Genomic DNA, 57,671 nt, shown 5'->3' on the forward strand with positions numbered 1-57,671 from the left:
CGAGCCCCTCGGCGACAAGGGCGGCCCGCGCGGGATCCGGATCGATGACGAGGACGCGCATGCCCTCCGCCCTAAGTCCGTCCGGCGGCAGGTGGGAGCGGTGAAGGTCCATTGCGGTCGGAGTAACTCAATCAGCCTGGTATTTACGCACCATAGCTTGAAATAGCGGCGCCAGACGCCCTGGCAAGTCGCCACAGGCGCCCCGACCGCGGCGCCTGTGGATGAGACGGATCAGCGCCTTTCGGCGAACTGGCCGTGCAGCTGGATCCAGGCCGCCGGCCGCTTGCCCGTGCGGACGACCAGGTCGTCGCGCAGGGCGCGATAGCGCGGGTCCATCAGGCTGGCCAGGGCGTAGGTGCCCACGCCGTTGGACACGTCCCACGGATGGGGCGCGTATTCCTTCTGGCCGGCGGCGGCGCGGTCGCGGTCGAACTGGATTTTGGAGTTGGCGAACTCGATGTGGGTCTTCTCGCCCTTGGCGTAGGGCGCCAGCCAGTCCAGCGCGCCGGGCAGATTGGCGCCGACCGGGCTCTTCCAGGTGAACCAGTCCTCGCCGTGGGCCTTGGCCGACAAGGCCGCCATCATCAGCGGATCCAGGTCGTAGGTGACGTAGTGGATGGCGTCGCGTTCGTGGAAGTCGAACACCGTGCCGTCGGCCCGCAGGTTGGCGGTGACCTGGGCCCGGAACGCCGCCCTCGCCCGGTCGATCAGCTTGGCGTCGCCGGTCTGGAAGGCGGCCATGGTCGCCAGCTTGACGCGGTGGCTCTGCCAGTTGGTCTCGAAGTTCTTCGGCTTGGCGTCCATCGCGTCGAGGTAGCCGGCGGCCATGCCGCGCCACAGCTTGTCGACCTTGGCGCGCGTCGCGGCCGGCAGGTCGGCCTCGGTCAGGTCGTAGGCCATCAGCAGGGTGTCGAAGCCGGTCTCGTCGATCGGGTTGAACGACGGCTCGTAGATGTCGGCCCAGGCCTCCAGATAGCGGCCGGCCTGGTCCAGATAGGCGCGGTCGCCGGTCAGCCGCCAGGCCAGGGCCAGGTTCAGCACGATCGGCTGGTCCTGCTTGGCCTTCAGGCTGATCTCGCGGATGCCCTTGCCCGGCAAAGTGCCTTCGGTGTGGAGCTTGGGGATCGCGCCGGGAGGACGAGCCAGGGCGGCCTTGGCCTTGGAGATCACGTCCTGGGCGGCCGGAGCCTGGGTCGCGCCCTCCTTTCCTAGGCCTTGGGCGTAGTCGGGCCCCAGCAGGGCGTAATCGGCCGCCAGGGCCGGCGAGGCCAGAAGGGCCAGGGCGCAGGCCGCGCCCATCAGCAAGGTCTTCATGTCACGCGTCTCTTCGATACTGGAAAGAAAAAGGGCCGGGCGATGAGCCCGGCCCCGCAGGAGGGATGGAGATCTAGAAGGTGGTCCGCAGGGTCACCTGGTAGGTGCGGCCGTCGTAGTCGATCCGGCGCGGCAGCATCGGGTCGTTTTCGTACTCCGACCGTGTGGCGTCGGTCAGGTTGAAGGCGTCGACCGAAACGGTCAGGGCGTCGGTGAACTTGTACGAGGCCGAGGCGTCCAGCTGGCTGCGCGCCTTGACGGTGCGGGCGTCGCCGACGAACGAGTTGCCGGCGGCCAGGTCGTACTTGTCGCGCCAGTTGTAGACCAGGCGAGCCCCGAACTTCGGACCTTCGTAGTAGCCGATCAGGTTCAGGTTGTTCTCCGACACGCTGGGCAGGGTGATGGACTTGCCGGCCTGATCCTTCCCGTCGATCGACGTGTAGGAGTAGTTGAACGCGCCGCCGAAGTCCTTCCAGAAGCCGGGCAGGAAGTCGAAGTTCTGCTGGATGTTGAACTCGACGCCGGTGACCGTCATGGCGTTCTGGTTGGTCTGGCCGCTGATGTTGACCTGGGCCTGTTTGACCGTCCCGCCGGCCCCCGTGAAGGTGTTGGAGCTCCTGCAGACCGGCGTGCCGCCAGAGTTGTCGATCGTCAGCGTGCCCAGATTGACGTCCAGTCCCGGGATCTGGCCGCTGGCCGGGCACAGCCGCGCCGGATCGGTGATCGGGCCGATATAGCCGTCGATCTTCTTGCGATAGGCCGCCAGCGAGATCAGGCCGCCGGGTCGGTTGTACCACTCCAGCGACAGGTCCAGGGAGTCGGAGGTGTAGGGCTTCAGGCCCGTGGCGCCGATGGTCACGGTGTAGACCGGATCGACCGGCGGCGTCAGGTCGACCGGCGTCTGGACGTAGGTGGTCGGCACGATGTCGCGCGGCTGCGGGCGCACATAGGTCGAATAGGCCGCGAAACGCAGGATGAGATCGTCGCGCAGGTCGGCCGCCAGGACCAGCGAGGGCAGCCAGTAGTCGTAGTTGCGCGTCGTGGTCTTGGTCGTCAGCCCATGATTGACCGGGCCGGTCACCACCGACAGGGCGCTGGAGCAGTTGGTGCAGTTCAGCGCGACGATCTTGTTGTCGGTGTACTCATAGCGCACGCCCAGGGCGCCGCGGATCGGAATGCTCAGCGCGTCGGACTCGAACTTCGCCAGCGCGTAGGCGGAGTAGACGTCGTTCTCGTTGCTGAAGTTGTTGTTCCAGTAGTTGCCGTCCCAGTAGTTGTTCACGAAGCCGTAGGGCGTCAGGAACACGCCGGGGGCGCCGAAGGCGAACTGGTCGGGCAGGCCGTTCGGATTGCCGGCCGAGCGCGGGTTGGTGTTGACCGGCGTCAGCACGCTCAGCAGCTGGTTGACGTCCACGCCCATCCAGTTGGAGGTCGCGCCGCCCGCCTTGCCGCCGAAGAAATCCTTGGCGTAGGACAGCTGGGCCGCCATGGCCGGCGTGATGTTCTGGGTCTGGGCGCCCAGCGAGGTGTTGCGCGAGCCCGACGAGCTAAACTTCAGGCTCTCGGCGCGGCCGCCGAACTGGAAGCTGGTCAGGAACTTGCTGTCGTCGAAGGTGCGCTCGAGGTCCAGCTGGAACGAGTCCAGGTCGTTCTTGGCCAGGCCGTTGGTGCCGGTGATGCCGAAGCGGTCGGCCGGCGTGCCCGCCGCCTGGCCCGGCATCTGGGCGCCGGCCTGGGTGGCGGCGCTGGCGGCGGCCGGGATGTTGTAGGGCGTCGTCGCCAGGTGGGTGGCGTGCGGAGTGTTCAGGACGGCCATGTAGTTGGCCAGGTCCGAACCGCCCAGGTTGACCGAGGTGGTGATGCCGTTCAGGCCGCCCGCGCCGAGGTTGCGGTACGGGTTCTGGACGATGTCGAACTCGATCTGGTTGGCCTGGGCCTTGGCGCGCGAGACGGTCAGGTTGGCGGTGGCGCGCCACTCGTCGTTCCGGAACTCCAGGGTCGGGTTGATGGCCCAGGTCTGGTTCAGGGCCGGCTCGGACCGGATCGAGTCGAAGGTGTTGATGTTCTCGGCCGAGAACTTGTTGATGTAGGCGCGCGGACCGTTCGGCGTCTGCACGATGTAGGGCGTGCCGATGTCGGTGATGTGGGCGACGGCCGAGGTCGCCGTCAGGGCGGTGTTGGTGCCCTGTCCGCCGCCGGCGTCGATATAGAGCAGATTGTTGGTCGCCTCATCCAGCTTGCGCCGGGTCAGGAAGGCGTTGGCGCCGAACTTCCAGCTGTCGTTGATCCGCCACTCGAAACCGGTCGCGCCCGAGAGGGTGGTTCCCCGGTTGAACTTGACCAGTTGGCGGGTCTGGCTGGGATAGTAGACCCCGCCCGGATTGGCCGCGATCAGGGCGTCATAGACCGGGTTCTGGCCGGGGACGCGCTGGTTGCCCACCTGGATCGAGCCCAGCTTGTTGGCCCAGGAATTGACCGTGATCGAGTCGCGGCGGAACTTCTCGTCCTTCCAGCCGACGACGCCGAACACGGCGAAATCGTCGCTGAGATGGGCGTTGTAGCCCAGCGAGGCCAGCGGGCTGCCCAGATTGCCCAGGTCGTTGTATTCGTACGACAGCTTGGCGAAGCCGCCTTCCTTGCGGCCCAGGGCGGGCGCAATGCGCAGATCGATGTTGCCCGACAGGCCGCCGGCCAGGTCCGAGGCCATCGGCGACTTGATGACGTTGATCGCCGTGAAGATGTCGGAGTTGAACGCGCCCAGCGGGGTCGAGCCGTTCAGGATCGGGTCGGCGAAGGCGCCGCCGTTCAGCGTGGTGCGCGCGAAGGTGCCGGGCAGGCCGCGCAGGCTGATGGTCGCGTTGCGGCTGTCGGCCTCGCGGTTGATCTGGATGCCGGGAACGCGCTGGATCGCCTCGCCGACGTTGAGGTCCGGGAAGCGCCCAAGGCCGTCCGACGAAATGCCGTCCGAAATCTGCAGGGTGTCGCGTTTCGTGGCGATGGCGTTGGCGTAGGCGGCTCGGAAACCGGTTACCACCACGGTGTCGACGACGCTTTCGTCGGCCTTGGCCTGTTCAGCCAGAGCGGGCGCGGCCTGCTGGGCCTGAGCGGCGGAACCGATCGCGACCGCGGCGCACGAGGCCAGCAGCGCGGAACGCAGGACGAGAGTGTTGCGAACGAGATTCATAAATCCTCCCCCGGACGCGTCTGATTGGGCGCCCTTATGACCGGAGTTATCCGACCAATCGCGAAATGTGTCAATGATTGGTAATGCCACTTTTCAAAGTGGCTGATCTTTCTGGTCAGGCCAAAACCCAAGGAGGCAAGACCAAAGCAGTCACGGGCTTGTTGTAATTGAGCTTCCTGGCCTGCGCCGAGAGCTGGACGCGGCTAGCCGCCGACGCCGACGGACGGCATCCTAGCCTCGATCGCGGGCTCGAATCGTGTGGCAGATCGCCACAATTGAGATGTGGCGAGCCATGGATTCCGGGGAATTGCGGCGCCTTGGTAAGGCCGCCTTGACTAGGTCTGCGGCTTCCAGCCGCCGCCCAGAGCCTGGATCAAGGCCACGGCCGTGGTCTGCCGCGCCACGGCGGCGGTCAGCAGGGCTCGTCGCGCCGACAAGGCCGAGGCCTGGGCCGCGACCACATTCGTGTAGGCCACTTGCCCGGCCTTGTACTGGTTGAGGATCATCTGCTCGGTCTGGTCGGCTGCGTCGGAACTGGTCTTCAGCAGGGCGTGGCGCCGCTCCAGCACCTGGGCGGCGGTCAATTGGTTTTCCACGTCCTCGAAAGCGGACAAGGCGGTTTGGCGATAGTCGGCGACCGAAGCGTCGTAGGACGCCCTCGCCTGCTCCACCCGCGCCTTGCGCGCTCCGGCGTCGAACAGGGTCTGGGCGGCGGTCAGGCCCAGCGACCAGGTGTTGGCCGAGGCCGTGAACAGATTTCCCAGACCCGAACCACTGGTGTTGCCGGCGGCGCTGAGACCGATCGTCGGGAAGAACGCGGCGCGGGCCACGCCGATGTCGGCGTTGGCGGCGGCGACCCGGCGCTCGGCGGCGGCGATGTCCGGACGGCGCTCAAGCAGGGTCGAGGGCACGCCGGCCGGAATCTCGGGCACGTGGGCGCTCCAGGCCGGATCGGCCGCCAGGCGGAAACCGCTGGCCGGCTCGCCGACCAGGGTGGCGATGGCGTTCTCGTAGGTCGCGCGGGTCTGGCGCAGGCTTTCCAGCTCGGCCTGGGCCCCGGCCAGCTGGGTGGTGGCCTGCAGCACGTCCGACTTGGGCGCGATGGCCGCGGCGTAGCGATTCTGGGTGATCTGCAGGCTGCGCTGATAGCCTTCGACGGTCCTGGTCACCAGCGCCAGTTCGACGTCGGTCTGGCGCAAACCCAGATAGTTCACCGCCAGCTCGCCCTGCATCGACAGCCGGGCGCCGGCCAGGTCGGCCGCGCTGGCCTGGGCCGAGGCGTCGGCCCCGTTTATCCCCTGACGGATACGCCCCCAGAGATCGGGCTCCCAGCTGGCGCCGATGCTGGCCTGGTAGCGGTTGGCGTTGCCGGACCCGCCGGTCGAGTTGACCGAGGCCGAGCCGCCCGCCCGGGTCGCCGAGCCCGACAGGTCGATGGTCGGGAACAGGCCCGCCCGCTGCTCGCGCACCAGGGCCCGCGCCTGGCGATAGCTGGCCTCGGCCGCGGCGATGGTCTGGTTGGAGACGTTGACCCGGGCGACCAGGGCGTCCAGCTGCGGATCGCCCAGCAGGGTCCACCAATCGCCGCGATCGAGCAGGTCGCCGGGCGTGGCGACCTTCCAGCCGTCCAGGGCCTTGTAGCTGTTCGGCAGAGCCGTGACGGTGACCTGCGGACGTTCGTAGGCGGGGCCGACAGTGCAGGCCGACAGCAGGGTCAGGGCGGAGCCGGCAACGGCAAGGTGCTTCAGCGATAACATCAGACGGGCTGGCATCAGACAGGTTCCGGGGCGGAGGGCATGTGGGCCAGGAAGCGCTCGTCGCGCGCCTTGCCCCGCAGGCGGTCGAGATAGACGTAGACGACCGGGGTGGTGATCAGGGTGAGCAGCTGGCTGGCGATCAGCCCGCCGATGATGGCGACGCCCAGCGGACGGCGCAGTTCCGCCCCCTCCCCGAACCCGATGGCCAGGGGCAAGGCGCCCAGGGCGGCGGCCATGGTGGTCATCAGGATGGGGCGGAAGCGCAGCAGGCTGGCCTCGCGCACCGCGTCGACCGCCGAGAGCCCGCGCGAGCGCTGGGCGTCCAGGGCGAAGTCGATGATCAGGATGGCGTTCTTCTTGACGATGCCCAGCAGCAGGAACACCCCGATCAGGGCGATCACCGAGAACTCCATCTTGAACAGCAGCAGGGCCAGCATCGCTCCCACCCCGGCGGCCGGCAGGGTCGACAGCACGGTCAGCGGGTGGACGTAGCTCTCGTAGAGAATGCCCAGCACGATGTAGATCGCCACGATGGCGGCGGCGACCAGGAACGGCTGCTGCTTGTTCTGGTCCTGGGCGCTGCGGGCGCTGCCCTGGAAGCTGCCGCGCACATTGGTCGGCAGGGCGATATCGGCCTCGGCCTGCTTGATGGCGGCCTGGGCGTCGCTGAGCGAGACCCCGTCGGCCAGGTTGAACGACACGGTCGTGGCCAGCTCGCCGTTCTGATGGTTGATCGAGGTGGGCGTGGCGGCCTGGGCGACGCTGGAGATCGCGCTCAGCGGCGTCATCGGGGTCAGGGCCGTGTTCAGGGCCGAGCCGGTAGAGGGATCGCGCAGGCCAGGATTGACCGCCGCCCCGCTGGACGTCGTCCCGCCGCTGGTCCCGCCCGTCGTCGGCACGTAGACGTCTTTCAGCGCCTCGGGGCCTGTCGAGAACCGGCGGTCCCACTCCATGATCACCGCGTACTGGTTGATGTCCTCGTAGATCGTGGCCACCTGGCGCTGGCCGAAGGCGTTGTAGAGCGCGTTGTCCACGGCGCGCGGCGTGACGCCCATGCGCGAGGCGCTGTCGCGGTCGATGGTCACGAAGGTCTCGACGCCGTTCTCGGACTGGTCGCTGTCGACGTCGGTCATCACGTCCGACCGGGCCTTCATCGCTTCGGCCAGCTTGGGGGCCCAGGCCTTCAGCGCGTCGCTGGAGTCGCTGGTCAGGGTGTACTGGTAGGTCGAATTGCTCTGCCGCCCGCCCATCCGCACGTCCTGGACGGGGTTGAGGAAGACGCTGATGCCGGTGACCTTCTGCAGCTGCGGCCGCAGGCGGTTGATCACCGCCGAGCCCTTCTCCTTGCGATCCTCAGGCCCGTTGCCCAGGGGCTTGAGATTGACGAACAGGAAACCGCCGCCCGCCCGGTTGCCGCCGGTGAAGCCGACCACCGTGTCGACGCCCGGGTCCTTGCGGATGATGTCGACCACCTGCTTCAGCTTGGCCTGCATGACGTGGAACGACACGCTCTGGTCGGCGCGCAGCCCGGCCTGAATCTGGCCGCTGTCCTGCTGCGGGAAGAAGCCCTTGGGCATGGCGACGTAGAGCCAGGCGGTCAGGCCGATCGCCACCACCAGGATCAGCATCACCAGCGGCTTGGCGGCCAGGGCCCAGTCGAGGCTGTATTCGTAGGTCTTGTGGACACGATTGAAGCCGGCTTCGAACCAGCGGGCGACGCGGCCCTCCTGCTGGCCTTCCTTGGGCGGACGCAGCAGGTAGGCGCACATCATCGGCGTGGTGGTCAGCGAGATGACCAGCGAGATCATCACCGCCGCCGACAGGGTGACGGCGAACTCGCGGAAGAGGCGCCCCACCTGGCCGCCCATGAACAGCAGCGGGATGAACACCGCGACCAGCGAGATGCTGATCGACAGCACCGTGAACCCCACCTCGCGCGCGCCCAGCAGGGCGGCCTTGAAGCGGTCCATGCCCTTCTCGATGTGGCGCTGGGTGTTCTCCAGCACGACGATGGCGTCGTCGACCACGAAGCCGGTCGCCACGGTGATGGCCATCAGCGACAGGTTGTTGAGCGAGAAGCCCAGCAGGTACATCACCCCGAACGTGCCCAGCAGCGAGACGATGGTCGCCGCCGCCGGGATGAAGGTGGCCCGGGCGCTGCGCAGGAAGGCGCTGACCACCAGCACCACCAGCGCGATCGAGATCAGCAGGGTCACCTCGATCTCGTGCAAGGAGGCGCGGATCGAGTTGGTGCTGTCGCTGGCCACCTGCACCTGGATGTCCCCCGGCAGCTGGGCGCGCAGCTCGGGCAAGGTGGCGCGGACGCTGTCGACGGTCTGGATGATGTTGGCCCCCGGCTGGCGGGTGACCAGGATGATGATCGCCGGCTTGCCGTTGAACAGGCCCAGGGTCCGGGTGTCGGCGACGCTGTCGGTGACCTCGGCCACGTCCATCAGCCGCACCGGGGCGTCGCCGCGCCAGGCCACGACCAGGCCCGCATAGTCGGCCGCCTTGCGCCCGCCGGGGCTGGTGTAGACCTGGAACCGCCGCCCTGCCCCCTCCACCTGGCCCTTGGGCCGATTGGCGTTGGCCGACTGCACCGCCGCGCGCACGTCCTCCAGGGCGATGCCGTACTTGTTGAGCAGGAACGGATTGACCGACACCCGCACGGCCGGCAGCGAGCCGCCGCCGATCTCGACGTCGCCCACCCCGGTCACCTGGGCCAGGCGCTGGGAGACGATGTTGGACACCGCATCGTAGATCTGGCCCGGGGTCTTGGTGTCGCTGGTCAGGGCCAGGATGATCACCGGGGCGTCGGACGGGTTCTGCTTGCGGTAGCTGGGGTTGCTGCGCAGCGTGGCCGGCAGGTCCGAGCGGGCGGCGTTGATGGCGGCCTGCACCTCGCGGGCCGCGCCGTCGATGTTGCGGTTGAGGTCGAACTGCAGGGTGACCCGGGCCGAGCCGGTGTTGCTCTGCGAGGTCATTTCGGTGACGCCGGGGATGGTCCCCAGCCGCCGCTCCAGGGGCGTGGCGACGCTGGAGGCCATGGTCTCGGGGCTGGCCCCGGACAGGTTGGCCGAGACCGAGATGGTCGGATAGTCCACCTGCGGCAGGGGCGAGACCGGCAGCACGAAGAACGCGGCGATCCCGGCCATGGCTATGCCGATGGTCAGCAGGACTGTCGCCACCGGCCGCCGGATGAAGGGCGCCGACAGGTTCACGACGGCGCCCCCGGGATTGGGTCCGGATCAGCGCGATCCGGCGCGACATGGTCGTCACGCTCGCGGTGGATCCCCCTGTCGGCCGGAGCGAACCGGTCGAAGGCCAGGTAGATCACCGGGGTGGTGAACATGGTCAGCAGTTGGCTGACCAGCAGGCCGCCGAAGATGGCGATGCCCAGCGGCCGGCGCAGCTCGCCGCCCTCGCCGAAGCTCAGCATCAGCGGGATGGCCGCGAACAGGGCCGCCAGGGTGGTCATCAGGATCGGGCGGAAGCGCAGGATGGCGGCCTGGAAGATGGCGTCGCGCGGGCTCTTGCCCTCGTTGCGTTGCGCGTCGATCGCGAAGTCGATCATCATGATCGCGTTCTTCTTGACGATGCCGATCAGCAGGATGATGCCGATGATGCCGATCACGCCCAGGTCGTTGCCGGTGAGCCACAGGGCCAGCAGCGCCCCCACCCCCGCCGACGGCAGGGTCGACAGGATGGTCAGCGGGTGGATGTAGCTCTCGTAGAGCACGCCCAGCACGATGTAGACGCAGACGATGGCCGCCAGGATCAGCCACAACTGGTTGCTCAGCGAGTTCTCGTAGGCTCCCGCCGCGCCCAGGAAGGTGTGGGTCACCGACACCGGCATGTCGATGTCCTTCATCGCCGCGCGGATGTCGTCGACCGCCTTGCCCAGCGAGACGCCGGGCGCGGTGTCGAAGCCGATCGTGGTGGCCGGGAACTGCGAGACGTGGGTGACTTGCAGCGGCGCGGTCTGTTCCTTGATAGTCGAGATCGCCGACAGCGGCGTGGGGCTGCCGCCGCCGGTCTTCAGGTTCAGCAGGCCCAGGGATTCCGGCGCGGTCAGCAGGCCGGGCTTGGCCTCCAGGATCACCCGGTACTGGTTGGTCTCGGTGAAGATGGTCGAGACGATCCGCTGGCCGAAGGCGCTGTAGAGGGCGTCGTCTATGTCCGAGGCGGTGATCGAGAGGCGCGCGGCGGTGTCGCGGTCGATGTCGACATAGGCCGCCGCCCCGGTGGCGCTGGCGTCGCTATAGACGTTACGCACCGACTTCACGCTGGCCAGGCGCTCGGCCAGCTTGCCGGCCCATTCCTTGACCGTGGCGGTGTCGGCGCCTTCCAGCGACAGGCGGTAGAGGGTCGGGCCGGTCTCGGCGTCGATGGTCAGGTCCTGGGTCGGCTGCAGATAGACGTGCACGCCCGGCACGGCGGCGACGCGGTCGCGCAGCCGCTGCATGATCTTCTCCTGCGAGCCTTTGCGGTCGGCCTTCAGGTTGATCAGCATCTGTCCGGTATGGAGCATGGCGTTGTTGGCGCCGTCGACGCCGATGAACGAGCTGAGGCTCTCGACCGCCGGGTCGTCGAGGATCGCCCGGGCGGCCTCCTGCTGCAGGCCGGCCATGCGGTCGTACGAGACCGATTGCTCGACCTCGGTGCGGGCCTGGAGCTGGCCGGTGTCCTGGGTCGGGAACAGGCCCTTGGGAATGATCAGATAGAGCAAGGCGGTCAGGGCGAAGGTCGCCACCGCGACGACCAGGGTCGCCTTCTGGCGCTCCAGCACCCAGTTGAGGCCGCGCTCGTAGTGACGCTCGACCCGCTCGAACACCGCCTGGGACTTCCGGGCGATGCGGCCCTGGTGCTCCTCGCCGGCCGGCTTCAGCCAGCGGGCCGACAGCATCGGCGTCAGGGTCAGCGACACCACCGCCGAGATCAGGATGGTGATCGCCAGGGTGATGGCGAACTCGCGGAACAGCCGCCCCACCACGTCGCCCATGAACAGCAGCGGGATCAGCACCGCGATCAGCGACACGGTCAGCGAGATGATCGTGAAGCCGATCTCGCGCGCACCCTGCAGGGCGGCCGCCATCGGTTTGACGCCCTTCTCCAGGTGCCTGGAGATGTTCTCGATCATGACGATGGCGTCGTCGACCACGAAGCCGGTGGCGATGGTCAGCGCCATCAGGCTGAGATTGTTCAGCGAGAAGCCCATCAGGTACATCACGCCGCACGAGCCGATCAGCGAGATCGGCACGGCCAGGCCGGCGATCAGGGTGGCGCGCAGGCTGTGCAGGAAGAAGAAGATCACCACCACGACCATGACCACGGCCAGCAGCAGCTCCATCTCCACGTGGTGGACCGAGCCGCGGATGCCGGTGGTGCGGTCGGCCAGCACCTTGACCTCGAGGCTGGCGGGCAGCCCCTCCTCCAGTTCCGGCAGCTTGGCCTTGATGGCGTCGACGGTCTTGATGACGTTGGCGCCGGGCTGGCGCTGGACGTTGACGATGATCGCCGGGGTCTCGTTGGCCCACGCTCCAAGACGCGTGTTCTCGGCGCTCTGAACGACCTGGGCGATGTCTCGCAGCCGGATCGGGGCCTCGTTCTTGTACGATACGATCAGGTTGGAATAGTCGTCGACGCTCAGCAGCTGGTCGTTGGCGTTGATGGTGTAGGCGCGGGTCGGGCCGTCGAAGCTGCCCTTGGCGCTGTTGGCGTTGGCGTTGCTGATCGCGCTCTGCACATTGGCCAGGGTGAGGCCGTAGCTGGCCATGGCCTGGGTGTCGGCCTGGATGCGGATCGCCGGGCGCTGGCCGCCGCTGAGGGTGACCAGGCCCACGCCCGAAACCTGGCTGATCTTCTGGGCCAGGCGGGTGTTGACCAGGTTCTGCACCTCGGTCAGCGGCAGGGTGTCGGAGGTCACGGCCAGGGTCAGGACCGGGGCGTCGGCCGGATTGACCTTGGCGTAGACCGGCGGGGCCGGCAGGTCGGCGGGCAGCAGGCTGTTGGCCCCGTTGATCGCCGCCTGCACCTCCTGTTCGGAGACATCCAGGCTTTCACCCAGATTGAACTGCAGGGTGATGATCGAGGCCCCGGCCGTGCTGACCGAACTCATCCGCGCCAGGCCCGCCATCTCGCCCAGCTGGCGCTCCAGCGGCGCGGTCACCGTCTGGCTCATCACCTCCGGGCTCGCGCCGGGATAGAGGGTCTGGATCTGGATGGTGGGATAGTCGACCTGCGGCAGGGCCGACAGCGGCAGCAGGCGGAAGCCGACCAGGCCGGCCAGGACGATGGCCGCCATGAACAGCGCCGTGGCGACCGGTCGCTGGATGAAGGGACGCGAGGGATTCATGGCGCCGGCCTATTCGGCCTGTTGCCGGCGGCGACGCTCGCCGCCCTGCCCTTGCCCCTGACCCTGGCCTTCACGGCCGGCGCGTTCACCCTTGCCTTGGCCCTTGCCCTTGCCTTGACCCATGCGGCCGGCGGCTTGGCCGGGAAGCTGGACCTTGCCGCCCTCGCGCAGGCGGTCGCCGCCCTCGGTGATGACCTTCTCGCCGACCTTCAGGCCGCTGGCGATCGACACCTGGGCCGTGGTCGAGGGGCCGGCCGTGACCTTGCGCTTGTGCACCGTCTGGCCCTCGCCCAGCACCCAGACGAAGGCGCCGTCGCTGCTCTGGCGCAGGGCCGTGGCCGGCACGACCACCGCGCCCCGGATGGTGTCCAGCTCCAGGCGGACATTGACGAACTGGCTGGGGAACAGGGCGCCGCCGGCGTTGGCGAAGCGGGCCTTGGCCTTGACCGTGCCGGTGCCGACGTCGACCACGTTGTCCAGGGTCGAGAACGTCCCGCGATCCAGCGTGGTGGTCCGCGTTCTATCCAGCGCGATGACCGGCAGGGCCGCGCCGCTGTTGGCCCGGGCGCCGATGCGCGGCACGTCGTCCTGGGGCACGGTGAACTCGACATCGATCGGCGAGACGGTGGTGATCACCGCCACGCCGCTGGCGTCGCCCGCGCCGATATAGTTGCCGACGTCGACGACGCGCAGGCCGACCCGGCCGCTGACCGGAGCGACGATGCGGGCATAGCCGACGTTCAGCCGCGCGGTGCCGACGGCGGCCCGGTCGGACATGACCGTGCCCTGCAGTTGCTTGACGGTGGCGGCCTGGGTGTCGACCTCCTGGCGGGCGATGGAGTCCTGGGTCAGCAGGGTCTGGTAGCGCGCCAGGGTGACCTGGGCGCTGGCCAGTTGAGCCTCGTCGCGGGTCAGGTTCCCCTGGGCCTGCATCAGGTCCATCTGGAACTGGCGGGGATCGATCTGCACCAGCGGCTGGCCGGCGCGGACCATCTGGCCTTCCTTGAACATCACCTGGGTGATCACGCCCGCCACCTGGGGTCGGACGGTGACCGTCGCGGCGGGCGTCACCGTGCCGAGCGCCTCGATCACCACCGGCAGGTCGGTCTGGGTCGCCGTGGCGACCGCCACGGTGCTGGCCGGGCCGCGTCGTCCGCCGCCGAAGCCGCCAGGGCCGCCGGGACCGCCCGCGCCGCCGCCCTCGCCTTTCGGCGCGTGCATCAGGCTCCAGGCCAACCACACCACGCCAGCCAGAACCGCCAGGGCGATCGCGCCGCCGATGATTTGCGCCTTACGGCTGACGGGACGGATCGGCGGATAAGGTTCGGTCATCGAGATCTCAGGCGCGCAGGGCAAGGGGAGCGGGCAACCGCCGCCATATCCGCAGCATCAAACGCCACAGTGGCGAATCGGATGCCCGGTACGGTCACGTTAGCTGTCGCTCGCAGCCTTAGTTGCCCGGCCACGTTGCCTTAGCATTTCAGGGTCGAAATCTGTCGCGCCGCCATTTCGCCGCGAGCGGCGGGCCGCTAGGCCGCGTTCAGCCGCCACGCGAAGCGCGTGGCGATCGTCACGGCGCCGTCCTTGCCGCCCGCCGGCCCGTCGAGGTCGTCGCTCTCGATGAACTGCAGGCCGGCCTCCTTCTGGGAGCGCCAGACCACGCGGGTCAGGTGGATCTTCTTGGCGATGGAATCCACCAGGAAGGAGCCTTCCGCCTGCAGGTCGAAGTCGCCGACCGCGATCCGGGCCCCGCCCTCGGCGATGTCGATGAGCGAGACCTTCCAGGCCTTCCGGCCGTCGACCAGATAGGCCTTGCGCTTGGTCGGCGTACGGGGATGGGCCCGCAGGTCGACACCACCTGATCTGTTCTCGTCATCCGATCGCATGAGAACGACCCTAGCCAAGCAGGGTTAACGGATGGCGCCGCCCACCGTCACGGGAACGATCTATTGGGGCGACGCGATCGCCGCATCCAATCGCCGCCGGATGAAGCCCGCCGCCAGCTCGATCGACTGCCGGGCCTTGGGCGTGTTCATCCGCTCCCAGAAATGGGTCTCGTCGGCCCAATGGCGCAGGGTCAGGTCGCCGCCCACGTCGCGCACCTTGTCGGCCAGGCGCATGGAGTCGTCGTAGAGGATGTCGGTCCGGCTGGCGTGGACCAGCAGCGGCGGGAAGCCATGGAAGCTTCCGAACAGCGGCGAGGCGATCGGCTCGATCGCCGAGCGGCCCTGCAGATAGAAGTGCGCGAACATCGCCAGCGACTCCATCGTGTGCGGCGAGGTCTTGGCGATCGAGGCGGCCATGACCGACCAGCTCTGCAGGGACAGGTCCAGCCACGGCGACAGCAGCACGATGCCTGCGGGCATCGGCTCGCCCCGATCGCGCACCACCTGGAAGGCGGCCATCATGATCGCCGCGCCGGCCGACTCGGCCAAGGCCACGACCGGCTCGTCGGGCCGGTGCAGCCTCTGCCAGCGCCAGGCCTCGACGATGTCGTCCACGGCCGCCGGACAGGGATGCTCGGGCGCCAGGCGATAGGACGGCGCATAGACGCTGGCCTCGGCCGCGGCGGCGAAACGTCCCACCAACTGGCCGATCCGCGGGCTGCGCTCGGCGACGAACGAGCCGCCATGGACGTAGAAGACCGTTCCCCGCGGCGATTTGTCCCGGGGCGCGAACCAGTCGGCGCGGGTGGGCGGCGCGGGGGCGACGAAGTCCGGCGTCTCGCTCCAGGTGGCGTCCACCTCCAACGACGGCAGCACGCCGTCGTAACGGTCGTGCCAGGCCCGCGCGCGGCGCAGGAACTCGGCGAACGCCTCTTCTCCCCTGGCGTGACAGGCCAAGCCCTTGCGCAGCTGGCTCATGATCACCCGCTGGGCGATGGCGTAGCTGGCCTTCTGGCGAAAATCGGAAAACGGCCTGCGCGGCGTTTCCGGCGCGGCCTTCAGTTCGACCAGCCCTTGACGCGGGACAGCCGTCGTAATCGATACCATTGTACGCGAACGCTCCCCAGGCCACGCTTTTATGACGAACAAGAAACAACAAGACGCCCTGTTCGACAACCTGAAGCCGTTGACGCGGGTCTATCCCAGCCTCGAGGCCCGCCTGACCAAGGCGGCGGAGGCCGGCCATCCCTATGTCCTCCGCGCCCTGGAGATCTTCGGCCGCGCGAAGGGCCGGTCGCAGGAGCAGGCCCTAGCGGCCTATCGCGAAGACCATGGCCTGACCGAGGCCGAGGCCAAGCTGGCCTATTTCCTGGTCGAAGGCGGCACCCTGGCCGGCTACGCCCTGACGACGAACCTGTCACGCAACACGGTGCGTTCGTACCTGAAATCGATCTTCAGCAAGACGGGAGCGACCCGCCAGGCCGAATTGATCCTGATCCTGGGCGAAGACCGGTCGAGGACGCGCTAGGCGCCCTCGACCGCCCCCTCCCCCCGGGCGCGCTCCCCCAGAAGCGCGCCCTCGGAAACAGGCTCCTAGAACCGCCAGGCGCCGCCCGCGCGGATGGCTTGGGCCTCGTAGCGGTCGCCGTAGGTCCCTTCGTAGGTGACCCCGAACCGGGCGCGGTCGCCCGACACCAAGTCGACGCCGAGCTGAACGGCCAGGGCGCCGGCGTCGTACTTGGCGCCGCTGACCACGAAGCGGGTCGTCCCGCCCGCGAAGGCGTTGGAGGTTTCACCCGCCAGGTCGCCCGTGGTCATGCGCCAGGCGACGGCGCCGCGCGGCCGCAGGACCACCGCCGAGCCGAGGCCCATTTCACCCTTCACCTTGACCCCGATGTCGATGACGCCGAGCTCGCGGGTGACGCCGTCCACCTTCAGGGCCGTGAAGCCGCCGGTTTCAGAGAAGTCGTCGCTCTTCACGCGCAGGTAGCTGGCCGACACGAAGGGCTCGACCGAGGTCGCGCCCAGCGCCACCGGAGCCGACACCTGACCGAACAGCTGGCCGACGGTGGCGTCGTACTTGCCCTTCAGCCGGTCCACGACGCCCGGGAACTGCGCCACCCGCTCGGCGTCGACCGACGACCAGGCGTAGGCGCCGCCCAGATTGGCGCGCAGGGGTCCGAAGGTGGTGGCGGCGTAGGCCGCGACCTGACCGCCGGTGCTCTCGGCGCGGCTGCCGCGCGCCGACACCCTGGCTTGACCTTCGCCATAGGCGGCGGCCAGGCCCAGGCGGGTGTCGCCCAGCATCCTGTCGCCGCCGACCACCAGGCCCGAGCCGCTGACCTTCAGGCCCGCCGCGCCCGCGCCGGCGTCGACATGGCTCCAGCCCGCCAGGACGTCGCCCCAGCCGCCGGCGACGTCCGCCGAGGTCGAGCTGCGCGCCTGGATCGCCTCGCGCAGGCGTCCCGCCTCGCCCGCCAGGACGGTGGAGACATCGGCATGGATCTGGCCGTCCAGAGCGTTGTAGGCCTGGACCGAGCCCGCCGCGTTCTGGGTGACGAGGGCGTCGTAGACCGGCGCTCCCAGGCCCAGGGCTTCGGCGGCCGCGGCCACGTGGGCCTGGTTCGGGGTCGTGGCGAAGCTGGCGAAGCGGATGTCGTTGCGCAGCAGGTTCAGGCGCACGGCGTTGGCCGTGTAGGTCAGGCTGGGCGTCAGGAACGCCATGTCGCTGGTGACGCCGGAGAACCGGCCCGTGATGCCGCCCGCCGAGGTCAGGATGCCGTACTGGGTCAGGCGGGCGTACTGCGAGGCCGGACCGCCGGCCAGCACGGCGACGTTGGCGCCGGTCTGGATGGTGGTGGCGCCGCCGACGACTATCAGGTCGTGCTCGCCGGTCGGCAGCACCTCGACCTGGTAGGTCGAGCCGGCGGTGAAGGTGAAATCGCCGGCCACGGTCAGGGTGCCAGGCGAATTGCCGGGCGTGACCTGGCCGCCGCTCTGCACGATCACGTCGCCGCCGATCGTCCCGGAGCCGCCCAGGGCGCCCGACGCGCCGACCGTGACGTCGGACGTCACCGAGCCGTTGACCTTCAGCTTGCCGACCCCGACCGTGGTCGGGCCGGTGTAGGTGTTGGCGCCGGTCAGCTCGATCACGCCGCCGCCGGTGATCGTGAACGAGCCCGAGCCGGTGATCGCGCCGGCGAAGGTGGTGCTGCCCGACTGGTTGACGGTCAGGGCCCCGCCGTCGATATCGACCTCGCCCGTCGCGCCGCCGCTGAGGTTGGTGATGGTCTGGGTCAGGCCGCTGAGGTCCAGCACGCCGTTGTCGACCTGGACCTCGGCGGTCTGCGGCAGGTGCAGGATCCGCACCGAACCGCCCTGGACCGTGGTCGTGCCGGTGAAGCCGTACTGGCCCGACAGGGTCAGGCGCGACGCCCCCAGCTTGACCAGCTCGCCCGCGCCGGTGATGTCGCCGCCGAAGTCGTATTCGTCCGAGCGGTTGAAGACCGCCGTGCCGGCGATCGCCAGGTCGCCGGTCAGCGCGCCGGTCGTGCCGCCATCGCCGATCTGCAGGGCCGCGCCCGACGCCACCGTGACATCGCTGCTCATCGAACCGGTCAGCAGCAGCTTGCCGCCCGAGACCGTGGTCGGGCCGGCATAGGTCGCCGCGCCGCTCAGGGTCAGGGTGGCGGCGCCGGACTTGGTCAGGCCGCCGGCGCCGGTCAGGTCGCCCGAATAGCTGGAGGCGTTGGCCTGGGCGATCGTCAGGGTTCCGGCGCCGATGTCGAGGTCGGCGTCGCCCGACAGCCCGCCGGTCCTCTTGGCGCCCGAACCCAGGGCGAAGGCGTCGCCCTTCAGGGCCAGGCGCGAGTCCGCCGACAGGTCGGCGATGGTCACCAGGCCGCCGTCGTTGGTCAGCTGACCGGTGCGCGAGTAGACGCCCGACAGGGTCAGGTCGCCACCACCGGCCCAGATCACCTCGCCGCCGGCGCCCGACAGGGCGTTGGTCAGCGTGTAGTCGCCGGCCCGGCCGAGGAAGAACAGCCCGCCTTCCACCTTGATGTCGCCGGCGAAGCCGCCGCTCGCGCCCGGTCCGGCGACCTTCACCGTGCCCAGACCCGCATCGTCGGTCACATAGCTGGCGCCGACCACCACGACGCCGCCGGTCTGCTCTAGGCCGCCGCCGATGTCGGTCGCCACATGCAGTTCGCCGCCGTTCACCCGGGTCACGCCCGTATAGGTCCAGGCGCCGGACGCCAGCATCGCGCCCGAGTTCAGCTCGACCTCGCCCGTCCCGCTGATCGAAAGCGTGCCGCTGTCGGCATAGAGGTTGTCGTCATAGCTCTGGTAGATCAGCGTGCCGTCGTTGCGCACCGACAGGCCGGTTCCCGGCGTCGTGGTCTCGATCCAGGCGTTGCGGTCCTGCTTGTCGTCGATGCGCAGGGTCGCGCCCGAGGCGATGGCGATGCTGTCGGTCTGCAGCAGACCCGACAGGGTCCAGTCACCAGTCTCGACCTTGGTGGTCTCGAAGCCGACGATGTCGCCGAACGTCTGGTCGGCGGTCTGCTGGCTGGAGGTTCCCTTCAGCATCAGGCTGTCCAGGCCGGCCCCGCCGTCCACGGCGCCGGCGAAGCTGGCGCCCGTCAGCTGGGCCAGGGTGTCGTCCCCGCCGGCGAACTTCACGGCGATCGCGCCGCTGCCGCCGATGTGGCCGGCCGTGGTCAGACTGGCGCCGTAACCGGCCGCCGGAGAGCCCGATCCGCCCGGCACGGGGACGGCGCGGAACTCGACCCCGGCGCCGCCGAGCGCGGTGATCGAGGCGTCCGCCCCGACCGTGACCTCGGCCCGGTTGAGGGCCGAAACCCGGACCCCGCCCAGGCCGCCCAGGGTTTCGCCCGTGACCGTCAGATTGGCGTCGTGGCTGGCATAGAGGTCGATGGCGACGCTGTTGGCGTCCTTGGCGACCGCGCGGCCCGAGGTCACCGCCACGTCGCCGTTGTCGGCCAGGGCCTGGATGGCGCGCGAGCTGGCGCCGACGATCTCGACGTCCTCGCTGACGATCATCACCTGATCGCCGCGACCGAACAGGGCCAGGGTGCCGGCGCTGCTGGCCCGCGCCTTGCCGCTGTTGATCTCGACCACCCCGCCGGTGGACTGGCCCCAGACGGCGGTGGCGTATTGACCGACCACGGCGGAGTCGACGCTGTTGACGACCACGTGGCCGCCGCCGGTCGACAGCGCGCCCACGCCATCGGCCGTGAAGGCGCCGTTCATGCCGAGGTTGGCGGTGCGGGTGACGCCGGCGCTGACGACGATGTCGCCCGTCGTGCTCTGGGCGAACACGCCCACGTCGCCGGTGGTCCCGGCCGAGACCGAGCCCGTGGTCACATGCACCGCGCCCTCGCGGCCATAGATCACCACGCCCGTGCCGCCGGCCGTGACCTTGTCGGCCGAGACGTCCACCGCGCCCTGACCGTAGACGTACAGACCCACGCCGTTGCCGACCGTGATCTCGCCGCTGTCGATGCTGATCGGACCGGCGTGATCCACCCAGATGCCGGTCGAGCCGGCGCCGGTGGCGCTGACCTTGTCGCTGACGATGCTCAGCGCGCCCGTGCCGCCGCCGGGCGCGTGCGGCGTCCCGTAGACCAGCAGTCCGTCGGCATCGACCATGATCCCGTGGGCGTTGGCGCCGGTGGTGGTCACCTGGCCGCTGTCGATGACGACATCGCCGGTATTGGTCCAGGCGTAGATGCCGCGGGCGTTGGTTCCCGTCGTGCTGGCCGCGCCGCTGGTGATGTCGATGTTGGCGGTCTTGTTGAACGTCAGCGCCATGATGGCGTCCGCGGCGTTGCTGGCGCTGGGCCCGCCCGTGGTCGAGGCCACGTCGCTCTTGATCGTCACCCCGCCGCCGCCGTTGGCGTAGATCGCCCGGCCGCCGGCCCCGGCCGCTGTGGCGGTCCCGCTGTCGATGTTGATCGCGCCGTTGGCCGCCGAGGCGTAGATCGCCCACGACTGGGCGCCCCCGGCGCTGGCCTTGTCGCTGGTGATGTCGATGCCGCCCAGGAAGCTCTGTGCGCTGATGGCGTTGGAGAACACCTGGACGCCGCCGGCGGTGATCCCGCCGCCGGTCGCCGAGGCCTCGCCGCTGACGATCTTGATCGCCCCGTCGCCCCTGGCCACGATCGCCGAGCCGCCGTCGCCGGTGGCGCCGGCATGCTGCGAGGTCACCTCCATCAGGCCGGCCGCCTCGACGCGGATGGCGTCGGTGTAGTGGACCGCGGTGTCGTAGGTGACCGCGCCATGGGTGGTGGTGGTGTCGGCCGTGACCTTGGCCGCGCCGCCCGCCTTGACGTAGATCCCGTAGGCGCCGTCGCTGGCCGTGGTGACCGTTCCGCTCTCGACGGTCGCGTCGCCGGCCTGGGCGTTGGCGGACACGCCGAGGAAGCCGACGCCGCTGGTCGACAGGTCGTCGACCTTGACGCTGACGTCGCCGTTGTAGCTGCGCGCGCCGATCCCCTGACCGTACGACGTGTGGCCGGCGGGACCGACGGCCGGAGCTCCTGTCGCGACGATCTTGCCCGCGGTCACGGAGACATCGCCGAACCCAATCGCGCCGATGACGCCGTTGGGCTGGGTGGTCGAGGCCTCGCCCACCACCACCGTCACCTTGCCGCCGCCCGTCGGCGCGCCGCTGGGGCCGTCCAGCGAACGGGCCAGAACGATGCTGCCGCCCAGGCCCGAGGAGGTGACCTTGTCGATCTCGACCGTGACGTCGCCCGTCTTCGATTGGGCCGCGACGCCCGACGTATAGACCCCGGCCGTCGATACTTCGCCGGCCTTGACCTTGACCGCGCCGCTGTCCGACAGCGCCACGATCGCGTCATTGGTCATGTCGTTGACCATGTCGGTCCCCGAGGTGGCCGCCTTGGTCACTTCGATGTCGATCGCGCCGCTCGTGGTGGTTACGAACAAGCCCGGCGCCTGGTTTCCGCTGGTGGCGATGTCGGCCGCCACAACCCCGATGTCGCCGGCCCCGCCGACGACGTCCACCGCGATCGCGCCGGTGTTGGAGGCCGAGGCGGGCAGATTCAGGATCAGGTCGTCGATCGTCGTGTAGCTGACGCCGGTGGTCGTGGGGACTGGACAGGTCACGACGCCGCTCGTGGCCGGACCGCATTCATTGGCGGCCAGGGCGGCCGCAGGCTGGACCAGCAACGAGCATCCCAACGCCGTTCCAGTCAGCCACAGAACCCGCGGATTGCGCCGCGGATTGCCGCGCTTGATTTCGATTCCCGACATTTGAATCACCCCACTCAGCCACTGAAAGTCCGCCGTTCCCCGAACGGAGACCTCCGAGCTAGCTGAGCCGGAACACCGGCGACACCCCCGTTTGAGGGGGGTGGCGCGAGCAAAAGAATCTCGCCAGGTGCAGGGACCGCGCACGAAACGGGCGCGACACGTGGGGATGCCGCACGGTTAACGCAGGGAAAGTGCGTCTAGGCGCTCCCGCCTGGTCGGCTGGAGCGCCTCGGGATCGGCGGTCGATTCGCTGAGCCTCTAGGTCTTGCCGCCCTGGCGATCCAGGTCGCGATTGACCAGTAGGACGTTGACGCGCGGCTGGCCGATGAAGCCCAGCAGGCGCCCCTCCTCGTGCCGCGCGATGACCGCCTCGACGGCGTCGGTGGTGATGCCGCGAGCCTTGGCGATTCGCGGGGCCTGGAAGCGGGCGTAGGCCGGCGAGATTTCCGGATCCAGGCCCGAGCCCGAGGTGGTCACCGCGTCGGCCGGGATCGGCGCGCCGGGGTTCTCGGCCCGCAGGGTCGCGGCGTCGGTCTTCTCCCGCTCGATCAGCTTGTCGTTCAGCGGACCCATGTTGGAGCCGCCGGACGCCGAGGCGTCATAACCGCTACCGGCCGCCGACGGACGCGGATGCAGATATTCCGGCTTGGCGAAGGCTTGGCCGATCAGGGCCGAGCCGACGACCGTCCCCTTGGCGTCCTTGATCAGGCTGCCTTTGGCCTGGGCCGGGAACGCCGCCTGGGCGACGCCGGTGACGGCCAGCGGATAGGCCAGTCCCAGCAGGACCGTGAACAGGCCCGCCGAGACCAGGGCCGGACGAAGATGCGAAAGCATGGTTTCAAACTCCGAAGGACGCGGCCTAGGCCAGGCCGAGGGCGGATACGATCATGTCGATCAGCTTGATGCCGATGAACGGGGCGACCAGGCCGCCCAGGCCGTAGACGGTGAGGTTGCGCGACAGCAGCTTGCCGGCGCCGATGGCGCGGTACTTCACGCCCTTCAGGGCCAACGGGATCAGGGCCACGATGATCAGGGCGTTGAAGATCACCGCCGACAGGATCGCGCTCTGCGGGCTGTGCAGGCGCATGATGTTCAGCGCCCCCAGCGCCGGCAGGGCCACCACGAACATCGCCGGGATGATGGCGAAGTACTTGGCCACGTCGTTGGCGATCGAGAAGGTCGTCAGGGCGCCGCGGGTGATCAGCATCTGTTTGCCGACCTCGACGATCTCGATGACCTTGGTCGGGTCGCTGTCGAGATCGACCATGTTGCCGGCCTCGCGGGCCGCCTGGGCGCCGGTCTGCATGGCCACGCCGACGTCGGCTTGCGCCAGGGCCGGAGCGTCGTTGGCGCCGTCGCCGCACATGGCGACCAGGCGGCCCCTGCCCTGCTCCTCGCGGATCAGCCGCAGCTTGTCCTCGGGAGTGGCCTCGGCCAGGAAGTCGTCGACGCCGGCTTCCGAGGCGATGGCGGCGGCGGTCACCGGGTTGTCGCCGGTGATCATCACCGTGCGCAGGCCCATGCGGCGCAGGTCGGCGAAGCGCGCCTTGACGCCCGGCTTGACCACGTCCTTCAGGTGGATGACGCCGACCAGGGCGCCGTTCTCGCTGACCGCCAGAGGCGTGCCGCCCGAGCGGGCGATGCGGTCGACTGCGGCGGTGATCTCGGCCGGGATCAGCTTGGGATCAAGCGCCAGGCTGCGATAGACCGCGTCCACCGCGCCCTTGCGCCACGACATGCCGCCGGCGTTCAGGCCCGACTGACGGGTCGAGGCGCTGAAGGCGATCGAGGTCGCGCCTTCGGGGGCGTCAATGACGATCCCGGCGTTGCGGCCCAGCTCGACGATCGAGCGGCCTTCCGGGGTTTCGTCGGCCAGCGAGGCGCTGACGGCGGCGCGCAGGGCGGCCTCCGGACGCACGCCCGGCGCGGCGATCACCTCGGTCGCCATGCGGTTGCCGAAGGTGATGGTGCCGGTCTTGTCGAGCAGCAGGGTGTCGACGTCGCCGGCGGCCTCCACGGCTCGACCCGAGGTGGCCAGGACGTTGTGCTTCATCAGCCGGTCCATGCCGGCGATGCCGACGGCCGACAGGAGGCCGCCGATCGTCGTCGGAATGAGCGTGATGAACAGCGCGCCCAGCACCAGCGGGTCCAGGACCACGCCCGAGAACTTGCCCAGGCCCAGCAGGGTGACGACCGCGATCAGGAAGATCAGGGTCAGGCCGGCCAGCAGCACGGCCAGGGCGATCTCGTTGGGCGTCTTGCGACGGTCCGCGCCCTCGACCATAGCGATCATGCGGTCCAGGAAGGTCGAGCCGGCCGAGGCGGTGACCCGCACCTTGATCCAGTCGGAGACCACGGTGGTGCCGCCGGTGACGGCCGAGCGGTCGCCGCCGCTCTCGCGAATGACTGGGGCGCTTTCGCCGGTAATGGCCGCCTCGTTGACGCTGGCCATGCCCTCGATGATCTCGCCGTCGGTCGGCACCACGTCGCCGGCCTCGACCAGGATCACCTCGCCGGGGACCAGCTTGTGGGCGGCGGTCGGGATGATCGTGCCGGTCGTCTCGTCGATGATCAGCTTGGCGTTGGTGGTCACGCGGGTGGCGCGCAGGCTGTCGGCCGCCGCCTTGCCCCGCCCTTCGGCGACGCTCTCGGCCAGGTTGGCGAACAGCACCGTGGCCCACAGCCACAGCGACACCTGGACGGCGAAGCCGGCGGACTGGTGGTTGGCGATCGCCGCGACCGCCGAGACGGTCGACAGCAGGGCCACCACCCAGGTGGCGAAGATCACCGGATTGCCGGTCAGCTGGCGCGGGTCCAGCTTGACGAAGGCGTCCTTGGTCGCCCGGGCCAGGATCGGCCCGGACAGGCCGGCCGCCAGGAGGCTGGCCTTGCGCCGGCCCTCCCCGGCGTGGGTTTCGATGGTCGTCATGATGAGGTCTCTCAGTGGCCGGCGACCGCGGCGAGCACCTGGAAGTGCTCGACGATCGGACCCAGCGCCAATGCGGGGAAGAACTGCAGGCCGCCCAGGATCAAGATCACCCCGATCAGCAGCCCCACGAACAGGCCGCCATGGGTCGGCAGCGTGCCGGCCGACGGCGCCAGCTTGGGCTTGGCCGCCAGCGAGCCGGCGATGGCCAGCACCGCGACGATCGGCAGGAACCGGCCCATCGCCATGGACACGGCCAGGGTGGTGTCCCACCAGGGCGCGTTGGCGGTCAGGCCCGCGAAGGCCGAGCCGTTGTTGGCCGTGCCGGAGGTGTAGGCGTAGAGGATCTCGGACAAGCCGTGCGGCCCCGCATGCATCAGTCCCTTCAGGGCCTCGGGCAACACGGCGGCGATCGCCGAGAAGCCCAGGACGCAGACGGGGATGGCCAGCACGGCGAGGATCGAGAGCTTGACCTCCTTGGCCTCGATCTTCTTGCCCAGATATTCCGGGGTGCGCCCCACCATGAGACCGGCGACGAACACCGCCAGCACGGCCATCACGACCATCACCGCGATGCCCGAGCCGATGCCGCCGGGCAGGATCTCGCCCAGGTGCATCAGGAACATGGCGATCCCGCCGCCCAGGGGCATCAGGCTGGAATGCATCCCGTTGACCGAGCCGTTGGAGGCCCCGGTGGTCATGGCGGCCCAGGCGGCCGTGGCCGGCGCGCCGAAGCGGGTCTCCTTGCCTTCCATGTTGACGCCGGTGTCGACGCCGGCGGCCACCTGGGCCGGAGCCGGCTGGACCTCGGCGGCGTAGATGCCGGCGGCGGCGGCGAACAGCAGCACGCTGGCGGCGATCACCAGGGCGCGGACGTCCTTCCTGGCCAGGACCGAGCGGCCGAAGGCGAAGAAGGCGGCCCAGCCCAGCACGTTGATCGACACGGCCGTGATCAGGTTGGTCAGCGGCGTGGGGTTCTCGAACGGGTGGGCCGAGTTGGCGTTGAAGATGCCGCCGCCGTTGATGCCCAGCATCTTGACCGCTTCCTGCGAGGCCACGGCGTAGAGCGAGATCTTCTGGTCGACGCCTTCCAGGGTGTGGGCGGTGACGCTGGCGGCCAGGGTCTGGGGCAGGCCCAGGGCGACCAGCACGACCGCCAATACGAACGACAGCGGCAGCAGCACATAGAGCGTGGTGCGGATCAGGTCGGCCCAGAAGTTGCCGACGCCCTCGCCGCGGTTGGCGATGAAGGCCCGGGCCAGGGCCGCGGCCACGGTCGCGCCGGTGGCCGCCGAGACGAAGTTCTGCACGGTCAGAACGATCATCTGACTGAACGTCGACATGGTCGTCTCGCCGGCATAGCTCTGCCAGTTGGTGTTGGTCACGAAGCTGATGGCGGTGTTGAACGACAGGTGCTCGGACAGCGCCGGGAAACCCTGCGGGTTCATTGGCAACACGCCCTGCAGGCGCAGGACGCCGTAGGTGATCAGGAAGCCGACGAGGTTGAAGGCCAGCAGGGCTCCGGCGTAGCCGTACCAGCTCTGGCTCTTCTTCGGATCAACCCCGCAGACGGTGTAGAAAAACGCCTCGAACGGCCGAAGCACCGGGTCGAGCCAGGTGCGTTCGCCGTTCCAGACACGCGACATGTAGACGCCGATAGGCCAGCCGATAGCGACCGCCAGCCCCAGCGTCAGGGCGATTTCCGCCCAGCCTTGCCAATTCATGAAATGAGTTCCGTCAGAACTTGTCGGGCCGCAGCATCGCCGCGACCATGTAGACCGCGACGACGATCGCCCCGGCGCCCCAGAGCACGTTCACCAGCATGGTCAAACGCGCCTCAAACCCATGGCGAAGGCGGCGAAGGCCACGAACAGCCCCACCCCCAGCGCCAGAAACATCAGATCAGCCATGAAAGGCCTCCCGCTAAGCTGAGCGGAAAAGGCCACGAGCCGGCGTAAGGGCTCTATTCAGGAGTCAGGGGCGGCGCGTAAGGGCGCCATAAAGGCGGGCTTGCCGGCCCATGGAAACCGACAGCGTGAAAGCGGCGTCGGTCGAAACGGCTCCCGCGCGGTCCCTTCAGGCGACCACCACCTCGGCGTGGGAGAAGGCTTCCCGGAACGCCGGGGCCAACGGCGCGTCGGTGACAAGAATGTCCACATCCTTGGTCGAGGCGGTATGCACCAGCCCGATCCGCCCGAACTTGCCCTGATCGACAGCCAGCAGGACACGGCTGGCCGTGGCGTAGGCGATGCGGCTCATGATCGCCTCGCTGGGCGAGTGGTCCATCAGGCCATGCTCGGGGTGCACGGCGCCCACGGTCAGGATCGACAGGCTGGGCCGGAAGCCGCCGACGAACTCCTGGGCGTGGCGGTCGGAGAAGGACTGATAGGCGGCGTTCAGCTCGCCGCCCGCCAGGAAAAGAGTGTGGCCCTTGTCCTTGCGGATCGCCTGGGCCACGGCCAGCGAATTGGTGATGATCTTCAGTTGGCGATGCTCGCTCAGCGCCTTGGCCACGAAGCAGGAAGTCGAGCCGCTGTCGAGGAACAGGGTGTCGCCGTCCGAGATGAACTTGACCACCGCCTCGGCGATGCGGGTCTTGGCCGCGATATTCGTCTGCATGCGCAGATCGAAGGGTCCCTCGATCTCCTGCGGCGGCAACCGGACGGCGCCGTGCAGGCGCACGATCGTGCCGGCCTCCTCCATCACGCGGAGCTCGCGCCGGATCGTCTCCTCCGACACCGACAGCGCCTTGGCTATGTCGGCGATGGCCCGGGTCTGGTTGGGCTCGAGCAGGTTCAGTATGTCGCGCTGACGATCGTACCGCTTCAGCATCATCGATCCGTTGTTGTCGGTCGCCGACCGGGGAGTCGTCGACCGGAGTCGCGCGACACTATGGCCTGAGTCCCTAAGCAAGAAGGGTCCCCCCGCCGCGTTGAACAGGTTGAACACGTCCAGCCGCAGCGAGGCGTCGAAGCGGTCGCCCGGGGTGGGCAGGGTCACCACCGCGCTTGCGTTGAACTGCGTGACCCAATCGCCCTCGAAGGCCGAACCACGATCAACCACCTTGCCCTGGCAGTAGAAGCCGTAGCCCTGGTAGCCGAAGGCGACCGGGTCCACAGCGTTGGGCACGATGCCGATGCAGCTGTACTTGCGTGGCGACTGGATCGAGCCGTTGCCGCCCAGGGTCAGCCACTTGTTGACCTCGTAGCTGCCGTAGCCCTTGAGGGTGTGGCGGCGATGGTTGGGCAAGTAGCCGTCGGCGCCGTTCAGGAAGCCCGGCGAGTCGAAGTCGGCCGTGGTGTTGATGGCCAGCTGGCCGTTCTCCGAGCGCACGCCGCCCTCGTAGTTCCCCTTCAGGTCGGCCCAGGTGTAGGAGCCCGACAGCGACCACTTGCCGTCGAAGGCCCGATCGAAGGTGGCCGTCAGGGCGTTGTAGTCGCGCTTGGGGTGCGGATAGGTCAGGTCCGCGGCCGACAGCGTGACGATCGGCTTGGAGCCGTCCGGCAGGCTGTTCAGGCGAATCTTCACGTCCTCGCCCGGATTGACGATCACCCACTGGCGACCGCCGCCGAAGCTGGACTGGCATTGGGCCGCGGTGAAGCCGGCCTTCACGCAGTAGGCGCGCGCGCCGGTGTCGATGGCCACGTCCTCGACGATGTTGTTCAGCTCGCGGTGGGTGAAATAGGCCCCCACCTTGATCAGGTCGCCGAAGCGCCGCTCGTAGCCCAGCACGAACTCGTCGGCCGACTGGGGCTTGAGGTTATGGGCGATGGACTCGGCGGTGTCGGCCACCAGGCCCGAGGCCGAGACCAGGCAGTTGGGCGTCCCGGTGTCGGGGCACGGCGCCATGCCCGCCACCGTGGTGACCGGCGCGCCCAGGCCCGGCGTGCCGTCGGCCGCCACGCTGGTGAGCAGGTTGTAGCGGGTATAGGTCACCAGCGAGCCGGCGAACTTCAGCGACAGGTCGCTGGGCAGCGGCAGGTAGTAGCGGCCGAAGAAGCCGTAGAGCTTGGACTTGCCGTCGCCGAAGGGGTCGCCCGACACCGCGATGCGCGGCGCCCACTGATTGCCCGGATCGTAGAAGGTCGAGCCGTCGGCGTTGCGGTTGTCGAACCGGTCGTTGCGAACGCCCAGCTCCAGCTGCAGGCGATCGTCGAACAGGGTCCACTGGTCTTCCGCGTAGAAGGCTTGGTTGACCGTGCCGAACGAGCCGCTGTTGCGGTAGACGCGCGTGGTCACATAGTCCGTGCCGTTCGGCAGGCCGGTCTGGTCCGTGCCGGTGGCGCGGAAGATCTTCAGGAAGCCCGAGCCGATCGTCTCGAAGTTCTGGGTGGCCGTATTCTCCTCGTGGTCATAGCCGATCCGCAGGTGGTGGGCGCCCAGGAGGTTGAAGTTGAAGTCGGCGTCGGCGCGATAGAAGGTCCGCTCGTCGTCGTTGAACGACATCGCGTCGGTCACCTTGTTGACGCCGATGTCGACGCCGGCGGAATTGGTCCGGTAGTCGATGACCCGCTCGTGGGTCGTGTCCAGCGGCAGCTGGCCGTCGCGGAACTTGTTGACGCCATAGGCCGCCGACAGGGTGAACCAGGGCGTGAAGGTGCCGGTGTAGCGGGCGATGTAGTTCTCGCCGCCAGAGCGCTGGTTGGTGCCACCCGTTTCCGCCCCGACTTCCTTGGTGGCGCGGTTGTAGTTCAGGCTGCGGTTCTGGACGTCCTTGGTGGTGTCGAAATAGGTGAACTCAAGGTGCTGCTTGTCGGTCAGCCAGCCGTCCAGCTTGCCGCCCCAGAACGGCGCGTCGTCGGTGCTGCGGGTGGCGTTGTCCTGGCTGGCCGACGGGCTGAAGCTCTTGAGCTTGCGCTGGTTGTAGAGGCCGTAGAAGAACAGACGGTCCTTGATGATCGGCCCGCCAAGTTCGGCCACCCACTCCTCGCGGCTGACCGTGTAGTCCTCGAAATTGTTGCGGAAGGTGTTGGGCGCGCTGTCGCGCAGGTCGCCCGGCTCCCAGGTCGCGGTCACGCCGCCGTGGAACTCGTTGGTGCCCGACTTGGTGATGGCGTTGACGAAGCCGCCGGTCGAGCGGCCGAACTCGGCCGGATAGCCGCCGGTCTTCACCTCGACCGACTTGTAGAAGTCGAACGGCACCTCGACGGGCAGCAGGCCCATGCGGAAGTTGGTGATGTTCAGGCCGTTCACGAAGAAGGCGTTCTCGATGAAGCTGGCGCCCGAGATCGAGATCTGGTTGGCGAAGGTTCCGTTGGCCGACGACGAGCCCTGGACCACGCCCGGCGACATCAGGGCGATGTCGCGCAGCGAACGGCCCACCGGCACGCGCTCGGCCAACTCGCCGATCTCGATGGCCGCGCCCGTGGTGGTGATCTCGAAGTCCGGCGTGCGCTGGCGGCCGGCCTTGACCTCGATGGCCTCGACCGAACCGACCGGCGCCAGGGTGTACTGGTTCGACGCGCCCGAACGGCTGATTAGCACGCCGTTCTCGGCATAGGCGTCGAAGCCTTCAGCCGTCACCGACACCGCATAGGCGCCCGGGGGCAGTTGCGGGATCACATAGGCGCCGGTGGCGCTGGTCACCGCCGAGCGCTTCACGCCCAGGGTCTCCGACGTGATCCGGACCACCGCGCCGGCGATCGGCTTGCCGTCGGCGGCCAGCACGCGGCCCGAGGCCTGCACGTTGGTGTAGTCGTCGGCCACCGCCGGCGTCGCCATAAGCGCGACCGCGGGAATGCTCGCGCCGACCAAGGCCAGCGCCCGTAGCGCCATGACGCCGCGCCAGCGGCCCCTGGCTGCAGATTGATGCCTCACACCGACTCTCCCAGAGAAATTGTGCCCAACGAGCGTCCGCGCGCCGCCATCGCGGCCGCCACCCCCTCGCCGACATCTCCCTTAAGCGTGGTTTGTGGATATTGCGTGACATTTGTTGATTTTGTGTGGATGTCACGAGAAGTTCGCTTGTGTTGTGTGGGGGATTTGAACGAAAACGCCGCCAAATCCACACAGAAGCCCATCAACGGCGGGACGAACGTCTTTCCGTGTGGGTTTCATCAGGGTGTTTTGGACTTAGGCCAGACAGACCTGCGAACGTCGTCAAGAAGGACGCCACCGTGACCAAGACCCCTCTGCCGATCATGATGCTATGGGCGGCGATCGCCTGCGGTTGCGCCGGCGCCGCGACGGCCGCGACGGTTCCGGCGTCTGAGGGCGCGAACACGCCCTACTTCGCGCAGGTCGACGTGCGGAGGGAGGCGCGCTCCGACAGCGCGACGATCGCGGGCGCCGTGTTCGACGACGCCAACCATGACGGCCGGCTGGACGCGGGCGAACACGGCGTGCCCGGCGTGAAGGTCTCGAACGGACGCGAGGTCGTCCTGACCGACGCCCAGGGCCGCTACGCCCTGCCGGCTCGAAGCGACATGGCGGTGTTCGTGATCCAGCCCAGCGGCTGGCGCGTGCCCACGGACCATCGCTGGGTTCCGCAGTTCGCCTACCAGCACAAGCCGGCGGGCTCGCCCAAGGCGCTGCGCTATGGCGGCCTGCCCCCGACGGGGCCCCTGCCCTCGGCGATCAATTTCCCGATCATCCCAACCGGCATCCGCGCCGACGCCGGCGCGCGCTTCGAGTGCGCGGTCCTGGGCGACGTCCAGCCCGCTTCCAACATCGAAGTCGGCTATGTGCGCGACTCCCTGGTCAGGGAGCTGCTCAACGCCAAGACCAAGCCCGCCTGCCTGTTGGCGCTGGGCGACATCGTCAGCGACGACCTGCACCTGATCCCCCGCACCGCCGAGGTGATGGGCGCGGTCGGCGTTCCGCAGTGGTGGGTGCAGGGCAATCACGACTACGACCACGACGCCGACCACGACGTCGACAGCTCCGACACCTGGCGTCGCCTGTACGGCCCCAACAACTATGCGTTCGAGATGGGCCAGACGGTGTTCATCGTGCTGGACAACGTCTCGTTCCCCTGCGGCGAGGATCCGCGCGAGGCCCGCGAGCGGCCGTTCTGCAAGCAGTACTGGAAGACCTACAACGGCCGCCTGCTGCCCGATCAGATGACCTTCATCGCCAACGTGCTGAAGACCACCGATCCGGCCAAACTGGTGGTGTTCGCCGCCCACATTCCGTTCGTCGGCTTCGACAACAGCGAGTCCCAGCCGCACCAGACCGACAACATGGGCGAGCTCTACGCCCTGGTGAAGGGCCGCCCGGCCCTGTCGCTCACCGGGCACAGCCACACCTTGGAGAACATGGCCGCGGGCGACTCGATGGCCGGCTGGAAAGCCACGGTCGGGGTCTCGACCATCCCGTTCCGCCACCTGGTGGCCGGCGCCGTCGCGGGCGACTGGTGGGGCGGCGACTACGACATCGACGGCACGCCCATGAGCCTGCAGGGCGACGGCTCGCCGCGCGGCTATGTCGACTTCGCCGTCGACGGGACCGCCTACACCCTGGACTACCGCGCCAGCGGCCTGCCGCGCGAGCGCGCCATGTGGCTGTCGGTCAGCACCCCCCGCTTCCGCGACTGGGCCGACAAGATCTTCGCCTGGCGCGACGCGCCGGAGGAGACCCGCGATCCCGTGCCGCCGCTCAGCGTCCAGGACCTGCCGGACGTGAAGCTGCTGAACAAGGCCGACCTGGAAGGCCAGAGCTGGATCACCGCCGACGTCTGGATGGGCGACAGCACCACCAAGGTCATGGTCTCGGTCGACGGCGCCGCCCCGGCCCCCATGAGCCGCACCCAGGAGATGCGCGGCGAGGGAATCCGCAGCGGTTCGGCCTATTCAGATCCCTTCACCCTGCAGCGCCAGCTGACCATGGCCCGGACCGCGATCCAGAGCCGCTCGGGCGATCCGGAAACCCAGGGCTATGTCCAGGGCCGCCAGAAGCGCCTGCCGCCGATGCCGCCGCAGCCGCGCGGTTCGCGCGCCGACCATTCGCCGCACATCTGGCGCTATGACCTGCCCGCCGACCTGTCCGATGGCCTGCACACGGCGGTCGTGACGACCACCCGCGACCAGGGCGAGCCGGCCCGCGACACCCTGGTCTTCGAGGTCCGCCACGCCGCCCTGAAGCCGACCTTCGATTTCGAACACTGGGACAAGTTCAAGAACCAGTAGCCGGAGGAGTGGACGCGCCGGGTCACCGGCCGCTAGTGCCGGGTCTTTGCGACGCGGCGGACGTTCCGAGAGCTCGGCGCGAAGAGCGCCGATGATCGCATCGGTCTCGCGCTTCATTTGCTGGGTCGCGCTGGCCGGATCACGCCCCCTCCCCTCCACACACGCGGAGAACGTCGCGCCGATCCGCTCGTAACGTCCGGCGAAATAGACCAGCGGCGTGGCCCGGCGATCGCTCAGATGCTCCACATGGCCGATGACCAACGTGTGGTCGCCGGCCGGATGCGGGTCGACGGCCGGCGGTCAGACCGAGCTGGAGTCGTAAACCAGGACTCTTTTCCAGAGATGCGCGTACCCCTCGACGAACCTGAGGTGGACCGGATGATCTTGATAGAGTTTTTGGTCTTCCACGCTTTTGAAGAACATCAGCTCGGAAACGTCGTAGCTGACGTCCACAACCTCCCGCCTTTCGGTTGAAGCTGGAACGCCAATGTAAAATTGCTGTATGATTTCAATGGTGCGAAGACTGTTCAAACCGATAATCAATTGATCTCGATCTGTTTTCGATCCTGGGTTCTTAAGCCAGAAGAAGACCTGGTGAATTATGGCGGGCGCTCCTGGCGATGCGGCGTCCAGGGCGATTGGGCCAGCATTCGAGACGCCGGCGCCAAGGCTGGCGCCCAGACCGCCAGATACCAGGACGCGACGATTGAAGGGCTGCATGGGCCTGGCCACCTGTCGCTACCTCGTCGCCCAGCCACGACCAAGCTGTGAAAGCGGCACGCACCCGTCATAGGCGCCTGGCACCGGGTCATAACGCAACGCCAGCGTCGCGCCGGGCTCGGAGGTGAAATAACCGACGGTCACCAGGTCCTCCAGGACCACGAAGAAATGGGCGTCATCGGGCGTTTGGTTCCGAACGGCGGAGGCTTCACGATCATAGACGGTCAAGAGTTCGACCTGCTGCTGCGGCGTCAGCGCGACGAAGGCCGCGCCATGGGCGGCGCGGGCGTCGGCGTCCATGCGCGCCAATCCGCCCCGCAGGCGTTCGGCCTGGGCCTTGCCGCAATAGTTGGCCAGGGCGCGGTCGATGAACTGCGGCACGCCAGCTTCCCGGGCGCCCGGCGTGTCCGTGGCGGGGATGATCAGTTCCGCCACCACGTCCACCAGGCGCGCCTGGTCCGCCGTCAGCGCCTGGGGCGTCCAGGTCAGCGTTTGAGCCGCCGCCGCGTGTCCGGCCCAGCCGGTCGCCGCGACACCGATCGTCAGGGTCAGGCCGCGTATCGCGTCGCGTCGGTTCAGCATCAGAGCTCTCCCCTCTTGCGCGCCTGGACGGCGTGGTCGCAGGCCCGGGCGGTCAGCGCCATGTAGGTCAGGGACGGGTTCACGCAGGAGGCCGAGGTCATCGCCGCGCCGTCGGTGACATAGACGTTCTTGCACTCGTGGACCTGGTTGTGGGCGTTGAGCACCGAGGTCTTCGGATTCCGGCCCATGCGCGCGGTGCCCATCTCGTGGATGCCCAGACCCGGCGCATAGCCGCTGTCGCGGCCCTGCACATTTTTGAAGCCCGCCGCCTCCAGCATCTCTGCGGCGGCTGTCTGCATGTCGCGGCGCATCGCGATCTCATTCTCGCGGATCGTGACGTTCATCGACAAGGTCGGCAGTCCGAACTGGTCTTTGACCTCATGGTTCAGGGTGATGCGATTGTCGGCATAGGGCAGGATCTCGCCGAACCCGCCCAGACCCATGACCCATGGCCCCGGCTGGCTGAGCGCGGCCTTGCGCTCGGCGCCGAAACCTCGGGGTGCGGGCGTGGCGCCCGGCTTGACCAGGTCGCGATCCCAGCCGGGCCGGAAGGCGCCGCCCTGGTAGCCAAAGCCGCGAAGATAGTCGCTGCGTTGGGTCGCGGCGTCGCCGAGATTACGGAAGCGCGGCACGTAGATGCCGTTCGGGCGGCGGCCCGAATAGTACGTGTCGGCGAACTCGGGCGCCTCCCCGCTGGCCCCGACGCCCAGGTGGTGGTCCATAACGTTGCGGCCCAGTTGATCGCTGGCGTTGCCAAACCCGTTGGGGAAGCGAGAACTGGTCGAGTTGAGCATGATCCAGGCCGAGTTGAAGGCCGAGGCGCACAGGAACACGACGTCGGCGTAGAACTCTTCTTCCTGACGCGTCGTGGCGTCGAGAATCCGCACGCCGCTCGCCTTGCCCGCCTTCTCGTCATAGATCAGCGAGGTGACGATCGAGCCCGGGCGGATCACGAGGTTGCCGGTGCGCTCGGCCGCCACCAGCCCGCCGGAGTTGGAGCTGTAGTAGGCGCCAAACGGGCAACCGCGGATGCACAGGTTGCGATACTGGCACTTGGTCCGACCCAGGCTGAGTTGCTCCTCGGTCGGTTCGGTCAGGTGCGCGGTCCGGCCGATGGTGACCCGTCGCTCGGGAAAGCGCGCCTCGGACTTGGCCTTGAAGGCCTTCTCGACGCAGTTCATCGCCATCGGCGGCTGGTACTGGCCATCGGGAAGCTGGGCCAGGCCCTCAGACTGACCCGAGACGCCGATGAAGCGCTCGACATAGTCGTACCAAGGCGCCAGTTCTTCGTAGCGGACCGGCCAGTCGACGCCGATCCCCTCGCGGGCGTTGGCTTCGAAGTCGATCGGACTGTGTCGATAGCTCTGGCGGCCCCAGGTCAGCGAGCGCCCGCCCACATGATAGCCGCGGATCCAGTCGTAGCGGCTTTCCTCGGTGTAGGGGTTCTGGTCGTCGCGGACGAAGAAGTGCTTGGTGTGTTCCGTCAGGGTGTAGCCGGTGCGCTTCTGGACGGCGTAGTGCGCGTTCAGCTCCTCGGGCGGCAGTTGGCCTTGCGGATATTTCGCCTGCCAAGGATCGGTGGTCGCGGTGGGATAATCCTCCAGATGGCGCACCATCGGGCCACGCTCGAGCACCAGGGTCTTGAGGCCCTTCTGGGTCAGCTCCTTGGCCGCCCAACCGCCGGTTATGCCGCTGCCGACGACGATCGCGTCGTAGGTGTTTTCAAGGCGCGCGCGACCGTTGAGGTTGGCCATGTTTACTCCCCGCTCGACACGCCTGAGAGCGCCGCGCCCACTGCCTGACGGCGTGACGCGCTGACCTCGGCGAACCTTTCATTGTTGCCTGGAGGCTTCCATGAAATGGGTTACATTGCAAGAAAGCTCGGTATTTCGACCCTAATCGCCGACGCAGAGGGAGGACGACGAAAGCCCATGACCAAGCCTGATCAGTCCGTTGTAGTTGGCGCTAAGCGGGCCAGCCGCCTTTCTGGCCTAGCCGTCGTGTTCAGCTGTCTGGCGGCCGGCCTCTGCGCGCCGGCGAACGCCGAGGAGCCCAAGGCAGGACCGTGGCGACCGCTCTTCGACGGAAGGACCTTGGACGGCTGGATCCCCAAGATCGCCAAGCATCCGGCCGGCGAGAACTATCGCCAGACCTTCGTGGCCGACCACGGCGCGATCCGGGTGTCTTACGCCGGCTACGACAAGCTGGACGGTCAGTTCGGCCACCTGTTCTACAAGACGCCGTTCAAGGCCTACCGCCTGCGCCTTTCCTACCGTTTCCTGGACGCTGGCCTCCCGGACACGCCCGCCTGGGCGCGCAGCAACAGCGGGATCATGTTCCACAGCCAGAGCCCGGAGAGCATGACCGTGGACCAGTCCTTCCCGGTCTCCGTCGAATTCCAGCTGCTGGGCAAGGACGGCGATGCGCCCCGCCCCACCGGCTCGGTGTGCACCCCCGGGATCACCATCACCTTCGACGGGGTCAAGGCCAAGGAGCACTGCACGCCGCCGGCCGATGCGCCGACGATCCCCAACGGGACCTGGACCAAGGTCGAGCTGGATGTCCTGCCCAGCGGCGAGGTGCTTCAGAAGATCAACGGCGCGGTCGTCCACCGGTACGCCGGGCTGACGCTCGATCCCGAAGACACCGTCGCAGGCGGGGCCAAGCCCTACATCCTCGCGCGCGGCGCTCAGCCCGTTACGGAGGGCTATATCGCCTTGCAGAGCGAGGGCTATTCGATCGAGTTCAAGGACATCGAGATCCAAGAACTGACGGCGCGCTAGACGTCCGGCCGTGTCACCCCGGAAGCCTGGCGTAGGCTCCCAGGATGGCACGGGGTCGGCGCTACTTCTTCAGCGAGCCCAAGTATTCGATCACGGCGGCCCGCTGCGCCGCATCGGGCGCGCCCAGCAGCATCTTGGTCCCGGGAACCGCCTTCGCCGGCGCCTTCAGGAAGGCGTCCAGCGTGTCGGGCGTCCAGGTGATGTTCGAGGCCTTCAGCCCGGCGCTGTAGGCGTAGCCGGCGCCCGTGCCCGCCTTGCGGCCGGCCACACCGGCCAGGGGCGGTCCCATCTTGCCGGGCGCGGGCTGAACCGAGTGGCAGACCGAGCAACGCTGTTCGAACACCTGCTGGCCCGTCGGCGGCGCGGCGACGGCGCTGGCCGCCGTCCCGGCTACGAGGGCCCCGGCCAGAATGGGAGCGAGCCTAAACGGGAACTTCATCGACAGAACTCCGTCAGAGGTTTGGCGGCGACTCTAGAGCCCCAGCAGGCGCCGATTGCGGCCGGCGTCGGGCGCGCTGCCGGCGAAATCGTCGAAGGCCTTGTCGGTGACCCGGATGATGTGGTCGCGGATGAACGGCGCGCCTTCGCGGGCGCCCTGTTCAGGATGCTTCAGGGCGCATTCCCATTCCAGCACCGCCCAGCCGGGATAGTCGTACTGGGCCAGCTTGGAAAAGATCGCCTTGAAGTCCACCTGGCCATCGCCCAGCGACCGGAAGCGGCCCGGGCGTTCGGCCCATCCCTGATAGCCGCCATAAACGCCCGACTGGGCCGACGGCCGGAACTCTGCATCCTTGACGTGGAAGGCGCGGATCCGCTCGTGATAGCGGTCGATGTAGCCCAGGTAGTCCAACTGCTGCAGCACGAAGTGGCTGGGGTCGTAGAGGATGTTGGCCCGCGCGTGGCCGCCGACCTCGTCCAGGAAGCGTTCGAAACTGGCGCCGTCGTGCAGGTCCTCGCCCGGATGGATCTCGTAGCAGACGTCGACCCCCTCGTTGTCGAAGGCGTCGAGGATCGGACGCCAGCGACGGCCGAGCTCGGCGAAGGCCTCCTCGACCAAGCCCGCGGGCCGCTGCGGCCAGGGGTAGAAATACGGCCAGGCCAGGGCGCCGGAGAAGGTGGCGTGGGCGTTCAGGCCCAGGCGCCGGCTGGCGACGGCGGCGGCTTTCACCTGCTCCACGGCCCAAGCCTGGCGTTCCTTGGGCTTGCCGCGCAGTTCCGGCGGCGCGAAGCCGTCGAACAACTCGTCATAGGCGGGATGGACGGCGACCAGTTGGCCCTGCAGGTGGGTCGACAGCTCGGTGATCTGCAGGCCGTGGCCGGCCAGCATCCCGGCGATATCGTCGCAATAGGTCTGGCTTTCGGCGGCCAGGGCCAGATCGAAGAACGAGTCCGCCCCGCCGGTGGGCATCTGCACGCCGACATAGCCCAGATCGGCGACCCAGGCGGCCATGGTCTCCAGTTTGTCGAACGGCGGCTCTGCGCCGATGAACTGAGCCAGGAAGATGGCCGGTCCCTTGAGCGTCTTCATCGCCCCTCTCCTTGCAGCGCCACCCAGCCGGCGTCGGCCCGGCTGGCGGCCACGGCGTGTTCGACGAAGGCCATGCCGCGCACGCCCTCGGCGATATCGGGCACGAGCCCGCCGTCCTGCCCGTCGATGGCGTCGGCGAAGTCGCGATAGATGTTGGCGAAGGCCTCGATGAAGCCCTCCGGGTGGCCCGTCGGCAGACGCGTGACCGCGCGGGCGCCCGCGCCCAGATAGGCCGAGCCGGCGTGCAGCACCTGGCTTGGCCCGTCCAGCCAGTCCAGGGTCAGCTCGTTGGGCCGCTCGTGCGACCAGGTCAGGCCGCCGGTCTCGCCATAGACGCTGAGTCTCAGCCCGTTGCGGGCGCCCGCCGAGATCTGCGAAGCGATCAGCACGCCTCTCGCCCCGCCCGCGAACCGCAACAGCACATTGCAGTCGTCGTCCAGGCCACGCCCCGACACGACGGCGGCGACGTCGGCGCACAGGCGCTCGACGCGGCGGCCCGTCACGAACTCGGCGATGTTGAAGGCGTGCACGCCGATGTCGCCGATGCAGCCGCCCACGCCTGACTGCGCGGGATCGGCGCGCCAGCTGGCCTGCTTGTTGCCGCCGTCGCGTTCCAGCGGCTTGGACAGCCAGCCTTGGGAATATTCGACCACGACCTTGCGCACGGCGCCCAGGTCGCCGCGCGCCACGATCTGGCGCGCCTCGCGGACCATCGGATAGCCTGTATAGGTATAGGTCAGGCCGTAGAGCTTGCCGGACGCCGCGACGACGCTGGCCAACTCCTGAGCTTGGGCGAGGTTCAGGGTCGCGGGCTTGTCGCTGATCACGTGCAGCCCCCCGCGCAGGGCGGCGGCCGCGATATCGAAGTGCAGGTGGTTGGGCGTCACCACGGACACCAGCTCGGCACCGTCGGGTCGCGCCCGTTCGGCGGCGATCATCGCGTGATGGTCCCGATAGACCCGGTCGGGCGCCACGCCCCAATCGGCGGCCGCCTGGGCGTTCTTGGCCGGGTCGCGGCTGAACACGCCGGCGACCAGCCGGATGCGGCCGTCCAGCTCGGCGGCCATGCGATGCACCGGCCCGATGAACGAACCGGGACCGCCGCCGACCATGGCCATTCGCAGAGGCATCAGGCGACGACCTTGGCGAGGTAGTCGAAGCTGATCTTGGCCGACTCCAGCCGTGCATGGGCGAACGGCGGCTCCTGCTCGTAGTAGAAGCCCCGAATCCCGGCGTCATAGGCGGCGGGCAGAAGCTTCTTCCAGTCGATCATGCCGCTGCCGACCTCGGTCGGGTCCTGCCGCAACTCGAAATTGGCCTTGGTGGTCGGTTTGATGTCCTTGACGTGCATCTGGGTGAAGCGGCCAGGATGCGCCTTCAGCAGCGCGAACGGATCCTGGCCGGCGGCCGTGACCCAACCGACGTCCATCTCGAAGGTGACCAGGCTCGGATCCGTGCCCTTCAGCAGGATCTCCATGCCCGTGGCGTCTCCCCCCTTGCCGTCGCTTAGGGGCGCGAACTCGAAATTGTGGTTGTGGTAGCCGGTGACGATGCCGGATTTCTTCAGCACGGCGGCCTTTTCGTTAAGGAAATCGGCGTTCCACTTCCAGTCGTCGGCCGTCATCTGGCCGCCGGCCTGGCGCAGGTCGGCGCCGCCCAGACGGTCGGGGATGTAGAGGATCGGCATGATCGCCGACTTCACGCCGATCACGTGCAGTTCGTCGGCCAGCTTGGCCAGGTCGCCGCTGAAGCCGTTGGCGCCCTTGGGCGAGATGTGGGCGCTGGGACAGATCAGGCCCGCGCGGTCGAAAGCGGCGCGCAGCTCGGCCGGCGTGCGGCCCAGATAGCCGGCCAGCTCCACCGACTTGAAGCCGATCTTGGCGACCGTGGCCAGTTGAGCGTCCAGCGCCTTGGCCAGGTCCGGCCCCAGGCTGTAGAGCTGGATGCCGACGTGTTGCTCGTGGCGCTGGAAGAACGGCGTCTCGGCGGCGGCCGCGCCGCCGGCCCAAGCCGCGCCGAACACCGCTGGTGTAGTCGACGGCGCCGTCGGCGCTGAGGCGGCCGATCAGGGTCGGAAATAGGAAACTGGCCACGACGTTGCCCACGCCCAGGATCAGCAGATTGAACAGGCCCTGAGCGCTGGAGCGGACATCCTTGGGGAAGACCGCGTCAACGAAGATGTACACGGTGGCGAAGAAGAAGGCGTAGCAGATCCCGTGCAGCAGCTGCACGGCGACGATTACCGGGATGCTGTCGGCGAAAAAGGCGAAGACCGCGAAGCGCGCCGCGTGGCCCAGCACGCCGACGATCATCGTCACTTTCCAGCCCAGCCGCGCCAGGACGCGGCCGAGGAAGAACATGGTCAGGACCTCGGCCACCTGGCCCAGACTCAGCACCACCATGCTCAGATTGCCGGCGATCCCGACGCGGTTGGTCAGGAAGGCGTCGGCCATCACGAAGTAGCCGTTGTGGATCACCGAATCGATGAAGGTGACGACGAACAGCACCAGGACGAACGGCGTGGCCAGCAGCTTGAAGGCGCGTCGCCAGGCCAGCTTGTCGATCCCCGCCGCGTCCTTGCGCGCCGGCGTATGCGGCAGGGTCAGGGCGTAGCCGGCGAAGGCGAACGAGACGATCGCCGCGACCAGGAAGATCCACCGCACCTGCTCGGCGCCGGCGTGGGCGCCCAGCAGGAAGACGAAGGGCCAGCTGACCAGCACCCAGCCCACCGTGCCGCCCATGCGCACCGCGCCGAAATCGGCCGCCGGGTCGCGCAGGTTGGCGAAGGCGATCGAGTTGGTCACCGACAGGGTCGGCACATAGACCAGGCTGAAGATCAGATAGCAGGCGAAGAACGGCCAGAAACTGGTCGCGAACGCCGTCCCGACCAGGGCGAGGCCGCCGATCAGATGGCTGACCGCCAAGAAGCGCTCGGCCGCGAAATTGCGGTCGGCGAACTGGTTGGAGAAGAAGATGCCGACGACGGCGGCCACGCCCCAGGAGCTGCCGACCAACGACTGCTGCCAAGGCGCGAAGCCCAGCATGCCCATGTAGGGGAAGATCTTCGGCGCCCAGGCGCCCCAGATCGCCAGCTGGAGCACCATCATCAGGAAGAGCCGCAAGCTCGTCGTCATGGTTCTGGCCTCCCCGACCAGCATCGGCGCCAGGTTTCAGCCCGTTTGGGCCGCTCCCGCGCTCATGTAATCGAAATCATCGATAACAGGGGTCTGTCAAAGCGGCAACCGCCCAGCGCCGCCGACTTCAAGGCGCCGCGCCTTGCAAAGGGTCCGGCTTGCCGCCAGTGTCGCGCCGATGGCCACTATTCACGAAGTTGCGCTAGACGCGGGGGTCTCGGCCGCGACGGTCTCGCGGGTGTTCAGCGCGCCCGAACTGGTGCTCGAAACGACCCGCAACAAGGTGATGGAAGCGGTCGTCCGCCTCGGCTACGAGCCGAACTTCGCGGCCAAGAGCCTGCGAACCCTGCGGACCGAAAAGATCTTGGTCACCGTGCCGGACATCTCCAACCCCTTCTTCTCGCAGGTCATCCGCGGGGTGGAGGAAGCCGCCATGGCGGCCGGCTACTCGGTTCTGCTGGGCGACACGCGCCACGAGGAAGCGCGCGAGGAACAGTATGCGGCGATGTTTCGGCGCAAGGAGGCCGACGGCCTGATCTTCCTGGGCCATCGCCTGCCGAACGTCCTGGCCGAAATGGTCGCCGCCAAGGGGCCGCGGACGCCAATCGTCAACGGCTGCGAATTCCGCCCGGGCCTTGCGGTGTCCAGCGCCCATATCGACAACGAAGGCGCGGCGGCCGAGGTCATGGAGTATCTCTACGACCTGGGTCACGCCCGTGTCGGGATCGTGACGGGTCCGCTCGTCAGCCCGATCAGCAGCGACCGCTTGGCCGGCGTCCTGGCGGCCGCTGAGCGCCGAGGGCGCGCCAGCGCGCTGCGCATGGCCATCGGCGACTTCTCCATCGAATCCGGCCTGCGCCAGGCCGGCGACCTGCTCGACCAGCCCGCCCCGCCCACGGCGATCTTCTGCTTCAGCGACGAGATGGCGATGGGCGCGATCGAGGCCATCCGTCGGCGCGGCCTCCACTGCCCGCGGGACGTGTCGCTGGTCGGGTTCGACGACATTCGCTTTGCCCAGTATCTCAGTCCGCAACTGACCACGGTCAGCCAGCCCATGGAGCAGATCGGCCACGAGGTGGTCCGGCTGCTTCTCGACATCCTGGCGGACCGCGCCGGCGCCCTGCAGAACGTCACCCTGCCCCACCGGCTGATCGTCCGGTCGAGCACGGCCCCGCCGCCCGGTTGACCAGATACGCCGACTAAGGCCGCGGCGGCAGCTCGCGGACCCAGATGTTGCGGAAGCTGATCGGCGCGCTGGGATCGCCGTGGGCCTGCAACTTGATCGGCGCCGGACCATGGGGCTTGTAGGCTGGCTTGCCGATATAGACCGTCTCGCCGGCCAGGACGGCGTTGTCCTGGACCAGCACGCCGTTATGGAGCGCCGTCACGGTCGCGGGCGACACCAGCGCGCCATCCGCGCCGAAGACCGGCGCTCGCCAGATCACGTCGTACGTCTGCCACTCGCCCGGCGCCCGACTGGCGTTCGCCAGCGGCGGATGCTGCTTGTAGAGGCTGGCGGCCTGGCCGTTCACATAGGTCGGGTTGTCGTAGGAATCGACGATCTGCAACTCGTAGCCTTGATCGCCCGCCCCCGTTGAAGCCAGGAAAACACCGCTGTTGCCCCGCGCTTGACCCGTTCCGGCGATAGCTTCCGGGATGCGCCATTCCAGGTGGAGCTGATAGTCGCGAAAGGCCCGCCGTGTCTCGATATTGCCCCGCGCCTTGTCGACGGTGATGACGCCGTTGGCGACGGTCCAGCCGGCCGGCGACTTGTCCTTTGTCGAGACCCACTGGTCCAGGTCGTCGCCGTCGAACAGGACGACGGCGTCCGACGGAGGGCCTCCAGCCTCCTTCGCCGGCGAGACCACCACCGGCGAGGGCTTCCATATCTCAGTGTCCTCGGGCTTGGCCTGAGCCATGGCCAGAGACCCCGCGAGCAGCCCCCCGACCAAGACCGTCGCCAGCGCCCGGATGACCCGTCCACGCTTCATGACCGTCGCTCCCTATGAAAATCGCACGCAGCAAGAGAGTGAGACTTAGCCTACCCGCTGGACTCCAATTCGATAAAGAACGTTTTCGCCAACGCCAATTGCGGAGCTTGGGACCGCTCCAGATTCCGGACATTGACGCTGGGCCCCGCCGGCAGCAATCAACCCAAGTCGGACATTCTCGGCCCATACACGTTGAAACCCAGACCAGAAAGCTTGCCGCAGACGGTCCCGCACTGAATTCGCCGCGTTGCTTTCCCTCGGCGGTCGGAAGCCGATCTCCAAGGCGCTGCTTGATGGAGGATCCGTGATCTGTCGCGTTCGGATGAACCCAAACGCGGAAATAGCGAGCAAAGCGCTGCTCCAGCCTGCATGGCCGCTGTGCAAAACAGCGCCGTTTGTGCGACGCAGCGAACAAGAACGCCGTTTTGCGATTGTCGCCGCGCCGCATCGGCCTCCTCCTGATCACGACACGCGGGACAACGACGTTCCGTGTTGACCCGCGAGGGTCGCCAGTCGCGGCGTAGCGGCTTGGTAAGCCTGGACAATGGCGTCCGGAGAGATCGCGAAAGCGATCCCGCCGGGCGTTTTTTTTTTGGCCTTAGGGGATAAAGGCATCATGAGATGGAAGATCATGCTGCGCTGCGGCGCGGCACTGAGCACGCTTGCCTGGAGCACAGCGGCGATGGCCCAGGCCGCGCCGGATCCGGCGCCTCGAACGGTCGCCGAAGCGACGGTGGCGGCCGCGCCGGAGCCGGCTCCCGAACTTGCTGAGCCGTCCGCGCCCCTGCCTCCGGCGCCTACGTTCAGCGACCAGGTCGCGGCCGGAAAGTTGATCCTTGAGGTTCGCGGCCGCTACGAAGGCGTCGATCAGACCAAGACCAGCACCCTCACCAAGGACGCGGCGGCCTATACGGTTCGCACCCGCCTGGGCTGGGAGACCGCCGAGTTCGCCAAGGTCAAGGGGCTGATCGAGTTCGAAGACGTCCGCCAGGTGGGACCCGAACACTACGCCGTCAATGTGCCGGGTGCGCTGACGCCGCCGCTGAACGGCGCCGACAAGGCCAAGTATCCGATCGTCAACGATCCGGACGTCACCGAGCTGAACCGCCTCCAGTTGACGTGGACGCCCAGCACCGCCCTGCAGGTTGTCGCTGGCCGCCAGCGCATCCTGCTCGACGACCAGCGCTTCGTCGGCAATGTCGGGTGGCGCCAGGACGAGCAGACCTTCGACGCGATCCGGACCGACTTCGCCTTCGGCCGCTTCAAAGCCGCCTACGCCTACGTTTCCCACGTCAACCGCATTCTGGGCGAAATGAGGGACTGGGACAGCGACAGCCACCTGCTGAACGCCACATGGTCGCCGGCCGAGGCGCTGCGCCTGCAGGGCTTCGTCTACGCCCTCGACTTCGGCAATTCGGCGATCAACTCGTCGCTGACCAAGGGCGTCAAGGCGTCGGGCAAGACCTGGGTCGGGCTGTACCAGTTGACCTACAACGCCACCTACGCCAGGCAGTCGGACTATCACGGCAACACGCCGAACTTCGACCTGGCCTATTTCGGCGGCGACATCGCCGGCGCCTTCGACATCTACACCATCAAGGCCAGCTACGAGTCGCTGGAAGGCGACGGCGTGCGCGGCTTCACCACGCCCCTGGCCACCGTCCACGCCTTCCAGGGCTGGTCCGACGCCTTCGTCTCGCCGGGCGGCAACAAGAGCTTCATTGACGGGATCGAGGACGCCAACCTCACCTTCAACGTCAAGCCGCGCTTCAAGCGGACCTACTTCTTCAACGCCGACATCCTGGTCCGCTACCACGATTTCGACGACCAGCGGACGGGCGCCGACCTCGGCCACGAGTGGGACGTCGCGTTCGCCGCCGCCATCACCCCCAAGCTCTCGATCCAGCTGAAGTACGCCGACTTCCAGCGCGAAAAGACCGTGCCCCTGGGCACCGCGACACCGCCGGCCTCGCGGACCAAGGCCTGGTTCACCCTCGAATACAAACTCTGATCACCAGCGGGATTTGAGATCATGACGAAGACCGACAAGACCGCCGACCTTGGCCTGACCCGCCGCCACGCCCTGGTGGGCGCGGCCGCCACAGTCGCCGCCGCCAAGGCCCTGTTCCCGGCCGGGGCCCMCGCCGCCGGCGCGGGCCCCGAGGTGGCCAAGGCTCGGCTGGGCTTTATCGCCCTGACCGACTCCGCGCCGGTGATCATCGCCAAGGAGCGCGGCCTGTTCGCCAAGTACGGCCTGCCCGACATCGAGGTGGTCAAGCAGGCCTCGTGGGCGGCCACGCGCGACAACCTTGTGCTGGGCTCGGAGCGCGGTGGCATCGACGGCGCCCACATCCTGTCGCCCATGCCCTATCTGATGAGCACCGGGGCGATCACCGGCGGCGCGCCGACGCCGATGTATATCCTGGCCCGCCTCAACACGAACGGTCAGGCGATCTCGGTCGGCAATGACCTGAAGGCGGTCAAGGTCGGGCTCAACAGCGCCGGCGCCAAGGCCAAGTTCCAGCAGCTGAAGGCGGCCGGCAACATCGCCAAGGTGGCCATGACCTTCCGGGGCGGCACCCACGACCTGTGGGTCCGCTACTGGCTGGCGGCCGGCGGCATCAACCCCGAGGTCGACGTCGCCACCATCGTCATCCCGCCGCCCCAGATGGTAGCCAACATGAAGGCCGGCACCCAGGACGCCTTCTGCGTGGGCGAGCCGTGGAACGGCCAGTTGGTCAACCAGCGCGTCGGCTACACCGCCTGCCTGACCTCGGAACTGTGGATGAACCACCCGGAGAAGGCGCTGGGCATGCGCGCCGCCTGGGTCGACAAGCATCCGCGCGCCGCCCAGGCCATCACCGCCGCCGTGCAGGAAGCGGCGATGTGGTGCGACAAGGCCGCCAACCTGCCGGCCATGTGCTCGATCGTCTCGGGGCGGCAGTACATCAACGTGCCGATGGGCGATATCCTGCCCCGCCTGCAGGGCACGGTGGACTATGGCGACGGCCGCACGCTGAAGAACTCGCCGCACCGGATGAAGTTCTGGGCCGACAACGCCAGCTTCCCGTTCAAGTCGCATGACCTGTGGTTCCTGACCGAGGACATCCGCTGGGGCGTGCTGCCGCAGAAGACCAACACCCAGGCGCTGGTCAACAAGGTCAACCGCTCGGACATCTGGCGCGCGGCGGCCAAGTCGATCGGCCAGGCGGGTCCGGCCGGCGACAGCCGCGGCGTCGAGCGGTTCTTCGACGGCAAGGTGTTCGACCCGGCCAATCCGGGCGCGTACCTCGCCAGCCAACCGATCAAGAAGCTGGTCTAGGGAGGGCGCGACGATGACCTTCCCCAAGCCCTCGTTCTCGCCGGCCGAGCCGATCGCCGCCCGCACGGCGGTCAAGGAAGAGAGCGCCCCTCCACCCTCAAGCGGCGAGACCCGCATCTCGGGCCTGGCCGAGGTCGCGCGCCGGGCGGGGGCGGTGGCGGCGGCGGTGATCCCGCCGCTGCTGACCCTGCTGGTCATTCTCGGCGTCTGGCAGGTCGCGACCGGCGACTCCTATGTCGGCCTCCCCTCCCCGGCTCACGTCTGGACGGACTCCAAGGACCTGATCTTGAACCCGTTCTTCGACAATGGCGGGGTCGACAAGGGCCTGTTCTGGCACGTGCTGACCAGCCTCAAGCGGGTGGGCATGGGGTTCTCGATCTCGGCGATCTGCGGGATCATGCTGGGCGTGCTGATCGGGTCCAACCGCTGGGCCCACCGCGGCCTTGATCCGATCTTCCAGGTCCTGCGCACCGTGCCGCCGCTGGCCTGGCTGCCGATCTCGCTGGCCGCCTTCCGCGAGGCCCAGCCCTCGGCCCTGTTCGTGATCTTCATCACCTCGATCTGGCCGATCATCATCAACACCGCCGTGGGCGTGCGCAACATCCCGACCGACTATGTCAACGTCGCCAAGGTGCTGCGCCTGTCGCCGACCGAGTACTTCTTCAAGATCCTGCTGCCGGCCACCACGCCCTACATCTTCACCGGCCTGCGGATCGGCATCGGCATGAGCTGGCTGGCCATCGTCGCTTCCGAGATGCTGCTGGGCGGCGTCGGCGTCGGGTTCTTCATCTGGGATCAGTACAACGCCTCGCGCATCTCCGACATCATCGTGGCCCTGGCCTGGGTCGGACTGACCGGCTTCTTCCTCGATCGCCTGGTGGCCCTGCTGGGTCACGTCATCTCGCGCGGCAACGCGGCGAGCTAAGGAAACTCATCATGGCAAAGGCCTATCTCTCCATCGAAGGCGTCGGCGTCACCTTCACCAAGGGCGCGGCCCGTTCCGAGGTGCTGACCGGCGTCGACCTGAAGGTCGAAAAGGGCGAGTTCGTCTCGATCATCGGCCATTCGGGCTGCGGCAAGTCCACCCTGCTTAACGTCGTCGCCGGCCTGGTGCCCGTCACCACCGGCGCGGTGATCCTCGACAAGCAGGAGGTCAACGCCCCGGGACCCGACCGGGCGGTGGTGTTCCAGAACCACTCGCTGCTGCCGTGGCTGTCGGTGCGCGAGAATGTGAGCCTCGCGGTCGACAAGGTGTTCGGCAAGACCAAGACCACCGCCGAGCGCCGCGCCTGGACGCTGCACAATCTGGAGCTGGTCAAGATGACCCACGCCCTGGACAAGCGGCCCGCCGAGATTTCGGGCGGCATGAAGCAGAGGGTCGGTATCGCCCGCGCCCTGGCCATGGAGCCCAAGGTGCTGTTGCTGGACGAGCCGTTTGGCGCCCTGGACGCCCTGACCCGCGCCCACCTGCAGGACAGCGTCATGGAAATCCATGCGGTGCTCCAGAACACCGTGTTGATGGTCACCCACGACGTCGACGAGGCGGCCCTGCTGTCGGACCGCATCGTGATGATGACCAACGGCCCGCGCGCCGCGATCGGCCAGGTGCTGGACGTGGCTCTCCAGCGTCCGCGAGATCGTCTGGCCGTGGCCGAGAACCCTACTTACATCCACGCTCGGGCGGCGGTGATCGAGTTCCTGTACGCCCGCAGGGCCGCCTAGTCCGGGCCGCGCCATGAGCGGACCTTGAGACCCGTCCAGAATGCGCCAGACCACCTATGTCATGGCTCCCGATGGCTCGGTCCAGGGCGCGCTCCCACGTCAAGTATCGCGTTCCGCTCACGCCGCGCACCTTCAGCTTCACGCTCTCGCCATCCAGCCTGGACAAGCCCCGGACCGGCGAGCGCGGGGCTGACCGACGCTTTTGTCGGCGGCGGGCGGGCCTTCCAGGCCCGCCTGGCCGTTCCGCCTCCGATGGTGCGCCGCGCAAAAAAACGCCGCCCCGAAGGGCGGCGCTGCAGGGGGGAGGATGGGTGGCCGTCTAGCCGCCGAACTTGTAGCGAAGCGAGATTCCGTAGATCCGGCCGTTCATGAAGTATTGGCGCAGGATGTCGGTGTCGTAGTCGCCGCCGGGCTCGCCGACATAGCGCTGCGGCGCCTTGTTGGTCAGGTTCGACGCCGTCAGCGACAGCGACAGGTCCTTGCGCAGGTTGAAGTTCACCGAGGCGTCGAGGATGCCGTAGCCCTTCAGGTAGCGGCCGTCGATCGGGTTGGCCGAAACGCCGAACAGCACGTAGTCGGAGCGGTAGGTGTAGACCACGCGCGCCGACATGAAGTCGCTCTCGTAGAGACCGGCGACGCTGTAGTTGTTGTCCGACTGGAAGGGCTGGCGGACATTGACCTTCTTGCCGTTCAGCACGACCGGCAGCTCTGTCTTGACGTAGGTATAGGACGCCTGGACCCCGAAGTTCTTGGCGAAGTCGGGCAGGAATCCGTAGTCGAAGAAGGTCTGGGCGGCCAGCTCGACGCCCTTGGCATAGCCCGGATCGGCGTTGACCGACTTGGTGATCCGGTACTGGCCGGTGGGGCAGCTGTTGGACGTGGTGCCCGAATAGGGCGGCGAGGTCGCCACCGTCTGGCATTCGTCCACGCCCAGCACGAAGCCCTTCACATCCTTGTAGAACACCGCGGCCGACACGTAGCTGGTGTTGTTGAAGTATTTCTCCAGCGACAGGTCGTAGCTGTCGGCGCGCAGGGGCTCGAGGTTGGGGTTGCCTTGCGAGCCCAGACCCGTGGTCGGGTTCGTGCTGATCACCGGGTTGATGTCTGCGACGCTGGGACGGGTCAGACCCTTGCCGTAGCCGAAGCGAAGCAGGGTGTCGGGCGTGATGTAGCCCGTGACGTTGAAGGTCGGCAGGACGTCGGTGTAGCTGTTGCTCGACCGGTTGGGCACGATGACCGAAACGCCGCCGACGGTGCTGGCGATCTGCGCCTCGGCGTCGAGGTTGGTGCGCACGACCCGCACGCCGACATTGCCCCGGATACGGTCGTCCATGAAGGCGAAGTCAGCCACGCCATAGCCGGCGAAGGTCTCCTCGACGGCCAGACGCCGCGAGGTGACGACCTCGGGCAGGGAGTCCTCGGAGGGGATGCCGGCCAGCGGGAAGCGGTTGCGGATGTTGTCGCCCAGCAGCGAGTCCGGATTGGCCGTCAGATAGCCGCCGCTGTAGCCGCCCTCGCCGTCGAACCAGTTGGTGTGCGAGCCGGCCACCAGGTCGGGCATGCTGGTCACGAAGATCGCGTTGGACTGGTTGGCCGCCAGGGCCAGGCCGTCGGTCGTCAGGTTCTTGCCGCTGAAGCTGTAGTTATAGAACCGCGATTTCTTGCGGTAGTAGCGGGCGCCGAACTTGACGTCCTCCACCACGCTGCCCGGGAACTTGTACTTGCCGTCGAACTGCGCGGCGACGCCCTTGTCGTCATAGACGTTGTTGGTGCCGTTGGCGTAGTTGTTGAACGCCCAGGTCCCGGGGCTGGAAAGATCCGGCCCGGCGATCGACACTTTCTGCGGCGCGCCGATCGAGCGGGTCACGTCCCAGGCCAGGCCATTGCGCGTGGCCAGGCCGATCGAGCGGTTGTCCTGGTGCTGATAGGCGTCGACGTAGGAGACGTCGAGCTTGAGGTCCAGGGCGTCGGTGGGGCTCCACTTGGCGCCGCCGGCCAGGATCCAGGTTCTGTAGATCCGATGCTCGTCGCCGCCAGTGCTGTTGAGGCTGGAGCCCAGCAGCGTGCCGCCGGCGAACCGCTGGCCGGCCAGCACGAGGTCGTCGCCGCCGTTGCTGTTGCGGTTGGTCAGACCCTCGGTGGTGCTGAACGGAGTGGTGACCAGGCTCTGGGCGTAGCGGCTGTCCACCATGTTCAGGAAGCGATAGCCCTGGTGGTACAGGTAGGAATTGTAGTTGCCGTCGACGTAGAACTCGAGGTTCGAGCTCGGCTTGTATTGGAAGGCGCCGCTGAAGCCTTTGCGCGTGCGCTGGATGTCTTCCTCGTTCACGTTCAGCTGGACGCCGGTCATGTTGATCAGGTTGGCGCGCTGATCGGGGGTCAGGGTCAGCGGATCCACATCGGCCAGGTAGGTCACGTCGCTGCGGCCGACATAGGCGCGGTTAAGGCTGGTGTTGGCCAGATATTCGGGGCTGTCGGCGCGGATCGCGCGGCGCAGTTGCGAGCCGCCCACGCCAGGCGCGTTGTCCGAGCGGTTCCAGCTCTTCTGATAGTTGGCCGCCAGCAGCATGCCGATCTCGCCTTCGCCGACGTCCCAGCGATCGGAAACCAGGCCGAAATATTCCGGCTGCCAGCTCTTGACCATGTCGTTGTACTTGCCCGACACGGCCGCGCTGGCCGTGAAGCCCTTCAGGTCCAGCGGCTTGCGGGTGCGGATGTCGACCAGCCCGCCGATGCCGCCTTCGATGTGCTCGGCCGAGGGGTTCTTGAAGACGTCCAGCCCCGAGATCATGCCGGGGATGGCCGCCTCGATGTTGAACTCGCTGCCGCCCGCCGTGAAATAGCTGCGGCCGTCCACCTGCGAGGCCGTCTGGCCCGACAGACCGCGAATGGTCAGGCCGCTGCCCGAGCCGACCGGCGAAGCGCCCTCCCCGCCATAGCGATAGCCCTGCACGCCCGGGATCCGGGTCAGGGTCTCGGCGACGTTGGGATCGGGCAGCTTGCCGATGTCCTCGGCGCGGATGGAGTCCACCACTTCCATGGTGTTCTTCTTCATCGAGACCGACGACTGCAGGCTCTGGCGAATGCCGGTGACGACCACCTCCTCGACAACGCCGTCCCCGGCGGGCGCGGTTTGGGCGCTGGCCGTGGACCACCCCGCCGCCAGCAGCGCGGCCATCGAGGCGGTCGCCAGGAGGCGGCCTTGGGCGCGGTGACGCGCGTTGTGGGTTGGCTTCGACATCTGTTTCCCCTCCGGTCTGTTTCTGATTGCGCCGCCTGATCGGGCGGCGGCGCACGACCCGCCCGACTCTTGCCGTGACGGTCCCGACGCGCTTTGCGGTAAGCCTCTTTGTTTCACTCCGAACGACGCGCGGCCTCGCCGACGCCGTCTCACTTTGTCTTGGCGGGATGTTATGCCGCCCCATCACTGTTATCGATATCAATCGGGATTGCAACACTTCATTTGTCGTACCATTCACCAATTGGTGCGCAGGCGCTCGTCGAGCCAAGATCGAACCGCTCGTGCACACGCGGAAGTAGATATCGATATCAGCCGCGATCGCGCCCGGTCCGCGCTAGGGCGCGACCTCGAACGCCTCGACGTCGGTCCAGCCGATCCGCGTGGCGGTGTAGGCCGGCCGGCCCGCGGCGGCCTGACTGAACACGCCCATCTGCGCGCCGACCCATCGGCCGGGCTTGCTGACGAACGGCTCTCCCAGCGGCGTATAGGTCACCCCGTCGAGGCTGTAGCTGAACACCACCCTGGCGTGGGTCGAGCGCAACATCGAGGGCGCGTAGTGGGGGAAGTTCGGCGGCGGGTCGGCGACGGTGACCGGCGAAGCGCTGAGCTTCAGATAGACGCTGGCGGGCGCTTGCTTCAGCCCCACGGTGACCTGTTCGGGCTTGAAGGCGTCAGCCCCGACGCGGTCCACCCGGATCAGCCGCACGCCGTCCGCCGTCTTCTCAAGGCCGATCCAGGCGTAGTCGGCGCCGAACATCACCAGACCCGCCCGTTCGCCGACGGCCTTGGGCGCGAACGCGATCCGGGTCGTCGCGCTGAACGACGGACCGGGCAGTTTCTGGGTCAGCAGCGCGCCCGCCTCCCAGAGGTTCTCGGGCGACGAGATGGACTTCAGACGCAGGGCGCCGGGCCGGGCGGTCAGGCTGCTCCAGTCGTCCCCCGGATTGGCGTTCCATTGCCAGGCCGGTGATAACGCCCCGTCGAACGTATCATCGGCCTGGACCGCCGTCGGGGCGCTCGGCTTGTCGACCTTCGGCTTGCGCCAGCGCAGAACCGGCTCGCCCCGGCCGTCGCCGTCGCGGTCGTCGCCGATCACCGGCCAGCCGTTCTTCCAGACCATGGGCTCCAGCCAGACTCGCCGTCCGTACGAGTCGGTGTCCTGGAAATGCAGGAACCAGTCCTCGCCCTTGGGCGTGACGACCCAGGCGCCCTGGTGCGGCCCGTTGATCTGGGTCTTGCCTTGGTCGAGGACGTTGCGCCCCTCATAGGGACCCAGCAGCGCGCGGGATCGAAAGACCCCCTGCCAGCCGCCCTTCACGCTGCCGGCCGGGGCGAAGACGTAGTACCAACCGTCGCGCTTGTAGAGCTTGGGCCCCTCGGTGGTGAACCAGGGCGAGGGTCCGAAGCTGGTGGACGTGTCGGGAAGCTTGGCGCCGTCGATCAGGGTCGCCGACTTGCCGACGGTCTTGTCGCCGGCCGCGTTCAGGCGCCGCGCGGTGATGACGTTGCTGAACCCCGCCCGGCTGCCGGCCCATCCGTGCACCAGCCAGCCCTGGCCGTCGTCGTCCCAGAACGGCGCCGGATCGATCGCGCCCTTGCTGTCGTCGACCAGCACCGGCGCGCTCCAGGGCCCGGCCGGATCGCTGGCCGTGACCAGAAAGATCCCGAAGTCCGGGTCGGGGTAGTAGATCAGGAACTTGCCGTCGCGATGACGGATGGCCGGGGCCCAGACGCCGCCGCCGCGCCGGGGCGTGGCGTGATGGGCGACGGGCGTGATCCTCGGCAAGGCGTGGCCGATCAGCGTCCAGTTGACCAGGTCGGTGGACTTCAGGATCGGCAGCCCGGGCACGTTGGTGAACGACGAAGCGGTCAGATAGTAGGTGTCGTCGACCCGCACGACGTCCGGATCGGAGTAGTCGCCGGCCAGCACGGGATTGCGATAGGTCCCGTCGCCCTGGTCGGCCGCGAAGGGGATTGGGCCGGATTGCGCCAGGGCCGCCGAACTGACGGCCGAGGCCAGCAGCAGGCCCAGGAAAGTCTTGGCGAGGGACACGAGCGTCTCGTCTACAACGGTTCGAAGAGGACAGCCTGACCGCCGCTGGGCGCGAGCGCCAGCGAAAGCACGCTCGCGGCCGTGACCTCGACCTTTCGGATCACCACCGGCGTTTCGAAAACGGCGCGCGCGGGCGGCCCGTCGGCGAACACCGCCGCGGTCCATCGGCCCTTGCCGAGGAACGCCAGGGGGACCTTCAGGGTGCGGGCCGTTTCATTGGTCATGGCCCCCAGGAACCAGCGCTTGCCGTGGCGACGGGCGACCATCACGTGCTCGCCGATCGCGCCCGACAGCGCCCGGGTCTCGTCCCAGGTGGTCGGGCACTCGTCGAACCACTGCAGGTCCGGCCAGGGGCGGCCCGCGTACTTATCGGGCGCGTCGTACCAGTAGAGGAAGGTCAGCGGGTTATAATAGACCACCGCCATCGCCAGCTGGTGGGCGTTGGTCGTCTGGTTCTTCGGATTGGCGTAGCAGATCGTGTAGTCGATCGGTCCGGCCACCGCGCGCGTGAACGGCAGGGTGACGTTGTGGCGGGCGGTCGGGAACTGCTCGTTGCCGCGCACGCCTTCCAGGGCCACGTAGTTGGGCAAGGTCCTTTCCATCCCGGCCGGGCGCAGGTTGTCGTGCAGATTGACCAGCAGCTTGTGCCGGCCGCAGGCCTTGACCAGGTCGAAGATGAAGTCGTTGTCGGCCTGACGGCCTTCCCAGACGAACCCGAACTTGATCCCCGCCACGCCCCAGCGCTGATAGGTCTCCAGGATGGCGTCGCGCTGGCGCATGGCCGGCACGCGGTCGACATAGAGGATCATGCCGATCCCCTTGGCGCGGGCCGCGTCGATGATGCGCTGCATGTCCAGGCCCGCGATCGGAACTGTCGCGTCGCTGGGATCGGTGCCGTCGCCGTACCAGTGGGCGTCGAACTCCACATAGTCGAGCTTCCGCGCGACCGCGAACTCCACGACCTTCAGGGCGGCTTCGGTGTTGTAGGGCTTGCGGATCCGCACCGCCCTGCCCGGCTTCACCCAGCTGACGTCGCCCAGCATATTGGGCGTGGCCAAGGTCGGGATCAGGTCGGCGCGTTCGATCAGGCCGGCGACGTTGTCGGCCAGGATCAGGGCGCGCCAGGGCGTGGACTGCCCGACGTCCAGCACGAAGGTCGGCGCGGGCGGCGTGTCGCCCGGGCCCGAATAGCCGGTGGCGCGGCCCGGATAGCGCATCAGATAGACGGCCAGGCCGTCGGCCGGATCCCGCGCCGGACGCAGCATGGCGCGCGGATAGTGCAGGCGGTCGGACTCGGCGATCAGGACGGCGCCGCCATTGGCCAGCACCGCGGTGACCGGCAGGTCGGCCAGCGGCCCGACGTCGGAACTCGCCGTGAGGTCGGGGTGGACGACCGGCGCCAGGCCCGCCGGCGTCGAGCGCTGGTACTCGCCCTCGTCCCGGCTGGAATAGACCTGGGTGTCCGCCGCCAGATTGAAGTGCGTGGCCTCGCCGCCCAGGGTGAGGCCGCGCCTATCGGGCGTCTGGCGAAGGACGTAGCGGACCGCGCAGCCGGCGTCATAGGCCCGGGCCACCACGGCGAAGGCGATCCCGGTCTTCGGGTCGCGCAGGTCGACGGTGATCTCCTCGCAGGCCTGGCTGTAGGCGGCCCGCACGCCGAAGGTCGGCGTCCAGGTTCCCGTCAGGCTTCGGCGCGACACCGAGATGACCGTAGCGCCCGCGCCGAGTTGGCCGCCCTCAGCCAAGACAAGTCCAAGCCGGCTCGGTCGAAGAACCGGGCGGCCGTCCCGCACGACGCTCCAGGACAGGCCGCCCTCTCGCACGTCCAGCTCCAGCCGCACCCGCCCGTCCGGCGAGACCGCTCGCAACGGCGCGGCGGAGGCCTTTGGCTTGGCGAGAACCGCGCCCGCCGCCCCGAGGGGCGCGGCCGCGGCGGCGGCCAGCAGCACGAAACGACGGCGGTCGAAGGACGAACGGATCATCGGCGCGCTCCTGGTCCACGCGTGACAGGGGCGCAAACGCGCTTGAAGAGCGAGCTGATCATCGACGCCTCCCAGACCTTGCTGGCCTTCGGCGCTCGGCCGTGACCCTTGTCGCCCGGCGTCATGCGCCGGGCTGTTGATATCGATATCATCGCGAATTCCGAACCGTCAATCGGAACCCGCCGCGCCCCAGCGACGCCCTAGGCGGCGGGGGCGATCTTGGTCTCGAGCCAGCCCGCCGCTAGGTGCGGCCAGGCCGAATGGGTCCCCTCGCGATCCCGCAACGCGAACCCGTGCGGCGCCGCGCCGAAGACATGGGCGTCCAGATCCAGGCCCAGATCGCGGGCTGTGCGGACGAAGTTCAGCGCATGCTCGATCGGCACGGGGCTGTCGTGCAGCGCGTAGGCCAGGAAGACCGGACACGCGGGCACGCCGTGCGGCCGCTCGGCCAGGCCGATCGGCCAGTCGTCGTAGAAGGCCTGCTTCTGGGGCGGCGCGTAGTCGGGCTTGCCCGGCGGCGCCTTGTAGGCGGTGTGGTTGGCGTTGAGGGGTGCGAACGCCGCGATCAGTCCGGCGGCCTGGACCTGAGGCTGACAGGCCACCGCCCCGGCCAGATGGCCGCCGGACGACAGCCCCGCCAGGACCAACGCCTTGTCCCGGCCGATGACCTCGACGGCCGCCAGCGCGTCGATCAGCGCCACGTCCTTGGGCCAGGACCCCGCCGCATCGGGCGCGCCCGGCAGACGGTGAACCAGCACATGGGCGTCATAGCCCAGGTCGTTGAACCAGAGGGCGACCTCCACGCCTTCGCGGTCGTGCATCAGCTTGACGTACCCGCCCCCGGCGCAGACCAGGACCTGGCCGCGCGGACGCTCGATCGCGTAGCTGTGCAACTCGGCGCGGTTCACCTGGGTCAGGACCCGATCGGGCCAGACGCCCTCGAAGACATTCTGCGAGCCTTCGCTCAGTTCATGGATCGTCGACGGTGTCCGGCAGCGCATCGTTTCCCAGTCCCTGGTCCGGTCGCCACTGGCGACTCGATCGTCGTTGGACAGAGCCATGCACGATTGTTATCGTTATCACAACATGACGACCTATAGCGACGACGCCAATCTCGTCCGAGACGACGGGCGTCAGCCGGCCGGCGCCGCGGTCGATTGCCGGACGACCAGGGTCAGCTCGGCCAGGACGTGCTTGCGGGTCTGATCGTCATCGGCGTCGCGCCGCGCCAGGCCGGCGGCCAGTTCCACGGCGGTGGCGGCCATGTCGGCGATCGGCTGGTGGATGGTGGTCAGCTGGGGCCAGATCGTGGAGGCGACCGGCGTGTCGTCGAAGCCGGCGATGCTCAGCTCGGTCGGGACGGCGATGCCCATGCCGTGAGCGACGGCGCTGACGGCGGCGGCCATGTCGTCGTTGCTGGCGAAGATCGCCGACGGACGCCGACGCAGGCCCAGCACCTGGCTGGCGGCCGCCAGGCCCGAGCGATAGGTGAACTCGCCGTCGACGACATAGGCGTCCGGCACGGCCAGGCCCGCCTGCGCCATCGTGGCCCGAAAGCCCTCCTCGCGCCGCAGGGAGGTCGAGTGCAGCGGATCGCCCCGCACGAAGGCGATGTCGACATGGCCCAGTTCGATCAGATGGCGGGTCATCATCGCCGCCCCCTCGAAATCGTCGATCGCGACCGAGGCGACGCCCGGCAGCGGCTTGGCGGAGGCGAAGCTGACGGGCTCGACGCCGGCCGCGGCCAGCAGCTTGAGGATCTT

Annotated in this window: 35 protein-coding genes and 2 pseudogenes (2 of these 37 cut by a window edge); 8 read left to right on the plus strand and 29 right to left on the minus strand. The window is 68.2% G+C overall.

Going from position 1 to position 57,671, the window contains the following annotated elements:
- The 9 genes from AC1DYP_RS07905 to AC1DYP_RS07945 all read right to left on the minus strand — a co-directional run.
- Nucleotides 1–61, minus strand: partial view of an ANTAR domain-containing response regulator gene (locus tag AC1DYP_RS07905; protein ID WP_477045872.1) — the start only. Its footprint begins 518 nt before the window's first position; only the first 61 of its 579 coding nucleotides appear in the window; its start codon is at nucleotides 59–61; the stop codon falls past the left edge of the window.
- A gap of 170 nt (nucleotides 62–231) precedes the next feature.
- Nucleotides 232–1,314, minus strand: coding sequence for an alginate lyase family protein (locus AC1DYP_RS07910; RefSeq protein WP_477045873.1), 1,083 nt, complete (start codon nucleotides 1,312–1,314; stop codon nucleotides 232–234).
- Between the two features lie 73 nt (nucleotides 1,315–1,387).
- The gene (locus AC1DYP_RS07915) at nucleotides 1,388–4,498 is read right to left on the minus strand and encodes a TonB-dependent receptor (RefSeq protein ID WP_477045874.1); all 3,111 of its coding nucleotides are present in this window, start codon (nucleotides 4,496–4,498) and stop codon (nucleotides 1,388–1,390) included.
- Between the two features lie 335 nt (nucleotides 4,499–4,833).
- A complete protein-coding gene (locus AC1DYP_RS07920; protein ID WP_477045875.1) occupies nucleotides 4,834–6,270 on the minus strand; it encodes an efflux transporter outer membrane subunit in 1,437 nt (478 codons plus the stop codon).
- Nucleotides 6,270–9,476, minus strand: a complete 3,207-nt coding sequence (locus AC1DYP_RS07925) for an efflux RND transporter permease subunit (RefSeq protein ID WP_477045876.1) — start codon at nucleotides 9,474–9,476, stop codon at nucleotides 6,270–6,272. Before AC1DYP_RS07925 ends, AC1DYP_RS07920 begins: the two co-directional genes overlap by 1 nt.
- Nucleotides 9,473–12,610, minus strand: coding sequence for a multidrug efflux RND transporter permease subunit (locus AC1DYP_RS07930; protein WP_477045877.1), 3,138 nt, complete (start codon nucleotides 12,608–12,610; stop codon nucleotides 9,473–9,475). Before AC1DYP_RS07930 ends, AC1DYP_RS07925 begins: the two co-directional genes overlap by 4 nt.
- Before the next feature lie 9 nt (nucleotides 12,611–12,619).
- Entirely contained in the window at nucleotides 12,620–13,942 is a 1,323-nt protein-coding gene (locus AC1DYP_RS07935) for an efflux RND transporter periplasmic adaptor subunit (RefSeq protein WP_477045878.1), read from the minus strand.
- A gap of 197 nt (nucleotides 13,943–14,139) precedes the next feature.
- On the minus strand, nucleotides 14,140–14,496 hold the full coding sequence (locus tag AC1DYP_RS07940; RefSeq protein ID WP_477045879.1) for a PilZ domain-containing protein: 357 nt from the start codon (nucleotides 14,494–14,496) through the stop codon (nucleotides 14,140–14,142).
- Nucleotides 14,497–14,556: 60 nt separating this feature from the next.
- Complete coding sequence (locus AC1DYP_RS07945) at nucleotides 14,557–15,603, minus strand: alpha/beta hydrolase (RefSeq protein WP_477034809.1); 1,047 nt, start codon at nucleotides 15,601–15,603, stop codon at nucleotides 14,557–14,559.
- A gap of 31 nt (nucleotides 15,604–15,634) precedes the next feature.
- Between AC1DYP_RS07945 and AC1DYP_RS07950 the strand changes: the two genes are divergently transcribed.
- Complete coding sequence (locus AC1DYP_RS07950) at nucleotides 15,635–16,024, plus strand: helix-turn-helix transcriptional regulator (RefSeq protein ID WP_477034808.1); 390 nt, start codon at nucleotides 15,635–15,637, stop codon at nucleotides 16,022–16,024.
- 65 nt (nucleotides 16,025–16,089) lie between these two features.
- Here AC1DYP_RS07950 and AC1DYP_RS07955 read toward each other — a convergent pair whose 3' ends face one another.
- The 6 genes from AC1DYP_RS07955 to AC1DYP_RS07980 all read right to left on the minus strand — a co-directional run bounded on the left by AC1DYP_RS07955 (nucleotide 16,090) and on the right by AC1DYP_RS07980 (nucleotide 30,499).
- Complete coding sequence (locus AC1DYP_RS07955) at nucleotides 16,090–21,798, minus strand: autotransporter domain-containing protein (protein WP_477045880.1); 5,709 nt, start codon at nucleotides 21,796–21,798, stop codon at nucleotides 16,090–16,092.
- A 258-nt stretch (nucleotides 21,799–22,056) separates the two neighbouring features.
- On the minus strand, nucleotides 22,057–22,632 hold the full coding sequence (gene kdpC / locus AC1DYP_RS07960) for a potassium-transporting ATPase subunit KdpC (protein WP_477045881.1): 576 nt from the start codon (nucleotides 22,630–22,632) through the stop codon (nucleotides 22,057–22,059).
- Nucleotides 22,633–22,657: 25 nt separating this feature from the next.
- Nucleotides 22,658–24,727 (minus strand): potassium-transporting ATPase subunit KdpB, encoded by a 2,070-nt coding sequence (gene kdpB, locus AC1DYP_RS07965; RefSeq protein ID WP_477045882.1) that lies wholly within the window; start codon nucleotides 24,725–24,727, stop codon nucleotides 22,658–22,660.
- Between the two features lie 11 nt (nucleotides 24,728–24,738).
- On the minus strand, nucleotides 24,739–26,448 hold the full coding sequence (gene kdpA, locus AC1DYP_RS07970; protein WP_477045883.1) for a potassium-transporting ATPase subunit KdpA: 1,710 nt from the start codon (nucleotides 26,446–26,448) through the stop codon (nucleotides 24,739–24,741).
- A 13-nt stretch (nucleotides 26,449–26,461) separates the two neighbouring features.
- Complete coding sequence (locus tag AC1DYP_RS07975) at nucleotides 26,462–26,554, minus strand: potassium-transporting ATPase subunit F (protein ID WP_477045884.1); 93 nt, start codon at nucleotides 26,552–26,554, stop codon at nucleotides 26,462–26,464.
- A gap of 246 nt (nucleotides 26,555–26,800) precedes the next feature.
- A complete protein-coding gene (locus AC1DYP_RS07980; protein ID WP_477045885.1) occupies nucleotides 26,801–30,499 on the minus strand; it encodes an outer membrane beta-barrel protein in 3,699 nt (1,232 codons plus the stop codon).
- A gap of 341 nt (nucleotides 30,500–30,840) precedes the next feature.
- Between AC1DYP_RS07980 and AC1DYP_RS07985 the strand changes: the two genes are divergently transcribed.
- The gene (locus tag AC1DYP_RS07985; RefSeq protein ID WP_477045886.1) at nucleotides 30,841–32,850 is read left to right on the plus strand and encodes a calcineurin-like phosphoesterase C-terminal domain-containing protein; all 2,010 of its coding nucleotides are present in this window, start codon (nucleotides 30,841–30,843) and stop codon (nucleotides 32,848–32,850) included.
- A gap of 300 nt (nucleotides 32,851–33,150) precedes the next feature.
- Here AC1DYP_RS07985 and AC1DYP_RS07990 read toward each other — a convergent pair whose 3' ends face one another.
- Genes AC1DYP_RS07990 through AC1DYP_RS08000 form a run of 3 tightly spaced genes read right to left on the minus strand, consistent with a single transcriptional unit; the run spans nucleotide 33,151 to nucleotide 35,906 of the window.
- Complete coding sequence (locus AC1DYP_RS07990; protein WP_477045887.1) at nucleotides 33,151–33,570, minus strand: Dabb family protein; 420 nt, start codon at nucleotides 33,568–33,570, stop codon at nucleotides 33,151–33,153.
- Between the two features lie 18 nt (nucleotides 33,571–33,588).
- Nucleotides 33,589–34,152: a gluconate 2-dehydrogenase subunit 3 family protein gene (locus AC1DYP_RS07995; RefSeq protein WP_477045888.1), complete on the minus strand. Its 564-nt coding sequence runs from the start codon at nucleotides 34,150–34,152 to the stop codon at nucleotides 33,589–33,591.
- Complete coding sequence (locus AC1DYP_RS08000; RefSeq protein ID WP_477045889.1) at nucleotides 34,152–35,906, minus strand: GMC oxidoreductase; 1,755 nt, start codon at nucleotides 35,904–35,906, stop codon at nucleotides 34,152–34,154. The genes AC1DYP_RS07995 and AC1DYP_RS08000 overlap by 1 nt, the downstream gene beginning before the upstream one ends.
- A gap of 258 nt (nucleotides 35,907–36,164) precedes the next feature.
- On the opposite strand from AC1DYP_RS08000, the pseudogene AC1DYP_RS08005 reads away from it, so the two are divergent.
- Nucleotides 36,165–36,935 (plus strand): annotated as a pseudogene (locus tag AC1DYP_RS08005) (3-keto-disaccharide hydrolase); the annotation flags it as partial.
- Between the two features lie 61 nt (nucleotides 36,936–36,996).
- On the opposite strand, the gene AC1DYP_RS08010 reads toward AC1DYP_RS08005, so the two are convergent.
- The 5 genes and pseudogenes from AC1DYP_RS08010 to AC1DYP_RS08030 all read right to left on the minus strand — a co-directional run.
- Entirely contained in the window at nucleotides 36,997–37,374 is a 378-nt protein-coding gene (locus AC1DYP_RS08010; RefSeq protein WP_477045890.1) for a c-type cytochrome, read from the minus strand.
- Between the two features lie 33 nt (nucleotides 37,375–37,407).
- On the minus strand, nucleotides 37,408–38,463 hold the full coding sequence (locus AC1DYP_RS08015) for a sugar phosphate isomerase/epimerase family protein (protein ID WP_477045891.1): 1,056 nt from the start codon (nucleotides 38,461–38,463) through the stop codon (nucleotides 37,408–37,410).
- Nucleotides 38,460–39,593: a Gfo/Idh/MocA family protein gene (locus AC1DYP_RS08020; RefSeq protein WP_477045892.1), complete on the minus strand. Its 1,134-nt coding sequence runs from the start codon at nucleotides 39,591–39,593 to the stop codon at nucleotides 38,460–38,462. The genes AC1DYP_RS08015 and AC1DYP_RS08020 overlap by 4 nt, the downstream gene beginning before the upstream one ends.
- Entirely contained in the window at nucleotides 39,593–40,486 is an 894-nt protein-coding gene (locus AC1DYP_RS08025) for a sugar phosphate isomerase/epimerase family protein (RefSeq protein ID WP_477045893.1), read from the minus strand. The genes AC1DYP_RS08020 and AC1DYP_RS08025 overlap by 1 nt, the downstream gene beginning before the upstream one ends.
- A gap of 1 nt (nucleotide 40,487) precedes the next feature.
- Nucleotides 40,488–41,597, minus strand: a pseudogene (locus AC1DYP_RS08030) (MFS transporter); the annotation flags it as partial.
- Between the two features lie 178 nt (nucleotides 41,598–41,775).
- On the opposite strand from AC1DYP_RS08030, the gene AC1DYP_RS08035 reads away from it, so the two are divergent.
- Nucleotides 41,776–42,783 (plus strand): LacI family DNA-binding transcriptional regulator, encoded by a 1,008-nt coding sequence (locus tag AC1DYP_RS08035; RefSeq protein ID WP_477045894.1) that lies wholly within the window; start codon nucleotides 41,776–41,778, stop codon nucleotides 42,781–42,783.
- A gap of 13 nt (nucleotides 42,784–42,796) precedes the next feature.
- Here the strand turns inward: AC1DYP_RS08035 and AC1DYP_RS08040 are convergent, their stop codons facing one another.
- Nucleotides 42,797–43,516 carry a 3-keto-disaccharide hydrolase gene (locus AC1DYP_RS08040; protein WP_477045989.1) on the minus strand — a complete coding sequence of 240 codons (720 nt, stop codon included), beginning with the start codon at nucleotides 43,514–43,516 and terminating at the stop codon, nucleotides 42,797–42,799.
- A 688-nt stretch (nucleotides 43,517–44,204) separates the two neighbouring features.
- Between AC1DYP_RS08040 and AC1DYP_RS08045 the strand changes: the two genes are divergently transcribed.
- Genes AC1DYP_RS08045 through AC1DYP_RS08060 form a run of 4 tightly spaced genes read left to right on the plus strand, consistent with a single transcriptional unit; the run spans nucleotide 44,205 to nucleotide 48,632 of the window.
- Nucleotides 44,205–45,599 (plus strand): alginate export family protein, encoded by a 1,395-nt coding sequence (locus AC1DYP_RS08045; RefSeq protein WP_477045895.1) that lies wholly within the window; start codon nucleotides 44,205–44,207, stop codon nucleotides 45,597–45,599.
- 21 nt (nucleotides 45,600–45,620) lie between these two features.
- On the plus strand, nucleotides 45,621–46,910 hold the full coding sequence (locus AC1DYP_RS08050) for a CmpA/NrtA family ABC transporter substrate-binding protein (protein ID WP_477045896.1): 1,290 nt from the start codon (nucleotides 45,621–45,623) through the stop codon (nucleotides 46,908–46,910).
- A 13-nt stretch (nucleotides 46,911–46,923) separates the two neighbouring features.
- Nucleotides 46,924–47,835, plus strand: coding sequence for a nitrate ABC transporter permease (ntrB, locus tag AC1DYP_RS08055; protein ID WP_477045897.1), 912 nt, complete (start codon nucleotides 46,924–46,926; stop codon nucleotides 47,833–47,835).
- A gap of 11 nt (nucleotides 47,836–47,846) precedes the next feature.
- On the plus strand, nucleotides 47,847–48,632 hold the full coding sequence (locus tag AC1DYP_RS08060) for an ABC transporter ATP-binding protein (RefSeq protein ID WP_477045898.1): 786 nt from the start codon (nucleotides 47,847–47,849) through the stop codon (nucleotides 48,630–48,632).
- A 319-nt stretch (nucleotides 48,633–48,951) separates the two neighbouring features.
- Here AC1DYP_RS08060 and AC1DYP_RS08065 read toward each other — a convergent pair whose 3' ends face one another.
- From AC1DYP_RS08065 to AC1DYP_RS08085, 5 genes are all read right to left on the minus strand, one after another.
- Nucleotides 48,952–51,873 carry a TonB-dependent receptor gene (locus AC1DYP_RS08065; protein WP_477045899.1) on the minus strand — a complete coding sequence of 974 codons (2,922 nt, stop codon included), beginning with the start codon at nucleotides 51,871–51,873 and terminating at the stop codon, nucleotides 48,952–48,954.
- A gap of 334 nt (nucleotides 51,874–52,207) precedes the next feature.
- The gene (locus AC1DYP_RS08070) at nucleotides 52,208–53,926 is read right to left on the minus strand and encodes a glycoside hydrolase family 43 protein (protein ID WP_477045900.1); all 1,719 of its coding nucleotides are present in this window, start codon (nucleotides 53,924–53,926) and stop codon (nucleotides 52,208–52,210) included.
- 11 nt (nucleotides 53,927–53,937) lie between these two features.
- Nucleotides 53,938–55,908, minus strand: a complete 1,971-nt coding sequence (locus AC1DYP_RS08075; RefSeq protein ID WP_477045901.1) for a glycoside hydrolase family 97 protein — start codon at nucleotides 55,906–55,908, stop codon at nucleotides 53,938–53,940.
- 200 nt (nucleotides 55,909–56,108) lie between these two features.
- Nucleotides 56,109–56,969 carry an alpha/beta hydrolase gene (locus AC1DYP_RS08080; RefSeq protein ID WP_477045902.1) on the minus strand — a complete coding sequence of 287 codons (861 nt, stop codon included), beginning with the start codon at nucleotides 56,967–56,969 and terminating at the stop codon, nucleotides 56,109–56,111.
- A gap of 72 nt (nucleotides 56,970–57,041) precedes the next feature.
- On the minus strand, nucleotides 57,042–57,671 hold the 3' portion of the coding sequence (locus AC1DYP_RS08085) for a LacI family DNA-binding transcriptional regulator (RefSeq protein ID WP_477045903.1). 378 nt of this gene lie beyond the right edge of the window; only the last 630 of its 1,008 coding nucleotides appear in the window; its start codon lies off the right edge, out of view; its stop codon occupies nucleotides 57,042–57,044.

Source organism: Caulobacter sp. P1_D6 (genome assembly GCF_056406095.1).

Coding starts and splice junctions, on each gene's coding strand:
- AC1DYP_RS07910 (WP_477045873.1), bottom strand. CDS start 1,314: ATGAAGACCTTGCTGATGGGCGCGGCCTGCGCCCTGGCCCTTCTGGCC.
- AC1DYP_RS07915 (WP_477045874.1), bottom strand. CDS start 4,498: ATGAATCTCGTTCGCAACACTCTCGTCCTGCGTTCCGCGCTGCTGGCC.
- AC1DYP_RS07920 (WP_477045875.1), bottom strand. CDS start 6,270: ATGCCAGCCCGTCTGATGTTATCGCTGAAGCACCTTGCCGTTGCCGGC.
- AC1DYP_RS07930 (WP_477045877.1), bottom strand. CDS start 12,610: ATGAATCCCTCGCGTCCCTTCATCCAGCGACCGGTCGCCACGGCGCTG.
- AC1DYP_RS07935 (WP_477045878.1), bottom strand. CDS start 13,942: ATGACCGAACCTTATCCGCCGATCCGTCCCGTCAGCCGTAAGGCGCAA.
- AC1DYP_RS07940 (WP_477045879.1), bottom strand. CDS start 14,496: ATGCGATCGGATGACGAGAACAGATCAGGTGGTGTCGACCTGCGGGCC.
- AC1DYP_RS07945 (WP_477034809.1), bottom strand. CDS start 15,603: ATGGTATCGATTACGACGGCTGTCCCGCGTCAAGGGCTGGTCGAACTG.
- AC1DYP_RS07950 (WP_477034808.1), top strand. CDS start 15,635: ATGACGAACAAGAAACAACAAGACGCCCTGTTCGACAACCTGAAGCCG.
- AC1DYP_RS07955 (WP_477045880.1), bottom strand. CDS start 21,798: ATGTCGGGAATCGAAATCAAGCGCGGCAATCCGCGGCGCAATCCGCGG.
- kdpC (WP_477045881.1), bottom strand. CDS start 22,632: ATGCTTTCGCATCTTCGTCCGGCCCTGGTCTCGGCGGGCCTGTTCACG.
- kdpB (WP_477045882.1), bottom strand. CDS start 24,727: ATGACGACCATCGAAACCCACGCCGGGGAGGGCCGGCGCAAGGCCAGC.
- kdpA (WP_477045883.1), bottom strand. CDS start 26,448: ATGAATTGGCAAGGCTGGGCGGAAATCGCCCTGACGCTGGGGCTGGCG.
- AC1DYP_RS07980 (WP_477045885.1), bottom strand. CDS start 30,499: ATGGCGCTACGGGCGCTGGCCTTGGTCGGCGCGAGCATTCCCGCGGTC.
- AC1DYP_RS07990 (WP_477045887.1), bottom strand. CDS start 33,570: ATGCAGCCCTTCAATCGTCGCGTCCTGGTATCTGGCGGTCTGGGCGCC.
- AC1DYP_RS07995 (WP_477045888.1), bottom strand. CDS start 34,152: ATGCTGAACCGACGCGACGCGATACGCGGCCTGACCCTGACGATCGGT.
- AC1DYP_RS08000 (WP_477045889.1), bottom strand. CDS start 35,906: ATGGCCAACCTCAACGGTCGCGCGCGCCTTGAAAACACCTACGACGCG.
- AC1DYP_RS08010 (WP_477045890.1), bottom strand. CDS start 37,374: ATGAAGTTCCCGTTTAGGCTCGCTCCCATTCTGGCCGGGGCCCTCGTA.
- AC1DYP_RS08015 (WP_477045891.1), bottom strand. CDS start 38,463: ATGAAGACGCTCAAGGGACCGGCCATCTTCCTGGCTCAGTTCATCGGC.
- AC1DYP_RS08020 (WP_477045892.1), bottom strand. CDS start 39,593: ATGCCTCTGCGAATGGCCATGGTCGGCGGCGGTCCCGGTTCGTTCATC.
- AC1DYP_RS08035 (WP_477045894.1), top strand. CDS start 41,776: ATGGCCACTATTCACGAAGTTGCGCTAGACGCGGGGGTCTCGGCCGCG.
- AC1DYP_RS08040 (WP_477045989.1), bottom strand. CDS start 43,516: ATGGCTCAGGCCAAGCCCGAGGACACTGAGATATGGAAGCCCTCGCCG.
- AC1DYP_RS08045 (WP_477045895.1), top strand. CDS start 44,205: ATGAGATGGAAGATCATGCTGCGCTGCGGCGCGGCACTGAGCACGCTT.
- ntrB (WP_477045897.1), top strand. CDS start 46,924: ATGACCTTCCCCAAGCCCTCGTTCTCGCCGGCCGAGCCGATCGCCGCC.
- AC1DYP_RS08060 (WP_477045898.1), top strand. CDS start 47,847: ATGGCAAAGGCCTATCTCTCCATCGAAGGCGTCGGCGTCACCTTCACC.
- AC1DYP_RS08065 (WP_477045899.1), bottom strand. CDS start 51,873: ATGTCGAAGCCAACCCACAACGCGCGTCACCGCGCCCAAGGCCGCCTC.
- AC1DYP_RS08075 (WP_477045901.1), bottom strand. CDS start 55,908: ATGATCCGTTCGTCCTTCGACCGCCGTCGTTTCGTGCTGCTGGCCGCC.
- AC1DYP_RS08080 (WP_477045902.1), bottom strand. CDS start 56,969: ATGGCTCTGTCCAACGACGATCGAGTCGCCAGTGGCGACCGGACCAGG.